Origin of the sequence: Pseudomonas sp. I2 (genome assembly GCF_040984075.1) — a bacterium.
GTDB lineage: Bacteria > Pseudomonadota > Gammaproteobacteria > Pseudomonadales > Pseudomonadaceae > Aquipseudomonas > Aquipseudomonas guariconensis_B.
On sequence record NZ_JBCGFQ010000010.1, the window covers coordinates 57672 to 111761 of the forward strand.

Sequence of the window (54090 nt, forward strand, 5' to 3'; positions counted from 1 at the left end):
TGGTGATGCAGCTCGGCCCGGGCGGCATGGGCCAGGTGATAGTCGAGCAGTTCGCCACGGGCCAGGATCGCCTCGACCGCCGCCAGCCCGGCCCGCGCCCCGTCCCGCCTGGCCAGCGCCGCCGCCCGGTTCAGCTCCACCACCGGCGACGGCCAATGGCGCTGCAGCACATCGTACAGCCCGACGATCTCGTCCCAATCCGTTTCCTCGGCACTGGCGGCCTCGGCATGCACCGCGGCGATCGCCGCCTGCAGGCTATAGGCGCCATACTCCCGGCTACGCAACGCCTGGCGTACCAGGCGGCAACCTTCGTCGATCCGCTCCCGGTCCCACAGGCTGCGATCCTGCTGGTCGAGCAGCACCAGTTCACCGTCGGCATCGCTGCGCGCGCGCAGCCGCGAGGCTTGCAACAGCATCAGCGCCAGCAGGCCGAGCACTTCCGCATCCGGCAGCAACTGGGCCAGCAGGCGGCCAAGGCGGATCGCCTCGTCGCACAGCTCACGCTGCATCAGGTCTTCACCCACAGACGCCGAATAGCCCTCGTTGAACACCAGGTAGATCACCCGCAACACGCTTTCCAGGCGCTCGGGCAGTTCGGCCAGCGCCGGTACCTGATAGGGGATGCGCGCGTCACGGATCTTGGCCTTGGCACGGACGATACGCTGGGCGATGGTCGCCGGGCTCTGCAGGAAGGCACGGGCGATCTGCTCGGTGGTCAGGTCGCAGACTTCGCGCAGGGTCAGCGGTACCTGGGCGTCGGCGGCCAGGGCCGGGTGACAGCAGGTGAAGATCAGTCTCAGGCGGTCGTCCACCAGCAATTCCTCGTCGCCAGGATCCTGCGCCTGCCCCTCCAGGAGCAGGATCAGCTCCGCCTGGGAACGGTCGAAACGGGCGCGCCTGCGCAGTGCGTCGATCGCCTTGAAACGGCCAGTGGACACCAGCCAGGCCCGAGGGTTGTCCGGAATGCCGTCGCGCTGCCAGCGCTCGACGGCAATGAAGAAGGCATCATGCATGGCCTCCTCGGCCAGGTCGAAGTCGCCCAGCAGGCGGATCAGGGTCGCCAGGACGCGCCGGGAATCGCGGCGGTAGACCGCCTCGACCTGGGCGCGCACCTGCTGCGCGTCGGCCATCAATCCGGCATCCGCTGGGTCACCACCTCGACCAGACGGTCCAGGCTCTCCCCCCAGCCCTCGTGGAAGCCCATTTCTTCATGGGCGCGGCAGTCAGCGGCATTCCAGTGCCAGGCGCGGGCGGTGTAGCGGGTCTTGCCCTGCTCCTCGTCGAAGGTCACCACCGCGGTCATGAACGCCTTGTCGGAGGGTACCCAACCCGGCCCGAAGGCATCCGTGAACACCAGCCGCTGCGGTGCGACGATCTCGAGGAACACCCCCTGGTTGGGATACTCGGTCCCATCGGGGGCGCGCATCAGGGTACGCAGCACCCCGCCGACCCACAGCTGCAGCTCGCATTCCGGGGTGGTCATGCCATGGGGGCCCCACCATTGCGTCAGCCACTGGGGGTCGGTCCAGGCGCGGAACACCTTGGCCGGCGGTGCATCGATCAAGCGGCTGATGGACAGTTCATGCTGCGCCTGTCCCAGGCCTGGTTGTGCAAGGCTCATGCGTGTCGTTCTCCGTTGTCAGGGTTGCAACTCGCGCACCGGCCGCACCTCGACGCTGCCGACCCGCGCCGCCGGAATCCCCTTGGCGATGTTCAGCGCCTCGTTGAGGTCGCGGGCATCGACCAGGTAGAAACCGGCCAACTGTTCCTTGGTCTCGGCGAAGGGACCGTCGGTCAAGCTCATGCGTCCACCGCGCATGCGCACCGTGGTGGCGGTCTGCACCGACTTGAGCGCCTCGGCCGCGAGCATGCGCCCGCCATTTTGCAAGGACTCGGCATAGGCCATGCACTCGGCGTCTTCGGGGCTGTCGGGCAGGCTGTGCAGCAGCCCTTCGTCACAATAGACCAGGCACAGGTATTTCATGGTCGTCTCCAACGCTACGCAGGGGTGGGTTTGCCGATGAGCGGCCGCGATCAGGGCTTGAGGTCGAACATGGCTTTCTGGGTTTCCATGTCGAACGGTGCCGACCAGTGCTCGTGGATGACCTGCCACTGCCCGTCCCTACGACGATAGCCGACGGTGGCGCGCATGAAGCCGCACTGGCTTTCGTCGTCCGCCGGGCCGCAGCGGTTGAGCCAGTGGGCCAGGCCCAGGTCGCCGTCGGCATAGACGGTCAGTTGCGTCAGTTCGAAGACCATGGGGCCGGTGCAGTGGCTCATGCACATTTCCCAGTGGGCCTGGTAGTCGGCCTTGTTCTTGAACTGCAAGGCCTGGATGGCATCGAACGCCACGATGTCGTCGGCATAGGGCGCGGCGATCGCCTCCAGGTCGCGGTCGCGCACGGCCTGCATCCAGCGCTCGATCAGTTGGCGGATCTCGGTTTCGGCTGCGGTGTTCATCGGTGTTTCCTCCGATCGGTCATGAGCGGGTGACGCCGGGAACATCCGGCGCCTTCACTCCTGGTCGAACGGTGATCGGGGAAATCGACAGGGCATGGAAAAAAATTTTCGCACCAGGCCGGGAAGGTGAGGCCGGGGCTTGGCGGCACTTTGTCATTTTAGGGCTGCCTTGCAGCCCAGATGGGCCCTGGCGGACCTGCTAGCCCCCCATGACCCGCTCAAGCGGAATCCAGACCTCCATCACCGCACCAGGGTCGGTAGGATCGAACCCCGCCGGATAGCGCTCGAACACCGCCGCATTGGCCGAACGCTCGCCCGAGGCCGGCAGCCACTGCTCGAAGATGGCATCGAAGGTATCCTTGATGCCTTGCAAGCTGCCACGATGCTCGAACACGGCATAGCGCTGGGGGGCGAGCGTCAACGTACTGAAGCCCTCGGGCAGGCCGCCGGCCTCGGTCACTTCGACGCCTGCCAGGTAGTCGAACCCGCCCTGCCCGTCCGGGTGGTAGCACACGCCATAGCTGTCCAGGCCATGCTGCCCCGGCACGCAGCCGATATGCGGGCCGAAACGCTGCCACAGGCGTGGCAGCCCACTGATGTCGCGCATGTCGAAGCGCTCGGCGAAGCCGGCGAGGAGCAGTGCCCTGCCATCTTCGTAACGGGAAGGGGTGATGGGTGTCGCGGTCATGTCCATTGCCTTTGTGAGCCCACACGAATGCGCCAGCGTAGCGCGGATACGCCCCGCCGGGCTATAGGGCCGGGCTGGCCAGGATGAACTCGCGATAGCCAGAAACGATCACGTAGACGGCGAAATAACAGAAAATCGCTGCCGATAGCAGGTAGGACCAGGTCAGCAAGCGGTCCCCCAGAAGGCGTCCACCATGACTGGCGATGCCACACAGGCCCAGGCACCAGACCAGCCCGGCGGCGAAGAAGCCGCCGAGGAACAACCCGGCCTCCAGCAGGCTGCCGCCACCGGAGCGAGAGATCAGCACCCCGCCCACGGCGGCGAACCAGAGGATCGCACTGGGCGAGGACATGGCCAGGAAGATCCCACGCAGGAACTCCCGCCAGCCCGACTCCAGCACCACCTGCCCACGGGCCTCTAGGTGGCCACCCCGCCAGGCCGCCAGCAACATCTTCACGGCGAACCAGGCCAACAGCACCGAGCCGCCCAGCCAGAGCCCCCAGCGCACCGCCTCGAACTGCAACAGCACGGTCATCCCCGCCAGCGCCGCGACGGCGTACAGCAGGTCACCGACGCAGGTTCCCAGGCCCAGCCAGAAGCCCTGGAGGAAACCCCGGCGCATGGCCAGGGTGATCATGGCGATATTGGCGACACCGATGTCCAGGCACAGGGACAGGCTGAGAAGAAAACCGTTGGAAAAAGGCATGCGGCACTCGTTTGCGGGACGAAGATCTGAGGCAGGCGCCATTGTGCCTGAGCGATGCAACTGGCGCTTACATTCGCCTTCCAGACGAGGTAGATCGCAAAAACACGCCCTCAGTCCCCAAGCAAGACCCGTGCATAGCGCTCCCGGTCCACATTCGCCCCGCTGAGCACTACCGCCACCCGCTTGCCAGCCTGGCGCTCGCGCTCCTGGATCAGCGCCGCCAGGGCTGCGGCGCCGGCGCCTTCGGCGGTGTTGTGGGTGGCTTCGTGGTAGAGGCGCATGGCCGCGGCGATCTCGCGGTCGTCGACGCGGACGATACGCGCGGCATGCGCCTGGACCAGGGCGAAGGCATCAGGATGGGGCACGCGGCAGGCCATGCCATCGGCGAAAGTGTCGGCGGTGGCGGTGGTGACGATGCGGCCCTGCTCGATGCTCTGGGCGTAGGCGTCGGCGGCGCTGGAGACCACGCCAACGATCTGCGTGCGCAGCCCCAGCAGGTTGCGCGCCTGGATCAGCCCACAGATCCCCGAACCCATGCCGATCGGCACATAGACGCAGTCCAGCTCGCCAACCGCCTCGAACAGCTCCAGCGCGTAGGTAGCCACGCCGCGCACCAGCTCCGGGTGGAACGACGGCACCCTCTCGTAACCCAGCGTCTCGGCCAGCCTGGCGGCCTCCTCACGAGCCACGTCGAAGTCGACGCCATGCTCCACCAGCTCGGCGCCCAGGGCGCGCATGGCGGCGTTCTTCTCCGGCGAATTGCCCTGCGGCACCACGATCACCAGCGGCAAGCCGGCCTGGCGCGCGGCCAGGGCCATGCTCTGGCCGTGGTTGCCGCGAGTGGCCGTGACCAGCCCACGTGGCGGCTTGCCGCTGGCCAGCCGCGAGCGCACGTAGACCAGCCCGCCGCGTACCTTGAAGGCACCGGTGGGCGCATGGTTCTCGTGCTTGACCCACACCTGGCAGCCCAACCGCTCGGCCAGCAACGGCCAGGCGTGCTGTGCAGTAGGGGGAACGTGCTGGCGAACGAAAGTGGCGGCTTCGCGCAGGGCGGGCAGGTCGAACATGGCGATCATCCTTCATCGGGCAAGAAAGACCCGATCCTAAGCCCGTCCCGGCTTAGGGGTAAAACTTTATATGCGCGGGGCACTGCCATGAAGCCGCCTGCCATAGGGGCCAGCGGTACTCACGAATCACGTGTCATACAGAGAATTGGGAGCCGGCTTGCCGGCGATGGGCTGCAAGGCAGCCCCAATGCCGCTTGACCGACTGGCATTGGGGCACGCCCGCGAATGGTCCACTGCCTCAACCTTGGCTGCAGCCCTCGCCCATGGCCCGGTACTGGAGGATATGGATCTGGCCCTGGTGATCCTCGTAGGTCATGGTGGCCGGTACCACTTCGCAAACATTGGGGATGGTCGACAGGCTGATCACCCGTTTGATGTCCAGGTGGGTGGAATAGTCGTACTGCTGGACCACAGGTTGGGTGGAGGTGGTCTGGGTCTGGGCCTCGTCTGCGAGGGCGAACGAGGACATACCGACCAATGCAAGAATCAGTAATGGTTTCATGGGCGTTGACCTTGAAAAGCAATCAAGCTGATCGATTGACTTCATATGCCGTCACGGCGCGGATGAAGTTGTCATCGACTGCGAAGATGACACGAAGTACCGATCCCGCTTCGTACTGCCTGGGGGGATGAGTGAAAGTTTACTCCCCGCCTGAAATACTTGAACCCCATACTCGGACATTCACCCTTGCGGGATTTGCAACAATCTGCGACAAAATGCCCGGCACGCGCTCCCAGCAGCGACAGCATCGACCCAGCCCCCATATCGAACCGCCCATGCCTGCATTCCATTGCCGCCCCCTGATCGGCCCCGAACGCCGCCTGCTCGAGCACTTCTACCGCCAGCACGGCGCACGCATGCGCGCGGTCGCCGACGGCCAGCAGTGGGTGGCGCGGGAAGGTGGCATCATCGCGGGATTGAACCTCGGCGCGGTCGACGGCGGGCAATGGCTCACCGGCCTGTTCGTGGCGCCCCAGTGGCGCGGCCACGGGGTAGCCAGCCAGCTCATCGATACGGCGCTGGCAGAAACGGGCGGGCCCACCTGGCTGTTCTGCCACCCAGACCTGCAGCCCTTCTATCAGCGCCTGGGCTTCACAGCGGCCTACGACCTGCCCGAGGCCCTGGCCGCCCGGCTGGCGCGCTACCAGCGCAGCAAGCGCCTGGTGGCGCTGGTGCGCGATCAGTCGTCGCCGCCCTCCAGCCCGGGGAACAGCACCTCGGTGTAGCCGAACCGGCTGAAGTCCTGGATCCGCGAGGGGTACAGACGGCCGATCAGGTGGTCGCACTCGTGCTGCACCACCCGGGCATGGAAACCATCGGCAAAGCGATTGATCGGGTTGCCCTGGGGGTCGATGCCCTCGTAGCGGATGTGCTTGAAGCGCGGCACCACACCCCGCAGGCCGGGCACCGACAGGCAGCCCTCCCACCCGTCCTCCACCTCGGGAGACTGTGGCTCGATCAGCGGGTTGAGCAGGATGGTCTGCGGCACAGGCTCGGCGTCCGGGTAGCGTTCGCTGCGCTCGAAGCCGAAGATCACCAGTTGCAGGTCGACACCGATCTGCGGTGCGGCCAGGCCCACGCCGCCGACATGGCGCATGGTCTCGAACATGTCGTCGATCAGTTGCTGCAGCTCGGCGCTGCCGATCATCTGCGCCGGCACCGGCGGGGCGATGCGCAGCAAGCGCTCGTCGCCCATCTTGAGGATGTCTCGGATCATCGGGGGTTCGACTCCGGGGTCTTGGGTTCGGAGGTCTTGGATCCGGCCGCCTGCGGATGCTCATGACCGAGCACGGTCAGGGTCTGCTTGGATGTGCTGCCTTGGAAGTCCTTGTCGCTGGGGTTCTTGCCTTCGGCCGACATGTGCTCGATCACCGCGTTCATCTCGGCGCCGAGCAGCAGCACGGCGGCGGAAATGTAGAAATACAGCAACAGCACGATGATCGCACCGATGCTGCCATACATGGCGTTGTAGTCGGCGAAGGTCTTCACGTAATAGCCGAAGGCCAGCGAGGCGACGATCCACACCACCACCGCCAACACCGAGCCTGGAGTGATGAAGCGAAACTTCTGCTTCACATCGGGCATGACATAGTAGATCAACGCCACGGCCACCATCATCAGGATGATGATCGCCGGCCAGCGCAGGATGGTCCACACCGTGACGATCACCTCCTGCATGCCGATCTGCGCGGCGATCCACTCCATCACCTGGGGCCCTAGGACCATCAACGCCGCCGCCACCAGCAGCATGCCGGCGATGCCGATGGTGTAGATGATCGACAGCGGGACGCGCTTCCACACCGGACGCCCCTCCGGCACATCGTAAGCGGCGTTCATCGCGCTCATCATCAGGCGCACACCGGCCGAGGCGGTCCACAGGGCGATGACGATACCCACCGAGAGCAGCCCGCCCTTGGACTGCTGCAATTGGTCGATCACCGGGTTGACCTGCTCCAGGGCCTGGGGCGGCAGCACCAGTTCGGACTGCAGGCGCAGCCAGGAGAAGAAGTCCGGCAGGTGCAGGAAACCGATCAGGGCGATGAGGAACAGCAGGAACGGGAACAGCGAAAACAGCATCTGGTAGGCCAGCGCGGAAGCATAGGTGGACATCTCGTCATCGAGAAATTCGCTGACGGTGCGCACCAGCACGCGGTGCAGGGGCAGGCCGCGCAGGTCGGGAAAAATCATAGCGTCTCCTTTCGCCGCTCTATCGTCTTCAGGCCGCCGGCTGAGCTCGGCAGGCCTCCTTACAGTGCATGCAAGTCTAATAGACCACGCAAGTGCCGTTGCTGCTCATTGACCGGACAAAAAGAAAACGGCGCTTGCCCTGGTGACTGCACCGGACAGCCCATTCGCGGGCAAGCCCCTCCCACAAAGGCCGAGCCGTTCACACATGATGCGACTTGCAGGGCCATGTGGGAGCGGGCTTGCCCGCGAATGGAGCCAGCGCCGAACCTCCGGATCACGCCGTGCCCATAGCAGCCGCCTTGCCCCACCAACCGCTACCCCGCACAATGTCAGGCCTTTCACGCGTCAACCCGCAGGAACCTGCATGAAACTCGACAAACCCACCGCCATCGCCCGACGCAACCAGGCGCTGGCCCGGCCGGTGCTCAACCGCGACAACACCCTGCTCGCCATCCTCGACAAGAAACGCAACCTGTGGTGGTTCGACGTGCCGGTGGCGCTGCTGCGCAAGGGCCAGCCCGACTGGGTCAACCTGCTGCTGCACACCCCCGAGACCGACGAGCTGCAGCACCTGAAGGTGCCGACCAGCTACCTGCGCGCCCACCAGGAGCAAATGGAAGTCCGCCACCCCGGCAAGCGCCGCTCGACCATCAGCCTGGCGCTGAGCGCCGACCGCGACTCGCTGCTGCGCGATACCCGTCCGGGCGGCGAGCAACTGGATTTTCGTGCCTTCGTGCAGGCCTGACTCGATCAGGCCTTTTCGATGCGATCGTCATGGATGACGATGCGCCCCTGCTTGAACAATCCGCCAATGGCCTTCTTGAAGTTGCCCTTGCTGACGTTGAACAGCTTGCTGATCAGCGCCGGGTCGCTCTTGTCGCACACCCCCAGCACCCCGCCTTCGGCCTCCAGGCGCGCCATGATCTGCTCCTGCAGGCTGTCGGCCAGGGCAGCGCCAACCGGTTGCAGGCTCAGGGCGATCTTGCCGTCGTGGCGCACTTCCTTGATGAACCCTTTCTCGTGCATGCCCGAACGCAGGAACTTGAACACCTCGTTCTTGTGGATCAGGCCCCAGTGGCGGTTGTTGATGATGGCCTTGAAGCCCATGGGCGTCTGCCCGGCCACCAGCAGCTCCACCGGCTGCCCGACCTGGTAGTCGGCCGGGGTCCGGTCCAGGTAGCGGTCCAGGCGCGCCGTGGCGGTGATACGCCGGGTGCGTTTGTCGAGGTAGGCGTGCACCACGCAATAGTCGCCGATCTTCAGCGGGCGCGATTCCTCCGAGTAGGGCATCAGCAGGTCCTTGGACAGGCCCCAGTCGAGGAAGATACCGGCATTGTTGATGTCCTTGACCTTGAGGCTGGCGAACTCGCCGACCTGGATCCTGGGTTGCTCGGTGGTGGCGATCAACTGGTCTTCGCTGTCGAGGTAGACGAACACGTTGAGCCAGTCATCCAACTCGGTGGGCGTGTCCTTGGGGATGTAGCGCCTGGGCAGGAGGATCTCGCCGTCGGCGCCGCCGTCCAGGTACAGGCCGAAGTCCACGTGTTTCACGATTTGCAAACTGTTGTAACGCCCAAGCAAAGCCATTTCCGAAGATCCTCAAGACAAGACGGCTATTCTACACCTGAACCCGCCCGGCCGCCTGGCCGTAGGTACGCAGGCCTCGCCCATGCGTCCAGCGCCCGGCCCGTTTCAGCAAGGATTCGCCCATGCCTGCACACCCGCCCCGCACGCTGCGCACCGCCCTGATCGTCCTGGTCTTGGCCCTGGCCGTGGTGGCCTGCAGCCGCATCGACCTGGCCTACCGCAACCTCGACGTGCTGGTGCCCTGGTCGCTGGGCGACTACCTGAACATGAACCGCCAGCAGAAGGCCTGGCTCGACCAACGCCTCGAGCAGCACCTGGCCTGGCACTGCCAGACCGAGTTGCCTGGCTACCTGGACTGGCTCGAGCAGATCCGCCGGATGATCGCCACCGACCAGGTCACCGACCAGGCCCTGCAACAGCGCATCGTCGAGGCGCGCCAGGCCATCGGCCGGGTTGCCGAGGCGATCACCCCTTCGGCGACCGAACTGCTGCGCGGCATGAGCGACGAGCAGGTCGGCGAGATGCGCCAGGCCTTTCGCGACGACATCCGCAAGCGCCAGGCCCGCTACGTCGAGACGCCGCTGTCCCGGCAGATCGAGGCACGCGCCGAGCGCATGGAGAAGCGCCTCAAACCCTGGCTGGGCGAGCTCAATGCCACACAGCGCCTACGGGTATTGACCTGGGCCCAGGCCCTGGGCGACCAGAACCGCCAGTGGATCGCCAACCGCGCCCATTGGCAGCAGCAACTGCTGCTGGTGATGAACCAGCGTGACACCCCAAGCTTCGAGCCACGCCTGGCGCAGTTGCTGCAGCGCAAGGAAAGCCTGTGGACGCCGGAATACCGCATCGCCTTCCAGAACAGCGAACAGCAGACCCGCCACCTGCTGGTGGACCTGATGAAACAGAGCACCCCGGGCCAGCGCCAGTTCCTGCAGGAGCGGCTGGCCAAGGTGCGCAGCGATTTCAGCGGGCTCAAGTGCATGCAGGGGTGAAGCTGCCCCTGGCACCGACCTTCGCTCAACGCCCCTTGCGCCGGTATGGAAACACATCGATCACCTTCCCTTCGCGGATCGCCGCCTGCAACCCCTTCCAGTAGTCGGCGTCGTACAGCTCCCCATGCAAGCGGCTGAACAGCCGCCGCTGGCCGATATCGGCGAACAGGAACGGCGGGAACTCCTCGGGAAACACATCGTGGGGCCCGATCGAGTACCACGGCTCGCCAGACATCTCGTCCTCCGGATAGCGTGGCGGCGGGATGTGGCGGAAGTTCACCTCGGTCAGGAAACTGATCTCGTCGTAGTCGTAGAACACCACCCGGCCATGGCGGGTGACGCCGAAGTTCTTCAGCAGCATGTCGCCTGGGAAGATGTTCGCCGCCGCCAGTTGCTTGATGGCCAGGCCGTAGTCCTCCAGCGCCTCCAGTACCTGGGCCTCGCTGGCCTGCTCCAGGTAGAGGTTGAGCGGCGTCATGCGCCGTTCGGTCCAGCAGTGGCGAATCAGCACCGTGTCGCCCTCCTCGACCACGGTCGACGGCGCCACTTCCAGCAATTCGGCCAGGCACTGCGGTTCGAACTTGCTCCTGGGGAAGCGGAAATCGGCGAACTCCTGGGTATCGGCCATGCGCCCGACGCGATCGACGCTCTTCACCAGGCGGTACTTGTCGATCACCGTGGCCCGGTCGACGGTCTTGGATGGCGAGAAGCGGTCCTTGATGATCTTGAACACGGTGTTGAAGCCCGTCAGGGTGAACACGCTCATCACCATGCCCCGCACCCCGGGCGCCATGACGAAACGGTCGTCGGTCGCGGCCAGGTGGTTGATCAGCGCCCGGTAGAACTCCGACTTGCCGTGCTTGTAGAAACCGATCGAGGTGTACAGCTCGGCGATGTGCTTGCCCGGCAGGATGCGCTTGAGGAAATTGACGAACTCCGCCGGCACCGGCACGTCGACCATGAAGTACGAGCGGGTGAAGGAGAAGATGATCGACACCTCGGCTTCATCGGTGATCAACGCGTCGGCCTCGATGCCGTGCCCCTCGCGATGCAGCAGCGGGATCACCAGTGGCCACTGCTCGTCCGGGGTGTAGAGCCGCCCGACCAGGTAGGCGCCCTTGTTGCGGTAGAGCACCGGGCAAAACAGCTCCACGGCCAGCGCCGGGTCCTTGCACACCCAGTCCGGCAGGCACTCGCGCAGTTGCTCTTCCAGGCGTGCCACGTCGCCCTCCAGGTCGCCGTAGGGCACGCTGAACGGGTAATCGGCGAAGATCGCCCGCAACAGCCCCTTGAGGCTGCCGTCAGGCTGGTAGGTGCGGGTCTGGGCGGCGCGCTCGTGGCCGCGTATCGACGGGCGGGTGGTATGGATGAACATGCAGCCATCGTTGATCAGGTCATGGCTGAACAGGCTGCAGAAGATCGAGTTGTACCAGGTCTCGGAGAGTTCGTCGTCCAGGCGAGGGTCGATCAGGCGGATGTAGGCGCTCTTGACCAGCGGCCACTGCTCCACGTCCAGCAGCACGTCCTCGGCGAACCCCTGGCGCAGCCAGCCGTTGACCTCGCCGACCTTCTCTTCGTACAGGTTGATGCGCGCGGCCGCCGACCGCTGGATCTCCTGCCAGAGCGCCTGCTCGAAGCGCTCGCGGGCGCCGAGGGTGATACGGCGGAAATGCTCGCGGTAGTCGTCGAAGCCATCGAGGATCATCCGGGCGATCTCGGCCGCCGGCCATGACTGGGACATGCAGGGGACCTCTGTGCTGGGGTTCAAGGGGTGAGCTTAGGTCCTTTTGCAGTGTTCGAGGGGGCCTTTCGCGGCCCCAATAGATCGAGCGATCGAATCGCCTCTCCCGCAGGCCCCAGGCCGTCCGACAGGATTGCATAGCAAGAAAGGACAAGAAACGCCCCTCCACCGTGGCGTACACTCGCGCCCCTGCCTTGCCACCGGAGACCGCTGTGAGCCCCATCGCCCTCGCCCGCCTGCTGACCCTTGCCGCCGTCTGGGGCGCGAGCTTCCTGTTCATGCGCATCATCGCCCCGGAGCTCGGCACGTTGCCGACCGCATTCTTCCGGGTGTCGATCGCCTGCCTGGGGCTGATGGCCATCCTCGCCGCCGCGCGCCTTCCCTGGCACTTCGACGGTAAGCTCGGCGCCTGCCTGGTGCTGGGCATGATCAACTCGGGCATCCCCGCCACCTTCTATTCGGTGGCGGCCCAGGTGCTGCCGGCCGGCTACTCGGCGATCTTCAATGCCACCACGCCCCTGATGGGCGTGCTGATCGGCACGCTGTTCTTCCGCGAGCCGATGACCCTGGCCAAGCTCTGCGGCATCTTCCTCGGCCTGTTCGGCGTCGGCATCCTCAGCGGCGCCGGCCCGGTCGCCCTGGACCTGGCCTTGCTGCAAGGGGCCATGGCCTGCCTGGCAGCGACCACCTGCTACGGCTTCGCCGGGTACCTGGCCAGGCGCTGGGTCAGCGGCCTGGACAGCCGCCTGTCGGCCCTGGGCAGCATGCTCGGCGCCACCCTGCTGCTGACCCCGCTGTTCGCCTGGAGCGCCCTGAGCCAGCCGCCGGCCAGTTGGGGCGGCTGGGAGGTGTGGTCGTCGCTGCTGGGCCTGGGGCTGCTGTGCACGGCGTTCGCCTACATTTTGTACTTCCGCTTGCTGGGCGAGATCGGGCCGGTCAAAGCCAGTACCGTGACCTTCCTGATCCCGGTGTTCGGCGTGCTGTGGGGGGCATGGCTGCTGGACGAGCCGCTGTCGATGGCGCACCTGTATGGTGGCGTACTGATTGGCCTGGCGTTGTGGCTGGTGCTGCGGCCCTCGCGGGCTTGAGGTCGGCTGCTGGCAGCGGGGCTGCAAAGCAGCCCCAAAGAGGCCACACCGCAGCGCCCCGGTTTCACCCCTGAAACAATTACGTAACGTTGTTTCCTACACCGTTACCAGAAACGCCCTTCTTCTTCGCACCTTCATTTTGCCGTGCCCTGCCGCTGTGCAATTTCGTGCCATATAGAAAACCGCGTTTCATATATAAAACGCAGCGTTTTTTGCCGAATCCCTTCAAGCCATTAATAAACAAGCACTTTTTCAATTAAACAGGCGCATTCAGCTACCTGGCATTGTTCATGCACTAAACGGCGTACCACCTATAAAACAGACCAGAGAGCTCCCCAATGGCTGTGAAAGAGATGTACGCAATTGCCCAGCGCTGGGATACCCCATCCCCCCAGGACGCCCCGGCACCGACGGAAATCGAGTTTCACAACGTCGGCAAATGCTTCAAGGCCAAAGGCCAGCCCGAAGCGCCTTTCGCCATCCGTGGCGTGAACTTCAAGATCCGCCGTGGCGAAGTGGTGTCGATCATCGGCCCATCCGGCTGCGGCAAGAGCACCATCCTCAACATGGGCTCGGGCCTGTACCGCCCCAGCGAGGGCGAGGTGCGGGTCGGTGGCGAGGTGGTGAACGGCCCGGTGTCCAAGGTCGCCTTCATGCTGCAGAAAGACCTCTTGATGCCCTGGCGCAGCATCCGCCGCAATGTCGAACTGGGCCTGGAGATCCAGGGCATGCCCGCCGCCAAGCGCCAGCCGATCGCCGAGGATCTGCTCAAACGCTGCCACCTTCAAGGCTTTGCCGACCACTACCCGTTCCAGCTGTCGGGTGGCATGCGCCAGCGCGCCGCCCTGGCCCGCACCCTGGCCATCGACCCGCAGGTGCTGTTCCTCGACGAGCCGTTCTCGGCCCTCGACGCCCAGACCAAGATGATCCTGCAGCAGGACCTGGCACGGATGCTGTTCGAAGAGAAGAAGACCGCGCTGTTCATCACCCACGACCTGGTCGAGGCGATCGCCCTGTCCGACCGCCTGCTGGTCATGAGCGCGCGCCCCGGCACCATCATCGAAGAAATCGAAATCGACCTGCCGTTTCGCGAGAACCCGCTGGAGCGCCGCAAGCTGCCCGAGATCGGCCCCCTGGCCGGGCGCCTGATGGAGCTGCTGAAAGTCGGCGAAGACACCGAGCTGCATTGAGCAACGCACCCAACGGCCCATCCACCGACTCAGGAGTACGCATGTTCACGTCATTCTTCAAGCGCCTGGCACCAACCTCCCTGCTGGCCCTCGGCCTGGGCCTGGCCCTGCAGGCCAGCGCCGAGCCGACCAAGGTCACCTACCTGCTGCCGGCACCGCCCAGCTCGCCGGCCTTCGCCCCCTGGATCATCGCCAAGGAAAAGGGCTACTACAGCGACCGCGAGCTGGACGTCACCTTCATCGCCGCCAAGGGCGGCGTCGATGTGGCCAAGCAGATCGGCGCCGGCAATGCCATGGTCGGCGGTGCCATCGGCGATACCCCGATCATCGTGCGCGCCAATGGCATCCCGGTGCGCGCCGTGGCCGTGCTCGGGGGCGGTGGGGTCACCATGATCGCCACCAACGCCGACGAACACATCCGCTCGGTGAGCCAGCTCAAAGGCAAGACCCTGACCGTGATGTCCTATTCCGACACCACCTACTACGCCCTGCTCGCCTCGCTGCGCAAGGCCGGCCTGGGCAAGAACGATGTGGACATCCAGGCCGCCGGCCCGTCCGGTGTCTGGCAACTGTTCTCGGCGAACAAGTCCCAGGCCATGGCCGCCGTGCCGGACTGGGTGGTCAACGCCGAGGAGGCCGGGGTCAAGCTCGAACTGATCCCCCGCGAGCAGATCTTCGAGAGCATGGCCCAGGCCATCCTCGCCTCCGACGACGCCATCGCCGAGCACCCCGACGTGGTCCGTGGCGTGGTCCAGGCCACCCTGCAGGGCATGCGCGACATCATTCAGGACCCGAAGGCCGCCGCCGCCACCTTCGCCCGCGCCGTACCGGCCTACGCCGGCAAGGAAGCCTCGCTGGAGAAGACCCTGCGCCTCTACGTGCAGCACGTCTACGCCGATCAGCCGGTGCTCGGCCGTATCGACCCGGCACGCCTGGACACGGTGCGCAAGTTCTATGTCAGCGAAGGCATCGTGACCAAGGCGCCAGCGCTCGACGAGCTCTACAGCAACCAGTTCATCGAAACCAATACCGCGGCCAAGTGACGGCCAACGCAACCAAGGTAATCGCCCGATGAGAAACCTCAACACCTCCGTGCTCGGCAGCGTCGCCCTGCTGGTCCTCTTCCTCGTGGTCTGGCAGTGGGGTCCGGGGCTGCTCGGCATGCCCGAGTTCGTCATGCCGCAGCTCAGCCGCGTCGCCCAGGAAAGCCAGCTGATGTGGCAGACCGGCAACCTGCTGCAGCACACCCTGATCACCGCCTTCGAGATCATCGTCGGCTTCGCCCTGGGCGCCCTGCTGGGCGTGATGATCGGGGTGTCGCTGGGCCTCTCGCCCTCGGCCGAGGCCATGCTCTCGCCGTACATCCTGGCCCTGCAGATCGCCCCCAAGGTGGCCTTCGCCCCGCTGTTCGTGATGTGGCTGGGCTACACCATCTACCCGAAGATCCTGATCGCCATCCTGATCGTGTTCTTCCCGGTGATGATCAACGTGCTCTCGGCCATCCGCACGGTCGACCCGGACATGATCAACCTGGTGCGCACCATGAACGCCAGCCGCTGGCAGATCTTCCGCCTGGTGGAGTTCCCCTCGGCCATGGCCGCGCTGTTCTCCGGGCTGCGCATCGCCTCGACCCTGGCCGTGATCGGGGTGACCGTCGGCGAACTGGTCGGCGGCAACCAGGGCCTGGGCTTCCTGCTGGTGGACGCCGAAGGCCAGGGCAACACCGCCGGGGTGTTCGTCGCCATCGTCATGCTCACCCTGATCGGCGTGCTCGCCTACGGCGCGGTGGTCTGGGCCGAGAAGCGCGTCCTGCACTACCTCCCCAAAGCCATGCTGAGTAGCCAATGATGAGTACCTTCAACAACCTGCTCGCAGGCCGCCGGGTGCTGGTCACCGGTGGCGCCAGGGGCCTGGGCTACGCCTTCGCCCAGGCCATCGCCCAGGCCGGTGCCCGCGTGGTGATCGCCGATGTGCTCGCCGGGCGTGTGCAACAGGCCGCCTGCGACCTGTCGGCCCAGGGCCTGGACGTCAGCGGCGTGACCCTGGACCTGGCCAGCCCCGCATCCATCGACGCCTGCGTCGAGCGCACGGTCAAGCGCCTGGGTGGCCTCGACGGCCTGGTCAACAACGCCTCGATCACCAATTCCGGCGGCAAGAGCTGCGAGGAGCTGGACATCGAGACCTGGGACCAGGTCATGCAGGTCAACGTCCGCGGCACCTGGCTGATGACCCGTGCCTGCCTGCCGGCCCTGCGTGCCAGCGGTCGCGGGGCGGTGATCAACCTGGCCTCCGACACCCCGCTGTGGGGCGCGCCGAACCTGCTGGCCTACGTCGCCAGCAAGGGTGCAGTCATCGCCATGACCCGCAGCCTGGCCCGCGAGCTGGGCAACGACAACATCACCGTCAATGCCATCGCCCCCGGCCTGGTGCTGGTCGAGGCCACCGCCTACGTGCCCGAGGCCCGTCACCGCCTGTACACCGAACAACGGGCCATCCAGCGCCCGCAACTGCCCGACGACGTCAGTGGCGCCGTGCTGTTCGCCCTGTCCGACCTGTCGCGCTTCATCACTGGACAAACCCTGCCGGTCAACGGCGGGTTCGTCATGCCCTGAGCAAGGAGAAGACCATGACCGACCTTTCAGCCCAACACGACGCCCCCAAGTCCTGGGAACAACCCGCCGGGACCGACCTGGCCGGCTGGATGCAGACGCGCATCGCCCGCTACGAGACCCGCCGCTACGACTGGGATGCCCTGAAGTTCCAGGCCGATTACGACCCCAAGTTCCGCCGTGCGCAGATGCGCTACGTGGGCACCGGCGGCACCGGTGTCAGCAGCGACATGAACACCATCCCCTCCGAGCACTTCACCTTCTCCACCATGGTCATCCCGGCCGGCCATGAAGGCCCGCCCCACCTGCACACCGACGTCGAGGAAGTGTTCTTCGTGCTGCGCGGCAAGCTCAAGGTGATCATCGAGAAGGACGGCGAGCGCTTCGAGACCGTGCTCACCGACCGCGACCTGATCTCGGTACCGCCAGGGGTCTACCGCGAGGAGATCAACATCGGCGATGAAGACGCCCTGATGTGCGTGATGCTCGGTGCCAAGAAACCCGTGACCCCGACCTATCCGCCAGCCCACCCGCTGGCCTCGATCAAGCGCGGCTGAGCCATGGACCCGGTCATCGACAATCCCGTCGCGCCGTTGCTGCGGCAACTGCAGCACGGCTTCGCCGAACGCGTGCTGGGCCTGGACGACGGCCCGCAGGCCGTGCGCGAGGCGGGCAGCGGCGCGGCCATCGTGCTGCTGCACGGCATCGGCTCGGGCGCCGCGTCGTGGCTGCAGGTGGCCCTGGCGCTGGGCCAGCGGGCGCGGGTCATCGCCTGGGACGCCCCCGGCTATGGCCAGTCCGCGCCCTTGCCGATGGCCGCACCGAAGGCTTGCGACTACGCCCGACGCCTGGAGCAGTTGCTCGACGCCCTGGACATCGAGCGTTGCGTGCTGGTCGGGCACTCCCTGGGCGCACTGACCGCGGCGGCCTTCGCCCAAGCCCAGCCTGGCCGGGTCAGCCGCCTGGTGCTGCTCAGCCCGGCCCGTGGCTACGGCGCGCCTGAACTGGCCGAGCAAGGCCGGGCGGTACGCGCCAAGCGGCTGGACAACCTGCAGCGCCTGGGCATCGCCCGCATGGCCCAGGCACGCAGCGCACACATGCTCTCGGCGACGGCCAGCGCCACGGCCCTGGCCTGGGTGCAGTGGAACATGGCGCGCCTGCACGCGCACGGCTACCGCCAGGCGGTCGAGCTGCTGTGCGGCGACCATCTGCTGCGCTACAGCCGCCAGGCCGTGCCCTGCGAAGTGCACTGCGGCAGCGCCGACGGCATCACCCGACCCGAAGACTGCCAGACCGTGGCCGACGCCTTCGACGCGCCCTTCACCCTGATTGCCGGTGCCGGCCATGCCTGCGCCATCGAACAACCCGATGCGGTGACCGGGCGCCTGGCCCTGGCACTGGACGCTTCCCCCACAGGTACTGTGCTATGAACGATACGGATTCGTTGAAAGACAACCAGGACAAGTACATCGTCCCTGGCCTCGAGCGCGGCTTGCTGCTGCTGTGCGAATTCAGCCGGCAGAACCGTACCCTGACCGCCCCGGAGCTGGCCCGGCGCCTGGCGCTGCCCCGCTCGACCATCTTCCGCCTGCTGACCACCCTGGAGACCATGGGCTTCGTCACCCGCAGCGGCAACGAGTACCGCCTGGGCATGTCGGTGCTGCGCCTGGGCTTCGAATACCTGGCGTCGCTGGAGCTGACCGAACTGGGCCAGCCGCTGCTGGCCCACCTGTGCGACCGCCTGAACTACCCGAGCAACCTGGTGGTGCGCGACGGTCGCTCGATCGTCTACGTGGCCAAGGTTTCGCCGCCCTCGGTGTTCTCCACCGCCGTCACCGTCGGCACCCGCCTGCCCGCCCATGCCACGGTGCTCGGGCGCATCCTCCTGGCCGACCTGAGTCTGGCCGAGCTGCGCGAGCTGTACCCGGAAGAACACCTGGAGCAGCACTCGCCGTGCACCCCGAAAACCGTGCTGGAGCTGTTCGACCTGGTGCAGACCGATCGCCTGCGCGGCTATGTCAGCGGCGAAGGTTTCTTCGAGTCGACCATCTCCACCGTCGCCGCCCCCGTGCGCGACGCCAGTGGCCGAGTGGTCGCCGCCCTGGGGGTGACCATCCCCACCGTGCAGGTCAACCACATCAACTTCGACAACCTGCTCGGTCAGGTCCGTGGCAGCGCCGACGAGTTGTCCAGGCTGCTCAACTACACGCCCCACAGCGGCCAAGGCCGTGTCACCGCGTTGATGAGGGACTGAAATGAACCTCTACCAACTGCATGAGCGCACCGCCATCGTCACCGGCGGCTCTTCCGGCATCGGCCTTGCCTGCGTCGAGCTGCTGCTCGAGGCTGGCGCCCGGGTGGCCTTCTGCGGGCGCAACGCCGAGCGCCTGCGCAGCACCGAGGCCAGCCTGCGCGAACGCTTCCCCGAAGCCCGCCTGCTGGCCCAGGTCTGCGATGTGCTCGACCCCGCCTCGGTGCAGGCCTTCGCCGCAGCCAGCCTGGCCGCGCTCGGCCCGGCCCAGGTGCTGATCAACAACGCCGGGCAAGGCCGGGTCTCGACCTTCGCCGACACCAGCGACGAGGCGTGGAACGACGAGCTGCACCTGAAGTTCTTCTCGGTGATCCATCCGGTACGTGCCTTCATGACCCAGCTGCAGGGCCAGGCCGGCGCCTCCATCGTCTGCGTCAACTCGCTGCTGGCCAGCCAGCCGGAGCCGCACATGGTCGCCACCTCCGCCGCCCGTGCGGGGCTGAAGAACCTGGTGCGCTCGATGGCCTTCGAATTCGCCGAACACGATATCCGTGTCAACGGCATCCTCATCGGCCTGGTCGAGTCGGGGCAATGGCGCCGACGCTTCGAGGCCCGCGAAGAACGCGAGCTGGACTGGGCCCAATGGACCGCCCGCCTGGCCCAACGCAAACACATTCCCCTGGGTCGCCTGGGCCTGCCCAAAGAGGCGGCCCAAGCCATCCTGTTCCTGGCTTCGCCCCTGTCGGCCTACACCACTGGCAGCCATATCGATGTATCCGGAGGCCTGTCCCGCCATGCGTAATGAAAACACTGTCACCGTCGGCGCCGTCATCACCGCCTTTCTCGAGCAATGCGAGGTCAAGGCCGCGTTCGGTGTGATCTCGATCCACAACATGCCGATCCTCGATGCCTTCGCCGTGCGCGGCAACATCCGCTTCGTCATGGCCCGCGGCGAGGCCGGCGCCACCAACATGGCCGATGCCTATGCCCGCACCACCGGCGGCCTGGGCGTGTGCCTGACCTCCACCGGCACGGCCGCCGGCAACGCTGCCGGGGCCATGGTCGAGGCGCTGACCGCCGGCACCCCGCTGCTGCACATCACCGGGCAGATCGAGACACCCTACCTGGACCAGGAGCTGGCCTACATCCACGAGGCCCGCGACCAGCTCACCATGCTCAAGGCCGTGTCCAAGGCCGCCTTCCGCGTGCGCAGCGTGGAGACCGCACTGAGCACCCTGAAGCTGGCGGTGCAGACCGCCCTGACCGCGCCCACCGGCCCGGTCAGCGTGGAAATCCCGATCGACATCCAGTCCACCCTCATCCCCATGCCCAGCGACCTGTCGCCGCTGCCGGTGCCGGTGGCGGTGCCCGCCGCCGAAGCCTTGGACCTGGTCGCCGAGCGCCTGGCCGGGGCCACTCGCCCGCTGCTCTGGCTCGGCGGCGGCGCCCGCCACGCCGGGCCACAGGTCAAGCGCCTGCTGGACATGGGCGTGGGCGTGATCACCTCGACCCAGGGCCGTGGCGTGGTCAACGAAGACGACGAGCGCTGCCTGGGCGCCTTCTCGCAGAACAAACTGGTCGAAGGCTTCATGCAGACCTGCGACGCCCTGGTGGTGGCCGGCTCACGCCTGCGCAGCAACGAGACCTTCAAGTACGCCCTGAAGCTGCCGCGCACCACCCTGCGCATCGACGCCAACCCAGCCATCGAAGGCCGCAGCTACCCCAGCGACCTGTTCATCTGCGGCGATTCGGCGCTGGCCCTCGACGGCCTGGCCGACCGCCTGCAAGGCCGTCTGCGCATCGACCCGAACTTCCTGCCCGAGCTCAAGGCGGTGCGCGAACAGGCGCGGGCGCAACTGGTCGCCGACCTCGGCCCCTACTCGGCCATGGTCGAACAGTTGCAGGGCCTGACCGGGCGCAACTTCTCCTGGGTGCGCGACGTGACCCTGTCCAACAGCATCTGGGGCAACCGCCTGCTCAACCTCTACCACCCGCTGGCCGGCGTGCATGCCTTGGGCGGCGGTATCGGCCAGGGGCTGGCGATGGGCATCGGCGCGGCGGTGGCGGCGGCGGAAACAGCGCCCGGGCGCAAGGTCTTCGCCCTGGCCGGCGACGGCGGCTTCATTCTCAACCTGGGCGAACTGGCGACCCTGGTGCAGGAAAACGCCAACGTGGTGATCCTGCTGATGAACGACCAACGCTACGGGGTGATCCGCAACATCCAGGACGCCATCTACGGTGCCCGCCATGCCTATGTCGAGCTGCACACCCCGGACTACGCCAAGCTCGCCGAGTCCATCGGCCTGCGCCATGGCCTGGTCCGCGACCTGAAGGACTTCGGCCCGGTGCTCGAAGGTGCCCTGGGCGAAAGCGGCCCCTTCCTGCTGGAAGTGGACATGCTCAGCGTCGGCAGCTTCGCCACCCAGTTCGCCGGCCCGCCCAACAGCGAAACCAAGGCCCAGAAGGCCACGGCCTGAGGAACCTGCCATGTTGCATATCACCATGATCGGCTGCGGCGCCATCGGCGTTGGCGTGCTCGAACTGCTGGAGCAGGACCCGCAACTGTGCGTCGATGCGGTCATCGCCTCGGCCGGTTCCGAAGACCTGGTACGCCAGCGCCTGGGCAGCTTCCGCCAGCCGCCCGAAGTGCTCACCGCCTTGCCGGCTGACGCCCGCCCCGACCTGCTGGTCGAGTGCGCCGGGCACCGGGCCATCGAGGAACACGTGCTGCCGGCCCTGGAGCGCGGCATCGCCTGCCTGATCGTCTCGGTCGGCGCACTGTCGCAGGTCGGCCTGGTCGAACGCCTGGAAGCGGCGGCGGCCCGTGGCAACACGCGGATCGAGCTGTTGCCCGGCGCCATCGGCGGCATCGACGCCCTGTCGGCGGCCAAGGTCGGCGGCCTGGACTCGGTCGACTACACCGGGCGCAAGCCGGCGCGGGCCTGGAAGAACACCCCGGCCGAGCAGGTCTGCGACCTGGACAGCCTGCGCGAGGCCACGGTGATCTTCGAAGGCAGCGCCCGCGAAGCGGCGCGCCTGTACCCGAAGAACGCCAACGTCGCCGCCACCCTGTCGCTGGCCGGCCTGGGCCTGGACCGTACCCGGGTGACGCTGGTCGCCGACCCGCACAGCGAGGACAACGTCCATCACTTCGAAGCCCGTGGCGCCTTCGGCGGCTTCGAGATGAGCCTGCGCGGCAAGCCGCTGCAGGCCAACCCGAAAACCTCGGCCCTGACCGTCTACAGCGTGGTCCGGGCCCTGGGCAACCATGCCCACGCCATTTCCATCTAGGGGACTGCCAATGACTCTGGAACAGACCTTACCCATCTGCGTCGCCGGTACCTGGCGCCTGGGCGGCGGCGAGCGCTACGCCACCTGCTACCCGGCCACCGGCGAGCCGGTGGCCTGGCTCAACGCCGCCAGCCTCGAGGATGTCGAGCTCGCCGTACAAGGCGCCCACCAGGCCTTTCTCAACAGTGGCTGGGCCCAGCGCAAGCCCCACGAACGCGCCGCCGTGCTCTACCGCATCGCCGAGGCGATCCGCCAGCGCAGCGAGGAACTGGCCCAGCTGCAACGCCAGGACAACGGCAAGCCGATCAATGAAACCCGTGCCTTGGTGGCCAGCGCCGCCGGCACCTTCCAGTTCTTCGCCGCCGCCTGCGAAACCCTGGAGGAAACCATCACCCCGTCGCGCGGCGACTTCGTCAGCATGAGCGTGTACGAACCGATGGGCGTGGTCGCTGCGATCACCCCGTGGAACTCGCCGATCGCCAGCGAAGCGCAGAAAGTCGCCCCGGCCCTGGCCGCCGGCAACGCCGTGGTGATCAAGCCGGCCGAGATCACCCCGCTGCTGGCCCTGCAACTGGCGCGCATCTGCGAGGACGCCGGCCTGCCCAAGGGCCTGGTCAGCGTGCTGCCAGGCAAGGGCTCGCTGCTCGGCGACGCGCTGACCCGACATCCGCTGGTCAAGCGTGTATCGTTCACCGGCGGTACCCGCACCGGCAAGCACATCGCCCATATCGCCGCGGACAAGATGATGCCGGTGTCCCTGGAGCTGGGCGGCAAGTCACCGACCATCGTCCTCGACGACGCCGACCTGGACCACGCCGTGGCTGGTGTGCTGTACGGCATCTTCAGCTCCTCCGGCGAAGCCTGCATCGCCGGCTCGCGCTTGTTCGTCGCCCGTTCCCTGTACGAACCCTTCATGCAGCGCCTGGTCGCCGCCGCTGCGCAACTGCGCCTGGGCGACCCGGCCGACGAAGGTACGCAGATGGGCCCGCTGATCAGTGCCGCGCACCGTGAATCCGTGGAGCGCTACGTCGCCCTCGGCCTGGCCGAAGGCGGCCGCCTGCGCCTGGGTGGCGAACGCCCCAGCGGCGGCCTCTTCGACCAGGGCTACTTCTACCCACCGACCATCCTCGAAGGCCTGGGTAACCACCAGCAGATCTGCCAGGAGGAAATCTTCGGTCCGGTGCTGGTGGCCATGCCCTTCGACAGCGAGGCCGAACTGGTCGAGCAGGCCAACGACAGCCTGTACGCCCTCGCCGCCGGGATCTGGAGCCGCGACTACAAGCGCGCCTGGGCCCTGGGTCGCAAGCTGCAGGCCGGCACGGTGTGGATCAACACCTACAAGCAGTTCTCCATCTCGACCCCGTTCGGCGGCTGGCGCGACAGCGGCCTGGGCCGGGAAAAGGGCCGGCTCGGCATCCTGCAGTACATGGAACAGAAAAGCCTCTACTGGGGCATGAACCAACAACCACTGGCCTGGGCCGGTGTGGAGGCAAGGCCATGAGCGTACTGGGCATCGACGAAGTCACCTACGGTGTGGAAGACCTGGACACCTGCGTGCGCTTCTTCGCCGACTGGGGCCTGACCCAGGTCAGCGAGCAAGCCGACGAAGTGATCTTCGAAACCCTCAACGGCTGCCGGGTGGTGCTCGCCCACCTCGACAAGCCCGGCCTGCCGCCGGCCATCGAGCCGGGCTCGACCGTGCGCGAGGTGGTCTGGGGCGTGGAGAGCGAGGCAGACCTGGCGCTGTACAGCCAGCGCATCGCCAATGACCCGGGCTTCGTCGAGGGCGACGGCCGCATCGGCTGCACCGACCCCAACGGCCTGGCGATCCGCCTGCAGGTCACCCGCAAACGCCCGCTGGACATCGAGTGCAGCGGCCACAACACTTGGCAGGTCAAGGGCCGGATCAACAAGCCCGCGCCGGTCTACGAGCGTGCCACGCCCATCGAAGTCGGCCACGTGGTGTTCTTCGTCAAGGACGTCAATGCCTGCGAGGCCTTCTACCACGAGCGCTTCGGCTTCCAGGCCTCGGACCGCTACCCCAATCGCGGCGCCTTCCTGCGCACCGCCGAGGAAGGCGGCCACCACGACCTGTTCATGCTGCAGTTGCCGGCGCCACGCGCCGGGCTCAACCATGTGGCCTTCACCGTGCGCGACCTGCACGAGGTGTTCGGCGGCGGCATGCACATCTCCCGCTGCGGCTGGAGCACCGAGATCGGCCCAGGCCGCCACCCGGTGTCCTCGGCGTTCTTCTGGTACTTCAAGAACCCGGCCGGTGCGCTGGTCGAGTACTACGCCGACGAGGACCAACTGACCGGCGACTGGCAACCCCGGGAATTCGAGCCAGGGCCGACGGTGTTCGCCGAATGGGCGATCGCCGGCGGCATCGATGGTCATACCCGGCGCCAGCAGCATGTCGAGGCGCCGCAAGGCAAGTTCCTCACCGACAAGGCCAAGGAGCAGGGCAAGCCATGAGCGAATCGATGCTGCTGACGGTGGTGCTGCGGCACGACCAGTCGAAGAACCTGGAACAGATCCAGGGCCACATGAAGCAGGTGGGCTGGTGGGACAGCTTTCCGCCCGAGGGCGTGGAGGTGGTGTCTTGGACCGTGGCCATGGGCCTGGGCCAGATCGTCACCCTGCGCCTGCCACCGAGCCTGCTGAGCAAGGTCAATGTGGAACTGGAACGCGCCGCCTGGGGCGTGTTCCGCACCGAATGCTACCCGACGTACGACTTTGTCCCGGTCCGCGAAACGATCCGCGAACGGGTCCGCAATGGAGGCCAATGACATGAGCGATACCGAGCGTTACCTGCAACCCCATCAGGCCCGCAAACGGCCCAACACCCCATTCGAAGACCTGCTCGGCGATTCCATCGAGCGCGCCTACGGCAGTGGCGTGACCGAGCTGGGCGAGCTGCTGGCGCACCTGAACCTGGCCGGCCCGCCCTGCCCGCTGACCACCGGAGAGTGGACCGAGGACGCCTATAAAACCCTGATGGCTCGGCTGGGCGAATGACCCACCGGAGGTAGAACAAGATGAACATGCACGTAACCGTCGACCCTGTTGAGCAACACCTGGCCAATGGCCTGAAAGATCTCTGGTTCCCGGTCCTGCCGTCGGAACTGCTGGGCGAAAAGCCCGTCTCGATCCGCCGCTTGGGCTACAAGATCGCCCTGTGGCGCGACAACGACGGCAGTGTCCATGCCCTCGAGGACCACTGCCCCCACCGTGGCGCGCCGCTGTCCCAGGGGCCGGTGTTGGGCGACCGCCTGCAATGCCCGTATCACGGCGTCGAAGTGCGCTGCGACGGCACCGTCGTCAAGGTGCCTGGCAGCCCCGGCTGCAAGCTCGAAGGCAGCCGCCCGACGCGGATGTTCCATACCCGCGAGGCAGCGGGGGCGATCTTCCTGTTCAACGCCACCGACCCACACCTGGAAACACCGCCAGAGCTGGTGCTACCCGAGCAACTGACCTCCCCCGAATGGAGCAGCTTCCTCTGCTACACCGAGTGGAAGGGCGACTACCGCTACGTGCTGGACAACGTCATGGACCCGATGCACGGGACCTACCTGCACAAGATGTCGCACTCCATGAGCGAAGGCGAAGCCACCGCCAAGTTCGTCACCCGCGACACCGAGCAGGGCTTCTTCTTCGAAAAGGAAGGCCAGCGCGGGGTCAACTTCGACTGGACCGAATTCCTCGACAACGGCTGCCACTGGCTGCGCCTGGAGATCCCCTACCCCAAGACCGGCGGCCCCGGCGGCAACTTCACCATCATCGGCAGCTACACCCCCAGCAGCCGCGCCCTGTCCGCCGTGTTCCACTGGCGCGCGCGGCCGCTGACCGGCTGGCAGCGCGACACCTGGCGCTTCCTCTACAAGAACCGCCTGGAAGCCCGCCACTGGGCGGTGCTGGAGCAGGACCGGGTGTTGCTGGAATTCATGGAGCCCGACGCCAACCAGCGCGAGAACCTCTACCAGCATGACCTGGGCGTGGTGCGCCTGCGCCGCTATCTCAAGGGCAAGGCCAAGGAGCAACTGGCCCTGATCGAAGCGAAACAGCTATGAACCAGGCCGTACAGCGAATCCAGGCCCCGGGCCTGGACGAGCTGGCCACGGCCAGCTGGTCCAACGCCCTGCTGATCGGCAACGAGCTGGTGATGTCCGGCATGACCGCCCACCCGGCGACGCGCCAGGCCGCCGAAGCCGGCGCGCCGCTGGATGCCTACGCCCAGACCCTGCAGGTGCTGGGCAAGGCCAAGGCGCTGGTGGAGGCCGCCGGCGGGCATGTCGGCAACCTGTACCGGTTGACGGTGTACGTCACCCGGATCGCCGACAAGGACGCCGTTGGCCGTGCCCGCCGCGACTTCTTCGAGGGGTTCGCCTGCTACCCCACCTCCACCCTCGTCGAAGTGAGTGCCCTGGTGTTTCCAGAACTGCTGGTGGAAATCGAAGCCAGCGCCCGGCTCGACATTGACTTGCGCACTGCGCCATCGAGGTGACCGATGTCCAACACCCCTACCCTCACCGCGCTGGTCCACACCCTGCGCCATGAAGCCGAAGGCATCCTCAGCGTCGAACTGCGTCCCTGGGGCGATACCGTGTTCCCACCGTTCGAAGCCGGCTCGCACATCGACCTGCACCTGCCCAATGGCCTGGTGCGCAGCTACTCGCTGCTCAACTCGCCGAGCGACAAGGGCCGCTATGTGGTCGGCATCCTGCGCGACCGCAACAGCCGCGGTGGCTCGAAGTTCGTCCACGAGCAACTGCGGGTCGGCACCCAGTTGAACATCTCGCCACCACGCAACAACTTCCCCCTCGATCCACAGGCCAGCCACAGCGTGCTGGTGGCCGGCGGTATCGGCATCACGCCGATCTACTGCATGTTCCGCCAGTTGCTGGCCCTGGGGAAATCCGCCGAGCTGATCTACTGCGCCCGCTCGCGCAAGGAAGCAGCGCTGCTGGAGGAACTCAGCGGCCTCGACGCCAAGGTGGTCTACCACTTCAACGACGAGAAGGACGCCGTGCCAAACCTGGCCAGCTACCTGGCCGGCCAGCCGAGCGACACGCATTTCTACTGCTGCGGCCCGACGCCGATGCTCGACGCCTTCGAAAGCACCTGCGAAAGCCTCGGCTACCCGCATGCCCACATCGAACGCTTCACCGCCGCCGAACTGCCGCCCTCGGAAGATGCCCAGGACAGCTACAGCGTCGAACTGAAGAAGTCTGGCAAGACCCTCGCCGTGGAACCTGGGCTGAACCTGCTCGATGTGCTGCTCGAGGCGGGGTGCGATGTCGAGTACAGCTGCCGCGAAGGCGTCTGCGGCTCCTGCGAGACCCGGGTGCTGGAAGGTGACATCGACCATCGCGACGGGGTGCTGACCAAGGCCGAACGGGCTGCGAACACCTCGATGATGGTGTGCGTGTCCGGCTGCAAGAGCCGACGGCTGGTGCTCGACCTTTAATCGATCGGGGTGCCGGAGTCTCAAGAAAACGCCAGCCTTTGAATAAGCTCAAAGCGCATCATTCGGCCGACCAGAAAGTGTCGGCCTTTTTTTGCCCATCCAATGACTTGAAGAGCCTGCTATTTATTCGCCGGCAAAACACCAAGTGCCCCATTAGCGTTCATTGTGCACTTTGGATGCACAACAACGGCACCGCCTTGTTACGTTCTTTCCAAGCGTTCCAAATACGGCACGAACCAGCACGTTCCAAATATAAATAACTGATTTATATTGGTTTTTCAGAAAACAGAACACACCACCCCACTGGCACGGTTTCTGCTATTTCTTTCCCGAATTCATAGTTCAAACAGCGTGTCATATATAAAACAATAAAAACCCAACCCTTCCAGTCCGCCGCCTGCCACGCCAACTTCCCATTGAATGCCTGATTCAAGGCAGGGATCGGTGTCGCCAGCGGAAACTGCTCAACCTTGTGGGGCATCGATATGAACAAGTATGTGATAAGCCTGGGCCTGATCATCGGCAGTTGCGCCACGTTCGCCTCCGAGCCTGGCCCCGCGGCGCCAGACCAACCACCTGCGGTGAAAAAGCCGTTCCCGCACATCGCCTGGCGCAGCGACGACGGCGAGAGCTCGTTGGATATCGGCGGCGCCCTGCGGGTGAACTACCGGGACGAACACTGGGACACCACCGAGAACAACGGGCGCTTTCTCTTCGACACCTTCCGCCTGGATGTCCAGGCCAGCCACAAGCGCCTGTTCAGCGATGTCGGCTACTGGTTCCAGGACGATGGCAAGCGCTCCATCGACCGTGGCTACATCGGCTATCGCTTCGATGCCCGTTCGAACCTGCAACTGGGCGCACCGTTCAAGCCGTTCGGCCTGGAACCCTACCCACAGTTCGGTTGGAGCTATCACATTCCGTTCTTCATGGGCTATGGCGTCAGTGCCGGTACGGGCCTGAAGTACAGCTACAAGGACAGCGACTGGGACCTGCAACTGGGCTACTTCCCACGCATGCTGCCGTCGGGCATCCGCTACTCGCCGGAAGTGGGCCGCTATGCCGACCTCGACGACAATGCCGTGCCCTTCATCCATTCACGCCAGGACAACGAGAAACGTAACCAGGTCAATGCCCGTGTAGCCAGGACCTTCACTGGCGAGGGCTGGAAAACCGAGATCGGCGCATCGCTGGCCGCCGCCGAACTCTACAACGCCACCACCCACGACGATGGCGACTACTGGGCCGGCGGCGTGCATGCGATCGTCAACGCCGGCCCCTGGACCGTGACCGGCCAGGCCATCCGCTACGAATACGATCCGAAAAACCCCGAGGGGGTCAGCGACGATGCGGTGCTGATGGGCGGCAACGGCCTGACCCCGGCCTACCTGATCGCCTCCAAGGCCACCCTCGGCTCGCTCAACGTCGGCTACGACATCTTCACCCCCGGGTTGGGCCAGTTGAAGAAAATCAAGGTGTATACCGACTACAGCCGGATGATGAAGGACAAGAGCGGCTGGGACGACTCGCAGATGATCACCGTCGGTGCGCAGTTCCTCGCCATGCCGATCATGGCCTGGGTCGACCTGACCTGGGCCAGGAACGCCAACCCCTTCGGCGGCGCGGAGAACGGCACCGGCTGGACCAGTACCGACTCCATCGGCAGCAACGACTGGTATTACCGGACCAACATCAACATTGGCTATTACTTCTGAGGCCGCCAATCGCACCCTCAGTGATCGCCTCGGCCCCTGTGGGAGCAGGTTTGCCCGCTCCCACAGGGCCTTGAGCTAGCTCGACGAGTTGCCCGCCAAGGGGCCTATCCCGCCTGCTCCACCTCGCCAAGCCGCTGCGCCGGCTTGCGGAACACGAACAGCAAGCCCACCACGATCAGCCCCATCCCCAGCAGGCTGAGCGGCGCCAGGCGGTTGCCGAAGATCAGGTAGTCCATCACCGCGGTCACCGCCGGCACCAGGTAGAACAGGCTGGTGACGTTGACCAGGTTGCCCCGCGCGATCAACCGGTACAGCAGCAGGGTCGCCAGCAGCGATACCACCAGCCCCATCCACAACAGCGCACCGACGAAGCTGGTGCTCCATTGCACGTGCAGCGCCTGGAACGGCGCGAACACTGCGCACAGGGCGAACCCGGCCAGGTATTGCAGCGGCAGGGTACCCATCGGGTTATCGGTGATGCGCTTCTGCAGGATCGAGCCAAAGGTCATGCAGGCCAGCGCCAGCAAAGCGAACAGCATCCCGGCCAGGGATACCCCGCCCAGGTTGATGCCCTGGTAGACCACCATCACCAGCCCGGCGAGCCCCAGCCCCAGGCCGAACAGCCGGCTCCAGGAACGCTGGCGCTCCATCAGCACCACGGTGAGGATCGGTTGCACGCCCATGACCGTGGCCATGACGCCAGGGGTGACGTGGGTGTCGAGCGCCAGCAGGTAGAAGATCTGGTAGGCGCCGAGCAGCACGCAGCCGGTGCCCAGGGCGCGCAGGATCGCGCCCCGACCACGCGGCCAACGCAGCCCGAGCAAGGGGCCGATCAGCAGCAGGCCGGCGAGCGCCAGGGCTGCGCGCAGCAGGAGGAAGGCGAAGGGGCTGGCCTGGGCCAGGCCGAGCTTGGAGACGATCGCCCCGCTGCTCCACAGCAGGACGAACAGGCTGGTGGTGGCCGCCGAGGCCACGGATGCTTTGGAAAAGACAGACATGTATTGCCACCTGTAGTCGGGCAAATGAGCCGAACGGCGGGCTGTCGCGTTAGCGAGGGAAGTAGCCGACCGTGTTCAGTAGGTTGCGCGTGCGCGGGCAGACGGCCAGAAGCCGCTCAGCCCAGCACCACTGCGCGAGGAGGCGGAGCTACGCCGCCTACGACGCCACTGACAGGTGGTGGGTAGTGACTGATCATGACCGGCTGCTGGCTGCCACGCACGACCATGCCCGCGACAGGCGCGAGGACGACGGCGGTGGTGGAAGGGATGGCTGGCATGAACAGGTCTTCGGAGAAGTGAATGGATCCAACTATAGCGATGGAATCATTGCCGGACAAGCAGGATCGCGGTGATTCGTTATTCTTGGGACCGCTTCGCGGCCCCAAATGACGATGACCTCAGAACAACCAGCGATACAGCAGGTACGCCACCACCACCGCCAACACCGGCCGCAGCACGCGATAGGCCTTGGGGTTGGCCCGCTTGAACTGCTTCACGCGGCCACTGATCTTGTTGCTGAAGCGCTTGCTCCAGGCGTACGCCTGGTTGATCCCGCCCACGCGCTCGTCATCGGTGTTCTGCGGCGCGGTGGCACGGCCGAGGAAGGCGCTGACCTTGCGGTTGATGCGGGTCATCAGCGGGCTGCTGAGCGGGCGCTCGACATCGCAGAACAGGATCACGCGGGTCACGTCGGTCTCGTTCTTGACCCAGTGCACGTAGGTCTCGTCGAACATCACGTCCTCACCGTCGCGCCAGGCGTAGGGCTGGCCGTCGACGTAGATGCGGCAGTTGTCCGAGTTCGGCGTGGACAGCCCCAGGTGATAGCGCAGGGAGCCGGCGAACGGGTCGCGGTGCGGGTTCAGGTGGCTGCCGCCGGGCAGCAGGGCGAACATGGCGCCCTTGACGTTGGGGATGCGGCTGACCAGCTCGACGGTCCTGGGGCACAGGACTTCGGCCGAGGGCAGCGGCTTGTCGTACCACTTCAGGTAGAAGCGCTTCCAGCCTTTCTTGAAGAACGAGCCGAAGCCGGCGTCGTTGTCCTTCTCGGCGGCACGGATGTAGCCCTCGTCGAACAGGCGCATGGCCTCCGCGCGGATCACTTCCCAGTTGTCCTTGAGCACGTCCAGCTCGGGGAAGCGCTGGCGGTCCAGGTAGGGCTTGGAGGGCACGCCGGAAAACAGGTACATCAGGCTGTTGTAGGGGGCGAACAGCGCCGAATGGTTGACGAACTGACGCAGCACGGGCAGTCGCGCCTTGCCGCGCAGGTGCACGAACAGGACGCTGCCGAAGAACACCAGCAGGACACCTGCCTTGGCGACAAAGGAAAAGGTCATGCAACACTCCTTGCAGGGGAAATCTGGCCATCCCGGATAGCCGGACATCATAAACCCATCCGGCCCCGGTAAAAACAACCGAGGCCGGAGCGCAGTGTTGAGCATTTTGCAACAAACGAGGCTGCCGGGCATTGCGCCGGATCAGTGGCGGGGGCTTTCAAGCCACTTGCAGCTTGGAGCTTATTGCTGATTCTCCTGCTCGGTGAACAGGTCGGCGAACAGCATGCTCGACAGGTAGCGCTCGCCGGAGTCCGGCAGGACCACGACGATGGTCTTGCCCTGCATCTCCGGCTTCTCGGCCAGGCGCACCGCCGCGGCCATCGCCGCGCCGCTGGAGATGCCGCAGAGGATGCCCTCCTCCTGCATCAGGCGCAGGGCCATGGCCTTGGACGCCTCGTCACTGACGGTCTCGACCTGGTCGACCAGCGACAGGTCCAGGTTCTTCGGCACGAAACCGGCACCGATACCCTGGATCTTGTGCGGGCTGGGCTTGAGCTCCTCGCCGGCCAGGGTCTGGCTGATCAGTGGCGAGGCCACGGGCTCCACCGCCACCGACAGGATCGACTTGCCCTGGGTGTGCTTGATGTAGCGCGACACACCGGTGATGGTACCGCCGGTGCCCACCCCGGCCACCAGCACGTCCACCGCGCCGTCGGTATCGTTCCAGATCTCCGGCCCGGTGGTCTTCTCGTGGATCGCCGGGTTGGCCGGGTTGTCGAACTGGCCCGGCAGGAAGTACAGGCCCGGGTCGGCGGCGACGATCTCGTTGGCCTTCTCGATCGCCCCTTTCATACCCTTGGCCGGATCGGTCAGCACCAGCTCGGCGCCCAGGGCCTTGAGCACCTTGCGCCGCTCCAGGCTCATGGAGGCCGGCATGGTCAGGATCAACTTGTAGCCACGGGCCGCGGCGACGAACGCTAAGCCGATGCCGGTATTGCCCGAGGTCGGCTCGACGATGGTCATGCCGGCCTTGAGCTTGCCGCTGCTCTCGGCGTCCCAGATCATGCTCGCGCCGATCCGGCACTTGACCGAATAGCCCGGGTTGCGCCCTTCGATCTTGGCCAGGATGGTCACGCCGCGCGGGGCGATGCGGTTGATCTGCACCAGGGGCGTATTGCCGATGGAATGGGCGTTGTCTGCGTAGATACGGCTCATGGCAGGGGTCCTTGAACATGAAGGAGCAGGGAAAGCCTCAAGGGTAAGCCTGCCCATGGGGGGCGTAAAGCCCGTTCGAACTCGGCGAAGCGCCCCACGGTCAACCGGACAACCCCGCAAAGGAGAGCCTGCCGATGAAAGGTCGCTACCGCTGGCCACTGGTCGGCCTGGCCAGCCTGCTCGTGCTGTTGGTGGCCCTGCACCTGGCCCTGCCCTACCTGGTGCGCGACTACCTCAACGACAAGCTGGCCGACATGGGCGACTACCACGGCCGAATCGTCGACGTGGACCTGGCCTGGTGGCGCGGCGCCTACCAGATCAATGGCCTGGAGATCGTCAAGACCACCGGCAAGGTGCCAGTACCGTTGCTCGATGCGCCCCTGATCGACCTGTCGGTAAGCTGGCACGCCCTGTGGTACGACCAGGCGGTGGTGGCCGAGGTGACCTTCGTGCGCCCCGTGCTGAACTTCGTCGACGGCGGCGACAAGCAACACTCCCAGACCGGCCAGGGCACCGACTGGCGCCAGCAGTTGGAAAAGCTCGTGCCGATCACCCTGAACGACGTGCGCATCGACGATGGCACCCTGACCTTTCGCAACTTCACCTCCAAGCCGCCAGTCGACCTCAAGGCGACCCGGCTCGATGTCAGCATCCGTAACCTGACCAACGTGCGCGACGAAAAAGGCCGGCGCGACGCCAGCTTCGACGCCAGCGCCGTGCTGCTGGGCGACGCCAAGGTCGAAAGCCGCGCCATCTTCGACCCGTTCAGTGATTTCGACGACTTCCAATTGCGCCTGCGCGCGACCGGCATCGAACTGCGTCGCCTCAACGATTTCGCCAGTGCCTATGGCAAGTTCGACTTCAATGCCGGGCATGGCGACCTGGTGATCGAGGCCCAGGCCGAGAACGGCCGGCTCGACGGCTACATCAAGCCGCTGCTGCGTGACGTCGACGTGTTCAACTGGCAGCAGGACGTGCAGGACAAGGACAAGGGCTTCTTCCGCTCGGTGTGGGAAGCGCTGGTCGGGGCCAGCGAGACAGTGCTCAAGAACCAGCCGAAGAACCAGTTCGCCACCCGCGTGGAGCTTAGCGGCAGCGTGCACCAGCAAAACATCAGCGCCTTCGAGGCATTCCTGCAGATCCTGCGCAATGGGTTCATCCGGGCGTTCAACGCACGCTACGAGCAGCCGCCGCCGGATGCCGACTGAGCGAGCGTGACGGGGCATTCAGCGACTGAATACCCGGTCTGCGTTTCCAGCTGCCCAGCCCCGCGTTATAGTCGGTGGCAAATCACGAACATGTGTTGCCTGTACCGGCTTGCCGGCGATAGGGCCGCTACAGACACCCCGCAGAGGACAGATCCATGAAGTTCGAAGGCACCCGCGACTACGTCGCCACAGACGACCTGAAACTGGCGGTAAACGCGGCCATCACCCTCGAACGCCCGCTGCTGGTCAAGGGCGAGCCGGGCACCGGCAAGACCATGCTCGCCGAACAGCTCGCCGCCGCCTTCGGCGCCCGCCTGATCACCTGGCACATCAAGTCCACCACCAAGGCCCACCAGGGCCTCTACGAGTACGACGCGGTCAGCCGCCTGCGCGACTCGCAGTTGGGCGTGGACAAAGTCCACGACGTGCGCAACTACCTGAAGAAGGGCAAGTTGTGGGAAGCCTTCGAGGCCGACGAGCGGGTGATCCTGCTGATCGACGAGATCGACAAGGCCGACATCGAGTTCCCCAACGACCTGCTGCAGGAACTCGACAAGATGGAGTTCTACGTCTACGAGATCGACGAGACCATCAAGGCCAAGCAGCGCCCGATCATCATCATCACTTCCAACAACGAGAAGGAGCTGCCCGATGCCTTCCTGCGCCGCTGCTTCTTCCACTACATCGCCTTCCCCGACCGCGACACCCTGCAGCGCATCGTCGACGTGCACTTCCCCGACATCAAGCAGTCGCTGGTCAGCGAAGCGCTCGACGTGTTCTTCGACGTGCGCAAGGTGCCGGGCCTGAAGAAAAAGCCCTCCACCTCCGAGCTGGTCGACTGGCTCAAGCTGCTGATGGCCGACAACATCGGCGAGGCAGTGCTGCGCGAGCGCGATCCGACCAAGGCCATTCCGCCGCTGGCCGGCGCCTTGGTGAAGAACGAGCAGGACGTGCAGTTGCTCGAACGCCTGGCCTTCATGAGCCGGCGCGGCAACCGCTGACAGGAGCCGGCCATGCTGCTCAACCTGTTCAACGAAATGCGCGCGGCCAAGGTGCCGGTGTCGGTGCGCGAACTGCTCGACCTGCTCAATGCCTTGCAGCAGCGCGTGGTGTTCGCCGACATGGACGAGTTCTACTACCTCGCCCGGGCCATCCTGGTGAAGGACGAACGGCATTTCGACAAGTTCGACCGGGCCTTTTCCGCCTACTTCAAGGGCCTGGAGAACCTCGACCAGCACCTGCAGGCGCTGATCCCCGAGGACTGGCTGCGCAAGGAGTTCGAACGTTCGCTGAGCGACGAGGAGCGCGCGCAGATCCAGTCCCTGGGCGGGCTGGACAAGCTGATCGAGGCATTCAAGAAGCGCCTGGAGGAACAGAAGGAACGCCACGCCGGCGGCAACAAGTGGATCGGCACCGGCGGTACCAGCCCGTTCGGCAGTGGCGGCTACAACCCCGAGGGCATCCGCGTGGGCGATGCCGGCAAGCGCCAGGGCAAGGCGGTCAAGGTGTGGGACCTGCGCGAGTACAAGAACCTCGACGACCAGGTCGAGCTGGGCACGCGCAACATCAAGCTGGCCCTGCGCCGCCTGCGCAAGTTCGCCCGTGAAGGCGCAGCCGAAGAGCTGGACATCGACGGCACCATCGACCACACCGCGCGCGATGCGGGCCTGCTGAACATCCAGATGCGCCCGGAACGGCGCAACACCGTCAAGCTGTTGCTGCTGTTCGACATCGGCGGCTCCATGGATGCCCACGTCAAGGTCTGCGAGGAACTGTTCTCGGCCTGCAAGACCGAGTTCAAGCACCTGGAGTACTACTACTTCCACAACTTCATCTACGAGTCGGTGTGGAAGAACAACCTGCGCCGCACCTCCGAGCGCTTCTCGACCTTCGACCTGCTGCACAAGTACGGCGACGACTACAAGGTGGTGTTCGTCGGCGACGCGGCCATGGCGCCCTACGAGATCACCCAGCCGGGCGGCAGCGTCGAGCACTGGAACGAGGAAGCCGGGTACGTGTGGATGCAGCGCTTCATGGAGAAATTCCGCAAGATCATCTGGATCAACCCGTACCCGAAACAGACGTGGGACTACACGGCTTCGACGCACCTGGTGCGCGAGCTGGTCGAGGACAAGATGTATCCGCTGACCTTGCAAGGGTTGGAAGACGGGATGCGCTATCTGTCCAAGTAAGCTGGGGCTGCTTTGCGGCCCCAGCCTCAGCCCCAACGCCCCAGATACCCCTGCTGCTCCCGCCAGGCCTGCTCCTGCACCACCGCCCTGAACCGCACCACCGCCCCCGGCAGGCACTGCGCCAGTTGCGCCAGCGCCAGCGGCGTCAACGCGCCCAAGCGTGGATAACCACCAATCGTCTGCCGGTCATTGAGCAACACGATCGGCTGCCCATCCGGCGGCACCTGCACCGCTCCCAGCGGTATCCCTTCGGAAATCATCGGCGCCCCCTGGTAGACCAGTCGAGGCCCCAACAAGCGGATGCCCATGCGGTCCGCGCGGCTGTCCAGGGTCCAGTCGCTGTTGAATGCCTCGAACAGGCTGGTGCCACTGAACGCACCGATCTGCGCGCCCATCACCAGGTCCAGAACAGGCTTCGCCTCATGGGCCGGGCGCAACGCCTCGGGCACTTCGCGCAACGCCGGCGAAGCCTCGCCGAACACCAGCATCTGTCCCTTGACCAACGCCCCGCCCCGGCCATCAATCCCACCCAACGCCTCGCGCACGACCGTCGCGCAACTGCCCAGCACCGCCTCGCCCTGGAAGCCGCCCGGAGCCGCCAGGTAGGCACGCACGCCCTGGCGCGGCTGTTTCAGGGTCAGTTGCTGGCCCTTGCCCAGGGTGAAACTGCGCCACGGCGCCAATGGCCGATCATCGACCCGCGCCTCCAGGTCCGCCCCGGCCAGGGCCAGCACGCAATCCTGCTCGGCCACCACGCTGAAGCCGCCGAGCGCCACCTCCACCACCGGTGCACCGAGGGCATTGCCCAGCAGCCAGTTGGCCCAGCTCATCGCCACCCAGTCCAGCGCCCCGCCCTGGGTCACGCCCAGGTGGCGCACGCCGAACCGCCCAGCATCCTGCAACTGGCACAGCGCCGTGCTGGCCTCGATCCTCAACTGCCTCATGCCTGGGCCTCCAACGGGCTATCGTCACCGCCCAGCCTGACGAACTCGGCGCGATCCACCGCCACGAAGCGCACCCGGTCGCCAGGTTGCAGCAAGCTGTAGCCCTCGCGCCCACGGTCGAACAAACGCACCGGGGTACGCCCGATCAGGTTCCAGCCGCCCGGCGATACCGCCGGATACGCGGCGGTCTGCCGCTCGGCGATGCCGACGCTACCGGCTGCCACGCGCTTGCGCGGGGTAGCCAGGCGCGGCGTGGCCAGGCGTTCGTCCACCAGGCCCATGAACGCGAAACCGGGGGCGAAGCCCAGGGCGAACACCGGGTACTCGCGCTCGCTGTGCAAACGGATCACCCCCGCCTCGCCCAGCCCGCTGCGCGCGGCCAGCAGTGGCAGCTCGGGCCCGACGCTGGCGTCGTACCACACCGGTAGCTCGTGCCGGCGCCCGGCATTGCCCGTATCGGGCCGCAGCCCTTCCAGCGCCTGGTCGATCAGTGCCCTCGCCGCGCCCGGCGCCAGGTCGAACTGCACCATCAGCGTGGTGTAGGACGGCACCAGTTCGACCAGGCGCGCGCCGAACGCCGCGCGCAGGCGCTGGCTGGCGGCGAGGATCCAGGGCATGTTGGTCTCGTCGATGAGGTCGAACAGGCGCACCATCAGGCTGTCGACGGCCACCACCTCGATACGTGGGTTCATGGCTGCTCCAGGGCGTCGAGGGCCTGGCGGATCTGCCGCACGGCAGCCACCGAGCTGTCGTTGTCGCCATGCACGCACAAGGTACTGGCGTGTAGCCGAACGGCGCTGCCATCGTCGGCCACCAGCGCCTCGCCCCGGGCCAGGCGCAGGGCCTGTTCGACCACCAATGCCGGGTCGTGGTGTACCGCGCCGGGTAGGCGCCGCGAAACCAGGTGGCCGCTGGCGGTGTAGGCACGGTCGGCGAAGGCCTCGAACCACAAGGGCACACCGACTTTCTCGCCCAGGGCACCGGCCGCACTGTCGTCGGCGGTCGCCATGAGCATCAGCGGCAGGCTGGCATCGTAGGCGGCCACGGCCTCCAGCACGGTGCGCAGCTTGAGCGGGTCGGCCATCATGTCGTTGTACAGCGCGCCATGGGGCTTGACGTAGGCCACGCGGCCACCGAGCACCCGGCAGATGCCATCCAGGGCACCGATCTGGTAGTGCAACAGGTCACGGATCTCCTCCGTGCTGCAGGCCATGGAGCGGCGGCCGAAGCCGACCAGGTCCGGGTAGGCCGGGTGGGCACCGACGGTCACGCCGTGCTCCAGGGCCAGCGCCACGGTGCGGCGCATGGTGCCCGGGTCGCCGGCGTGGTAGCCGCAGGCGATGTTGGCGCAGTCGATGTAGGGCATGACCTCGGCATCCAGGCCCATGCGCCAACTGCCGAAACTCTCACCCATGTCGCAATTGAGTAGCAGGCGTTTCACCTGGCGGGCTCCCCTGTCGATGTTCATATGCCTACCTTACCGCGCCTGGAGTTCTTTGCCGCGGGTTTCCGGCAGGCTCAACGCGGCGAGGATCACCACGCCATAGGACACCGCGGCGAACCCGCCGATGCCCAGGCCCAGCGGCACCTTCTGGCTGAGCAGGCCGATCAGCAGCGGGAAGAACGCCGCGATGGCACGGCCGACGTTGTAACAGAAACCCTGCCCCGAGCCACGGATGCGGGTGGGGAACAGTTCGGTGAGGAAGGCACCCATGCCACTGAAGATGCCCGAGGCGAAAAAGCCCAGGGGGAACCCGAGCCACAGCATGACGCCATCGCTGACCGGGATCTGGGTATAGAGCAGGACGATGATGAACGACCCCACGGCGAACAGGATGAAGTTCTTCTTGCGGCCCAGCAGGTCGGTAAGGTAGGCGCTGATCACGTAGCCGACATAGGAACCGACGATCACCATCGCCAGGTAGCCGCCGGTGCCCAGCACGCTCAGGCCGCGCTCGTTCTTGAGGAAGGTCGGCAGCCAGGAGGTGATGGCGTAGTAGCCGCCCAAGGCGCCGGTGGTCAGCAGGGAGGCGCGCAGGGTGGTCCAGAGCATGCCGGGGGCGAAGATCTCGTAGAAGTGCGAAGGCGCTTCGGCTTTTTCCACGGCCTTGGCTGCCCGGTACACCTCCGGGTCCTTGACTAGGCGGCGGACGAAGATCACGAACACCGCCGGCACGATGCCCAGCAGGAACAGCGCCCGCCAGGCCTGCTCGGGCGGCAGGAAGGAGAACAGCAGCGCATAGAGGATCGCCGTCAGCCCCCAGCCGATGGCCCAGCCGGACTGCACCATGCCCACCGCCTTGCCACGGTCCTGGGCGCGGATCACCTCGCCGATCAGCACCGCGCCGGCGGTCCATTCGCCACCGAAGCCGAAGCCCATCAGGGTGCGGGCGACCAGCAATTGCTCGTAGCTCTGGGCGAAGCCGCAGAGGAAGGTGAAAAAGGCGAACCACAGTACCGTCAACTGCAGGGTCCGTACCCGACCGATGCGGTCGGAGAGAATGCCGGCGATCCAGCCGCCCAGGGCCGAGGCGATCAACGTGCTGGTGTGGATCAGCCCGGCCTCGGCGGTGGTGATGCCCCACAGGGCGATCAGGGTGGGGATGACGAAGCTCAGCATCTGGGTGTCCATGCCGTCCAGGCCATAGCCGATCTTGCAGCTCCAGAAGGTGCGCCGTTGCTGTCGGTCGATGTCGCGGTACCAGGCGAAGGGGCCGGTCGACACCGGGGAAGATGCCTGCTGCACGCCGGATGGGTTCATGATTGCCTCGGCTTGTTGGTATTGTTTTGCGAGCGACGGGTACCGTCGCGGCCTGGGCGCCATTGTTCAGAGGCCGTGGGGTGAGCGTCCAACGATAAAATCCGTCGGTCTGGGATAAGAAAACCTGATCACCCCTGCGAGCACACCATGAACCTCCGATTCCTCGAAACCTTCGTCTGGGTCGCCCGGCTCAAGAGCTTTCGCCTCACCGCCGAGAAGCTGTTCACCACTCAGGCCTCGGTGTCCAGCCGCATCGCCGCTCTCGAGGCGGACCTGGGCGTGAAGCTGCTGCTGCGCGACTCGCGCGGGGTCAGCCTGACCCCGGAGGGCAGCAAGGTGCTGGAGTATGCCGAGCGCATGCTCGACACCGCCAAGGCCATGAAGCGCTCGCTGGACAGCGACCGGGCCAAGGTCGGGCGGATCCGCATCGGCGTGATGGACACGGTGATCCACACCTGGATGAGCGCCCTGGTGGCCGAACTCAGCGAACGCTATCCGCAGGTGGAAATCGAGCTGGTGGCCGATACCGCGCTGAACCTGCGCGAGCAGTTGCAGAAGGGCTTTCTCGACGTGATCCTGCAGACCGACCTGCTGCGCCAGGAGTCGATCCGCAGCACCGACCTGGCCCGCTACCCCATGGGCTGGATCGTCGCCGCAGGCTCCCTCCATCATCGCGACTACGCCTCGTTGGCCGAGCTGGCCCGGGAGCGCATCGTCACCTTCTCGAAGAACTCACGCCCGCACCAGGAAGTGCTCAGCCTGCTGCAGGCCGCGGGTGCCGAGACACCACGGCTGAACTGCGTGAACTCGGTGGCGGCCATCACCCGCCTGCTGCGCGACGGCTTCGGCATCGGTGCCCTGCCCCCGGCGCTGGTCGATGCCGAACTGGCCCGGGGCGAGTTGGTGTTGCTGGAAGGCTTGCAGCCACCGCCGAGCCTGGAGCTGGTGGTGGCCTGGCAGACTGGGGTGGAACTGGTGGACGAGGTGGTGGCGCTGTGCAGGCAGGTGCTGGAGCGGTATGCGCGGGATGTGGGTGGGCAGCGGATCGTGCTGGTCTGAACCCGGTGGGGTGCCCGTTCCAGTCCAGCCCCAGGATTACCAAGGGTGCGCCCAGCCCCTAGCGCCAGCTCTCCTTCACCGCCTTGCGCCGCCCCCCGAGGATCGCCCAGCCAACCAGCAGCAACAGGCTCTCCACCACCAGCGCCAGGACGAACCCGGCCCCCAGCCCCCAGCCGATCGCCTCGGGCACCAGCAGGATCTGGTAGCTGTAGCCCTTGAGCGTCTCCTCGCGCAGCTGCGGGTCGGGCTGCACCAGCACATGCCAGGTACGGCTCACCCACGGCCCTTGCAATGCCTGCCATTCGCGCTCCAGCAGGCGATTGCGCAGCAGCAGGCTCTCGATGCTGTTGGCATCGCTGTTGAACACCGGGTCGTCGCTACTGCGGTAGTGCCGCACCAGGGCCTGCAGGTCGCCATTGAAAAAGCGCTGCGCGGTCTCCTCGAACCCCGACAGGGCCTGGCGCGATTCGAACAGGTGCGCCTCGACCCGCTGGCTGTAGGCCTCGATCAGCCCCGGCACCTGGATGCCGGCCAGCAGGCCGAAGGTGAACAGCAGCAAGCGCAGGTAGCTTCTGAACATGGACGGGCTTCCTAGCTCTGCCCCTGGGCGACGCTTTCGCCATGCCGCCACAGGGCCCATTGACCCGGCTCGTAGCGCTGCCAGGTCTCGTTCTCGGTCAAGGCCTCGGTGGCGATCACCGTGACCACGTCGTTGGGGGTGGTTTCGGCCTGGAAGTCGACGTTCAGGTCGACATCCTTCAGCCGCGCCGGGCCGAACGGCGCGCGTCGGGTGATATGCACCAGCTTGGTCGAGCAGAAGCAGAACAGCCAGTCGCCATCGCTGAGCAGGCAGTTGAACACGCCCTTGCCGCGGTACCCCGCACAGGCTTCGACCAGCACCGGCAGCAGCTGTTCCACCGCCACCGGCTCCGGGAAGGCCGCGCGCACGCGGTTGAGCAGGTCGCAGAAGGCCGCCTCGCTGTCGGTGTCGCCCACCGGCCGGTAGAAGGTGGTCTCGCCACGGAAGTCGCCGAGCTGGCCGTTGTGCGCGAAGCACCAGTTGCGCCCCCACAGCTCGCGGACGAACGGATGGGTATTGGCCAGGCAGACCCTGCCGACATTGGCCTGGCGGATGTGGCCAATGACCACCTCGCTCTTGATCGGGTAGCGCTGCACCAGGTTGGCCACCTCCGACTCGCTGCTCGCCGCCGGGTCCTGGAACAGGCGCAGGCCGCGCCCTTCGTAGAAGCCGATGCCCCAGCCGTCGCGGTGCGGGCCGGTCCGTCCGCCGCGCTGCATCAGGCCGGTGAAGCTGAAGACGATGTCGGTGGGGACGTTGGCGCTCATGCCCAGCAGTTCGCACATGCTCGTGGCTCTCCGCTTACAGGCGTGGCTCGACACGGCCAGGGCCGGCCGGGGCCGGTGGCGGGTCGTCGCGGTAGCGATCGCGGCGATCGGCGGCCACTGGCGCTGCGGCCATCACCTCATCGTCCTCTTCGGCCTGGCGCCGGGTGGTGGCCTCGGCCTTCTCCCGGCGTTCGCGGGCGCGTTTTTCCAGCGGCCAGCGCAGCAGGACGAAGAGGATGTAGACGGCGAAGGCGATCATGCCGTACATGGCCAGGTCCGACGCCGCGCGCCAGGCGTTGTTGCCGACCTTGAACGCCAGGTCCAGGGTGGTGATGGCGATGGCCGGGGCGAAGCTTTCCTTGACCGGGTCGACGATGGTCGGGGTCAGCAGCAGCACCGCCAGGACCACCCGCAGCGGTTCGCGCAGCCAGCGCCACATCCAGCCGGTGAGTTTGAAGCCCACCAGCAGGCAGCCCAGGGCGGCAAAAGCGTACAGGCCCCAGGCGAGGGTGTAGTCGTTCTCGGTCATGGTGTTCGTGCAAGCCAGGCAAAGAGATGCCTATGATAAACACTTTTCCGGATGCCGGCGCGTCCACCGCCAACCGAGGGCTGCTGCAGCGGCCCCTTCGCGGGCAAGCCCGCTCCCACAAGGTCCTGCGAACCCTCTCATCGGTGATCGACTCGGGCCCTGTGGGGGCGGGCCCGCGCAAGGGGGCCACCTCGCCAGCACGAGCCCACAGCCAAGAGACTTTCCATGCCCGCCACCACCCGCACGCTCCAGCCGCCCATCGCCCGCCAGGCCCCGGGCGCCGATCCCTACGCCTGGCTGCAAGCCCGCGACACCCCCGAGGTCCTGGCCTACCTGGCCGAAGAGAACGCCTACCAGGAGGCCTGCCTGGCCGACCAGGCGCCCTTGCGCGAGCAATTGTTCGAGGAAATCAAAGGCCGCATCCTGGAAACCGACCTGTCGCTGCCCTCGCCCTGGGGCCCATACCTGTACTACACCCGCACCACCGCCGGCGACGAATACCCGCGCCACTACCGCTGCCCGCGCCCGGAGGACGACTCCAACACAGTCGATGAAAGCCGCGAGCAACTGCTGCTCGACCCCAACGCGCTGGCCGCTGGCGGCTTCCTGGCCCTCGGCACGTTCAACGTCAGCCCCGACCATCGCCTGCTGGCCTACAGCCTCGACACCAGCGGCGACGAGGTCTACACCCTGTACGTCAAGGACCTGGCCAGCGGCAGCGTCACCGCCCTGCCCTTCGAGGACTGCGACGGCAGCATGACCTGGGCCAACGACAGCCGCACGCTGTTCTTCGCCGAACTGGACGACACCCACCGCCCTTGGCGCCTGCGTCGCCATACCCTGGGCGAAGACAGCGCACCGACGGTGTTCGAAGAGCCCGACGGCCGCTTCTTCCTGCATTGCTACCGGGCCAGCTCCGAACGCCAGTTGGTCCTGTCGCTCAACAGCAAGACCACCAGCGAAGCCTGGGTGCTGGATGCCGAAACCCCGCTGGCGCCCTTCACCTGCCTGGCGCCCCGGGTCGAGGGCCACGAGTACTTCCCCGACCACGGCCAGCTCGACGGTCAGTGGCGCTGGTTCATCCGCAGCAACCAGGACGGCATCAACTTCGCCCTGTTCCACGCGCCGGCCGAGCAAGTCCCCAGCCGCGACCAGTGGCAGGCGCTGGTGCCGCACCGCGACGATGTCATGCTCGAAGGCCTGAGCCTGAATGCCGGCGCCCTGACCCTGAGCCTGCGCGAAGGCGGCCTGCCGATCATCGAGGTCCGCCCCCAGGGCCTTGCGCCCTACCGCGTCGAGCTGCCGGATGCGGCCTACAGCCTCTACGTGCAGGACAGCCTGGAATTCACCAGCACGCGCATTCGCCTGCGCTACGAGGCGCTCAACCGCCCGGCCCAGGTGCGCCAGCTGGTACTGGCCAGCGGTGAGCAGGCCGTGCTCAAGCAAACCCCGGTGCTCGGCGCCTTCGACCCCGACGCCTATGTCAGCGAGCGCCTCTGGGCCGTCGCCGGAGACGGCACTCGCGTACCGATCAGCCTGGTGCGCCGCCGCCAGGACCAGGGCCGCTGCGTACCGCTCTACCTCTACGGCTACGGCGCCTATGGCGAAAGCCTCGACCCTTGGTTCTCCCACGCTCGCCTGAGCCTGCTGGAACGTGGCGTGGCCTTCGCCATCGCCCATGTGCGCGGCGGTGGCGAGCTGGGCGAGGCCTGGTACCGGGCCGGCAAGCAAGCACACAAGCAGAACAGCTTCGACGACTTCATCGCCTGCGCCGAACACCTGGTCGCCGAGGGCGTGACCAGCCGCGAGCGCCTGGTCATCAGCGGCGGCAGCGCCGGCGGCCTGCTGATGGGCGCGGTGCTCAACCAGCGCCCCGAGCTGTTCCGCTGCGCCATCGCCGAGGTACCGTTCGTCGACGTGCTCAATACCATGCTCGACCCAGAGCTGCCGCTGACCGTCACCGAGTACGACGAATGGGGCAACCCCGAGGATCCGCAGGTGTACGCGCGTATCAAGGCCTACGCCCCCTACGAGAACGTCAAGGCCCAGGCCTACCCGGCCATGCTGGTGGTCGCCGGCTACAACGACAGCCGCGTGCAGTACTGGGAGGCGGCCAAGTGGGTGGCGCGCCTGCGCACCTGCAAGACCGACGACAACCTGTTGCTGCTCAAGACCGAGATGGGCGCCGGGCACGGCGGCATGAGCGGGCGCTATCAGGGCCTGCGCGACGTGGCGCTGGAGTATGCGTTCGTCCTCAACGAACTGGGCGTGGCGTAGTCACGGGGGGCCTCGGCGGGTCCTGCCGCAGGCCCGGCAAGGGTTGATCCTTGGGTGGGCCGGGCACGGGCATCGGTGGCAGCAAGGGCGCACCGGGCTGGTGGTCGCCCGTCTTGGGCGGGGTGCTGGGCGTGATCTGCGGATAGGGTGTCGGCGTCGGGGTGCCCGGGGCACCCGGCACGGGCGTGACGATCCGTGGCTGCAGGCTGGCGGCATCGGCCACGGGCGCGCTGGCGAGGATCAGTACGGCGAGGATCGCATGGAACATCAGCAACCTCCTGCAAGAAATCTTCCTACAGGCTAAGCCGAATATGATCGTTTTGCCTGTCCGACACCCCGCCAGCCGCGCTAGACTCGCAGGCATAACCGTCATCCGCCTGATTACAAGAAAGGTAATACCCCATGAGTTCGGCCTCCACGTCCGCCGCCACCGCCCGCCTCGACCGCATCCTCGCCGATGCCAAGCGCGACAAGGAAATGGGCTATCGCGACAAGGCGCTGAAGATGTACCCGCACGTTTGCGGCCGCTGCGCCCGGGAGTTTTCCGGCAAGCGCCTGTCGGAGCTGACCGTGCACCATCGTGACCACAACCACGACAACAACCCCCAGGACGGTTCGAACTGGGAACTGCTGTGCCTGTATTGCCATGACAACGAGCATGCCCGCTACACCGACCAGCAGTACTTCAGCGAAGGCTCGCTGAGCACGCCGAAGATCGACAAGGCGACCCACAACCCGTTCGCCGGGTTGGCGCAGCTGCTCAAGAAATGAGGTGAGCGCGGGGCGCCGCCGCGAATAGGCCAGCACTGCCTGCATGACAGGCAGTGCCGGGATCGGTGCCGAACGCCGTCAGAACAGCACCGGTACTGCTCGGATCACGAAGCGTTGATCCAGATGGTCTTGAGCTCCGTGTACTGGTCATGGGCCCAGATGGACTTGTCACGCCCACCGAAGCCAGACTCCTTGTAGCCACCGAACGGCGTCGAGGCATCGCCCTCGCCGAAGCAGTTGACCGTCACCACGCCGGCGCGGATCTCCCGCGACAGGCGCAAGGCATTGCGCAGGCTGCCGGTATAGGCCGAGGCGGCCAGGCCATAGACGGTGTCGTTGGCCAGTTCGATGGCCTGGTCAATGGTCGAGAAGGTGGTCACGCTCAGCACCGGGCCGAAGATCTCCTCGATGAACAGCTTGCTGTCGCGGGCCACGCCATCGACGATGGTCGGCTGCACGAACACGCCCGACTCGGTCTGGCCACCCTGCACCACCGAGAGTTTCTGCTCGACGGCATACTCCAGGTAGGACTTGACCTTCTCGAAGTGCGACTTGCTGACCATCGCGCCCAAGCGATTCTCCGGGTCCAACGGGTCGCCCAGCTTCCAGTCGCCCAGGTGCTTGGCCACCAACTTCAGCAGTTCGTCCTTGACGTCCTCATGGACGATCAGGCGCGAGGACGCCGAGCAGTTCTCGCCCATGTTCCAGAACGCACCGGCGGTGACGAACTGGGCCACTTCGTCCAGGTCCTCGCAGTCGTTCATGACCACGGCCGGGTTCTTGCCCCCAAGCTCCAGCACCACGCGCTTGAGGTTGGACTCGGCGGCGTACTTGAGGAACAGGCGGCCGGTATCGGTCGAGCCGGTGAAGCTGACCATGGCGATGTCCATGTGGCGACCGATCGCCTCGCCCGCCTCGCGGCCACCGCCCGGGGTGATGTTGAACACGCCCGGTGGAATGCCCGCCTCATGGGCCAGCTCGACCACGCGCAGGGCGCTGAGGGTGGTTTCCTTGGCCGGCTTGACCACGATGGAGCAACCGGCGGCCAGCGACGGGGCGATCTTCCAGGCCAGCATCAGCAGCGGGAAGTTCCACGGCAGCACCAGGCCGACCACGCCGATGGCCTCGCGCACCACCATGGTCACGGCGGCATTGCCGGTCGGGGCGGTGTTGTCGTAGATCTTGTCGATCAGCTCGGCGTGCCAACGGAGGGTGTGGATGGTTTCCGGCACATCGACGTTCTGGCATTCGCTGACCGGCTTGCCGCTGTCCAGCGCTTCCAGCACGGCCAGCTCGTGGGCGTTGTCTTCCAGCAGTTGGGCGAACTTGAGCAGCACATGCTTGCGCTCGCCAGGTTGCAGCTTGGCCCAGCGGCCGTCTTCGAACGCGCGCTTGGCAGCAGCGACGGCAAGGTCGACGTCCTGCACGTCGCAGGCGGCGACTTCGGCCAACGGCTGGCCGGTGGCCGGGTTGGTGGTGACGAAGGTCCGGCCCGAGAGCGCATCGCGGAACTCGCCATCGATGAACGCCTGGGTTCGTGGTTGCAGTTCGGCGGCGATGGCCGCGTACTGTTCCTTGCTCAGCAATTCAGCCATTTCAGGCACCTCCGGTGATTTGCGCGACAGTACGCTTGAGTTCGGCCACGACGCCCTTGAGGGCCTCTTTCTCTTCGCCATCCAGGCCATGCAGCGGGGCCCGCACGCCGCCGGTGGCCAGGCCATTGAGCTCGCAGCCATACTTGATCGACTGGACGAACTTGCCCCCTTCCAGGACGTCCATCAGCGGCATCATGGCGGCCATGATGCGGCGGCCCTTGTCGAAGTCCTTCTCCAGCACGCAGGCCTCGTACAGGGCCACGTGCTCGCGCGGGATGAAGTTGGAGCCGGCGCAGACCCAGCTCTTGGCGCCCCAGGCGAAGAACTCCAGGGCTTGGTCGTCCCAGCCGCAGGACAGCGAGATGCTCGAGCGCTGGGTGGCCAGGCGGTGCAGTTGGTTCATGTCGCCGGAGCTTTCCTTGATGGCGACGATGTTCTTCACGTCGGCGACCGCGTCGAAGAACGCCTCGCCCATGCTCATGCCCATGCGGCCCGGGTAGTTGTAGAGCATGATCGGCAGGTCGGCAGCGGCGTCCACGGCCTTCACGTGCAGGGCGATTTCCTGCTGGGTCGGCAAAGCGTAGGGCGGCGTACCGACCAGCAGGGCGTCGGCCTTGATTTCCTTGGCGTGCTTGGCGAAGGCCACGGAATCCTCGGTCCGGATCGCGCCGGTCCCGACGATCAGCGGCAGGCGGCCGTTGAGCACGTCCTTGGCCTGGGCCGCCAGGTCGAAGCGCTCCTGGGCGGTGTGGGCGTAGTACTCGCCGGTAGAGCCGCCGATGATGACGCCATGGACCTTGGCGGCGACCAGGTACTCCAGGACCTCGGCGAACGCGGCCTTGTCGATGGAGCCATCCGCGGCCAGGGGCGTGATTGCCGGGGTGTAGATGCCTTCGAATTTCACAGTGAGTCCTCCAGTGCAACGATCGGTATTGTTCAGGTCGCCCCGGCGAACCGGTGCGACATCTTGCGCATCAGTTCAGGGAAGCGGCCTGCTGCAGGTTCAGCGAGCGGGTCTCGGGAGCCAGGGCCCAGGAGAAGACCAGGCCAACCAAGGTGACGATGGCGGCGGCGTACATGGTGAACGCGATGCCGTAGCTGTCCAGGGCCATGGGCACCAACCAGGTGCCGACCGCCGCGCCGATCCGCGACATCGAGGTGCCCACGCCCACGGCGCCGGCACGGATCTCGGTGGGGAACAGCTCGTTCGGGTACACCAGTTGCAGCACCTGGGCGCCGCCGATGAACAGGGCGTAGGCGCCGAACAGGCCGAGGATCACCATCTCGGAACCGGCGTGGAAGACGCCCAGCCCCAGCAGTGCGAGGCCCGACCAGCAAAAGCTGTGGATCAGCATGCTGCGCCGCCCCAGGGTGTTGATCAGGCGCGTGGCGATGATGCAGCCGACGACGAACAGCAAGGTGATGGCCACCGAGCCGACCGAGGCCCAGTCGCCCTTGAGGTTGAGCGCTGCGAGCACCTTCGGTGCGAAGGCATACACGGCGAACACCGGGATCACCGAGCAGGTCCAGAACATGGTGACGAACAGCATGCGCTTGCCATACCCCGAGTGCAGCAGGCTGAGGAACGAGAGCTTCTTCTGCTCAGGCTCTTCCGGCAGGTTGCGCAGGGAGAAACCGTTGCCATAGACCTGCCGGATCACCGCCTCGGCCTCGTCGGCGCGCCCCTTGCTCAATAGCCAGCGCGGCGACTCCGGGGTGCCGATGCGCACCAGCAGCAACAGCGCGCCGATCAGCGCCGGGCTGGCCAGCACCAGGCGCCAGGCCTCGTCGCCCCCCTGGCGCAGGATGACGTCGCCGAGGATGTAGGCGAAGGCAGCACCGGCGAACCAGAGGATGGTCAGGGTGGCCAGGCGCGGGCCACGGTTCTTCTTCGGCAGGAACTCCACCAGCAGCGAGGTGGCCACCGGGTATTCGATGCCCACGGCGATGCCGATGGCAAAACGCAGCAGGAACAGCGCCACGGCCGATTCCACCCAGAACTGGCTGAGCGAAGCCAGGATGAACAAGGTCGGGCCAACGAAGAACACGCGCTTGCGCCCGAAGCGATCGGTCAGCCAACCACCGAGGAAGCCGCCGAAGAAGATGCCGATCAGCGCCGAAGCGGCGATCATGCCCTGCCAGAAGCTGGAAAGGCCCAGGCCAGCGGACATCTGCACCATGGCCACGCCGATGATGCTCAGCACGTAGCCATCGACGAACGAGCCGCCGCCGGACCGCAGGGTCAGCAACTGGTGAAAACGGTTGATCGGTACATCTTCAACGGAAATATTCGGACTTGTCATTATTGTTCCTGTTACTTCTGTATTGCGCTTTGTTCAGGACGAGCGAATCCGCGAAACCGAAAACAGCATTCAGTCCCGTTTGATCGAACTGCACATCTCGACCGTGGATTTCGGGCAAGGGGCGCCCGTGCCGGGCACACTGCGCCCGGCGGATTACACGCGATTCGTTAACCTAGCGAGCCATCAGCTTTCTTTTCCGGCGCGGTACTGCCCCCACATCAGGTTCAGGTTCAGGCCCAGGGAAACCAAGGGCTGCGGTGGATTCGCACAAGGCCCAGGGGCGTTCAGGAGAAAATCGATCAACTCGTTTCGCTCGCCCGCCAGCCAGTCGGCCAGCAGTTTCCCGGTGACGGTGCCGCGCGTCACGCCCAGGCCGTTGCAGCACAATGCGCCGTATACATTCGGCGCCAACTTGCCGAAGAAGCCCATGTGATTGCGCGACAGGGCCAGGGCACCGCCCCAGGTGTATTCGAAGTCCACCCCGGGCAACATCGGGAAGCGCCGTTCGAACGAAGCACGGTGGCGGTGGACGAAGCGCTCCAGGTACTTGCGGTTGGCACGCCCGTCCGGGTTGTAGCTGAAGCTGTTGCGGATCAGCAGGCGGTTGTCGGGCGTGCGGCGCAAGGTGGTGCCGAACGGATCCGCCGGAATCACGCCCCAGTATGGCTTGCCACCCAGGCGTGCCTGCTCTTGTTCGGTCAGCGGGCGGGTCAGGCTGCCATAGGTGAACACCGGCAGCATGCGGCCCTTGAGAAAGCCAAAGCTCATGCCGAAGGCATTGGTGGTCAGCACCAGGTTGTCGGCAGTGATCGAGCCGTTGGCGTGGCGCAGCACCACCTTGTCGCCGTACTCCACGTCGGTGATCGGCGTGTGCTCGTAGAGCGAGACGTTGGCCGGCAGGCTGTCGGCCAGGCCCTTGACCAAGGCGGACGGCTGGATCAGCGCGGTGCCGGGAGTGAACAGGCCCTTGCGGTAGAAATGCGTGCCGATGTGCTCGGGCAGGTCGCGGCCGTCGATCATCTCGTAGGGCTGGCCCAGCTTGTCCAGGCCACGGCGGTAGGCGTCCAGCACGGCGATGCCACGGTCCTCGACGGCGGCCTGGTACTTGCCGCAGTGGGTGAACTGGCAATCGATGTCGTAGCGTTCGACCAGTTCCTTGAGAAACGACTGGCCCCCCAGGTTCAGCTTGAGGACGGTCTTGGCGATGTCGATGTCGCCGATGTAGTCCTCGGCGCCGATGTCATGGGGCAAGTCGATGGCGAAACCGGCGTTGCGCCCGGAGGTGCCGAAGCCCACTTCCTGGGCCTCGATCAGCACGACCTGGTCATCGGGGAAGTTCGTTGCCAGCTGGCGCGCCGCGGCCAGGCCGGTGAAGCCGGCGCCGACCACGACCCAACGGGCCTTGCTGTTGCCACTGTGGGCCGGACGGGGCTGCCGGGGCTTGCTCAGGTGGTACCAGCCACAGGAGGCATCATCGGCAGGCAACGAAGTTATTCTTGTCATCTCATGAACCTGGGTATTGTTGTTGACTTGCGATCACCGCCATGGCGGTGACTGGACCTCACAGCGCCAAGGGCACGTCCATCCCCTGTGGCGCGGCGTATTCGGCCATGCGCCGGCGCGACAGCTCCATGTGTGCGCGAATCACCCGCCCGGCGGTCTCCGTGTCCCGCCGCTCGATCGCCTCGATGACCTGGTCGTGCTGGTCGCAGGCCAGCTCCAGGTCGCGTTGCATGTCGTCAGTGGTGGGGTGGCGGTAGAAGATCTTGCCCAGGCGCGTATGGTCGATGAGGATCCGACGCAGGCTCGGCAGCAGGTAGTCGTTGTGCGCCATCTTGCCGATCTCCAGGTGGAAGGCATCGTTGTAGAGCACGCGGTTTTCCACGTCCCGCTCCTCGATGGCCTTGCGGAACAGCGCCTGGATGCCCTTGAGTACCTCGACCTCGGCCGCGCTCGCATGGAGCGCGGCCAGCTGGGTGGTGGCCACGTAGATCAGCGGTGCGGCGAGGAAGAAGCTGTGCAGCGACTCGTGGTTCATCGCCGCCACCCGTGGTGCGCGGTTGGCTTCCAGCTCGATGTAGCCCTCGGCGGCGATCTGGCGCAGCAGTTCACGCACCGGCGGACGCGACAGGCCGAATTCGTCGCACAAGGCCAGTTCGTCCACCACCGCCCCGGGCGCGAGCTCCATGCTGAGGATCCGCCGCCGCAAGGCGTCGGCCAGGACGACCTTGCGGTCCTGGGGCGCTTCGGCACTGATCGGTTGGAGGTTGGCGGTGGCTTTCATGGTGGCCTTCTTTGTTGTCATGGCTCTGTGTCTACAGTTTGTATAACGAATATAGGGGGGCGTTAGACAATATGTCTACAGCTTTTTCGATGAACGGCTTATGCCCTGGAACCCGCATGAAACAAGGGCTTCAGTAGCATCTGGCTATTTGAGCACAGCGGCCCAGAGGCTGTCGCGAGATGCATGCCCAGATACGACAGGAAAGTCATCCAGACATGACGAATCGCCCTGAGATCGATCATTTTTCGTACACCCCAAGGCCCGTCCGGCACATGGAAGGAACGGGGGATTTTCACCAGGGTCAGCTGCATACCAACCCTTGGAGGAGGCCTTTCCATGCTCGATATCCATTCGCCAAGCCTGTCGCGCGACCACAATGTCCATGGTTGGGAACGCGCCAGCTCCCTGGCCGGCGGTGCCCTGATGATCAGCAAGGGGCTGCGTCATGGCGGCCTGCTTGGCTTGTTGCAGGTCGCAGTGGGTGGCATGGCCCTGGCCCGGGGCATCAGCGGGCACTGCTCGACCAAGGCCTGGTGGCAGCGGCAGCGGGCGGAATATCACCGCCTGCGCGACGACATCGAGCGCAGTGCGGCAGAGCTGAAGGCGATCGAGGCCCGGGCAGAGACGGCGGCGCAGACGGTGGCGAAGCCTTGAGCGCTGTTTTGCCTGGCCAGCCCCATTCGCGGGCAAGCCCGCCCCAGCGCTGACTTCAAGCACGGCGTGATTCTGGGAGATCACCCAGCCCTTCGGGCTACGCTGTCGCGCAGAGAACAGAGACCGAAAGAGCTACGGGCCCCCTGTGGGAGATTACCCAGCCTTTGGGCTGCGCTGTCACGCAGAGAACTGATAGTGGCTTTACGCGGCCCCTGTGGGAGCGGGCTTGCCCGCGAACGAGGGCGTAGCCCTTGCCATGCACCGGTGATGTTGGGGCCAGCCTTTTCGCGCGCTAGCGCAACAGCTTGCTCTGCAACACCTCGGAGCGCCGCCCGAGCACGCTCTCGCTGATCTGCACGAACTCCTCGTTGCTGACGCTGGACAACCGCATCAGCGCCTGGGTGACGTCATCCAGCGAGCGCTTGTCATGGGTATGCAGGCGGATCTCGCGGTCCAGCGCCTGGAGCAACAGCACGCCGCGGGCCACCTGGGCGGCGTCGGCCTTGTCGCCACGCAGGCGGGTGACCTTGGCGCCCTGCTGGTGCAGGCGCGCCTGCAGGGCCTGGTAGCGGTCGTCGCCCATGCCGCCGGCACGACGCAACAGCTCGGTGGCGTAGTAGTCGGCCAGGCTTTCGCCCAGCCAGTCGCTGCCATCCCGGTCATTGACCTGGGCGAACAACTGCACCAGCTCGCGCAGCAAAGGGCTGGTGCCGCTCTCGCCGATCAACGGACGGCTGCTGTGCACGTACAGGGAGTTGTGCCCACCCAGGACCCCGCGCCACATCTCGTCACGCGCACCAACCAGCAGCAGCTTGGGCGGGTTGCGCGGAAACACCGCTTGCAACTGGGGCCAGACGAACGTCAGCAGGGTCAGGGTGTCCATGCGCCGCATGCCCTGCCCTTGCGGCGCGGCCACGGTCACCTCCGTCTCGCCCAGGCGGGCACGGCGGCTGCCGAGGTTGCCGGCCAGCATCCAGCCAGTGGGGCGGTCGAACAGGCGCGAGACATTGTCGACGCGAAACTTGTGCTTGCCGATACGCGGCCAGGCAGTCTCGACGCTCTTCCAGCCCTCGGGCAGCTCGAACGCCAGGCGCGCCACCAGCTCGGTGCCATCCTGCTGGTCGAGGCGCGCCGCTGG

At 66.1% G+C, this 54090-nt stretch carries 59 protein-coding genes (2 of these 59 running past the window's edge); 29 read left to right on the forward strand and 30 right to left on the reverse strand.

The window, feature by feature from the left end; translation table 11 throughout:
- The 8 genes from WCE05_RS07190 to WCE05_RS07225 form a co-directional block, all read right to left on the reverse strand.
- On the reverse strand, positions 1–1130 hold the 5' portion of the coding sequence (locus WCE05_RS07190; RefSeq protein WP_368815658.1) for an RNA polymerase sigma factor. The gene continues 115 nt to the left of window position 1, outside the view; the window shows 1130 of its 1245 coding nt (coding positions 1–1130); its start codon is at positions 1128–1130; its stop codon lies off the left edge, out of view.
- Positions 1130–1621: an SRPBCC family protein gene (locus tag WCE05_RS07195; protein WP_225789794.1), complete on the reverse strand. Its 492-nt coding sequence runs from the start codon at positions 1619–1621 to the stop codon at positions 1130–1132. Before WCE05_RS07195 ends, WCE05_RS07190 begins: the two co-directional genes overlap by 1 nt.
- Positions 1622–1639: 18 nt before the next feature.
- Positions 1640–1984 (reverse strand): YciI family protein, encoded by a 345-nt coding sequence (locus WCE05_RS07200; protein ID WP_225789795.1) that lies wholly within the window; start codon positions 1982–1984, stop codon positions 1640–1642.
- A gap of 50 nt (positions 1985–2034) precedes the next feature.
- The gene (locus WCE05_RS07205; protein ID WP_225789796.1) at positions 2035–2460 is read right to left on the reverse strand and encodes an SgcJ/EcaC family oxidoreductase; all 426 of its coding nucleotides are present in this window, start codon (positions 2458–2460) and stop codon (positions 2035–2037) included.
- A 199-nt stretch (positions 2461–2659) separates the two neighbouring features.
- Positions 2660–3148: a GyrI-like domain-containing protein gene (locus WCE05_RS07210; protein ID WP_253101269.1), complete on the reverse strand. Its 489-nt coding sequence runs from the start codon at positions 3146–3148 to the stop codon at positions 2660–2662.
- 61 nt (positions 3149–3209) lie between these two features.
- Positions 3210–3854, reverse strand: a complete 645-nt coding sequence (locus WCE05_RS07215) for a LysE family translocator (protein ID WP_253080905.1) — start codon at positions 3852–3854, stop codon at positions 3210–3212.
- Between the two features lie 110 nt (positions 3855–3964).
- Entirely contained in the window at positions 3965–4921 is a 957-nt protein-coding gene (locus WCE05_RS07220) for a threonine dehydratase (protein ID WP_225789799.1), read from the reverse strand.
- A 238-nt stretch (positions 4922–5159) separates the two neighbouring features.
- Positions 5160–5423 (reverse strand): DUF2790 domain-containing protein, encoded by a 264-nt coding sequence (locus WCE05_RS07225; RefSeq protein WP_225789800.1) that lies wholly within the window; start codon positions 5421–5423, stop codon positions 5160–5162.
- A 275-nt stretch (positions 5424–5698) separates the two neighbouring features.
- Between WCE05_RS07225 and WCE05_RS07230 the strand changes: the two genes are divergently transcribed.
- The gene (locus WCE05_RS07230; protein ID WP_368815659.1) at positions 5699–6148 is read left to right on the forward strand and encodes a GNAT family N-acetyltransferase; all 450 of its coding nucleotides are present in this window, start codon (positions 5699–5701) and stop codon (positions 6146–6148) included.
- Here the strand turns inward: WCE05_RS07230 and def are convergent.
- Entirely contained in the window at positions 6103–6639 is a 537-nt protein-coding gene (gene def / locus WCE05_RS07235) for a peptide deformylase (RefSeq protein WP_225789802.1), read from the reverse strand. The genes WCE05_RS07230 and def overlap by 46 nt on opposite strands.
- Positions 6636–7610, reverse strand: coding sequence for a YihY/virulence factor BrkB family protein (locus WCE05_RS07240; protein WP_368815660.1), 975 nt, complete (start codon positions 7608–7610; stop codon positions 6636–6638). Before WCE05_RS07240 ends, def begins: the two co-directional genes overlap by 4 nt.
- A 364-nt stretch (positions 7611–7974) precedes the next feature.
- Here WCE05_RS07240 and WCE05_RS07245 point away from each other — a divergent pair, with 364 nt between their 5' ends.
- Positions 7975–8355 carry a hypothetical protein gene (locus WCE05_RS07245; protein ID WP_225789804.1) on the forward strand — a complete coding sequence of 127 codons (381 nt, stop codon included), beginning with the start codon at positions 7975–7977 and terminating at the stop codon, positions 8353–8355.
- A gap of 5 nt (positions 8356–8360) precedes the next feature.
- Here WCE05_RS07245 and WCE05_RS07250 read toward each other — a convergent pair whose 3' ends face one another.
- The gene (locus WCE05_RS07250; RefSeq protein WP_253080903.1) at positions 8361–9197 is read right to left on the reverse strand and encodes a S1 RNA-binding domain-containing protein; all 837 of its coding nucleotides are present in this window, start codon (positions 9195–9197) and stop codon (positions 8361–8363) included.
- Positions 9198–9319: 122 nt separating this feature from the next.
- On the opposite strand from WCE05_RS07250, the gene WCE05_RS07255 reads away from it, so the two are divergent.
- On the forward strand, positions 9320–10189 hold the full coding sequence (locus WCE05_RS07255; protein WP_253080902.1) for a DUF6279 family lipoprotein: 870 nt from the start codon (positions 9320–9322) through the stop codon (positions 10187–10189).
- A 25-nt stretch (positions 10190–10214) separates the two neighbouring features.
- Here WCE05_RS07255 and aceK read toward each other — a convergent pair whose 3' ends face one another.
- Complete coding sequence (aceK, locus tag WCE05_RS07260) at positions 10215–11930, reverse strand: bifunctional isocitrate dehydrogenase kinase/phosphatase (protein WP_225789807.1); 1716 nt, start codon at positions 11928–11930, stop codon at positions 10215–10217.
- Positions 11931–12142: 212 nt separating this feature from the next.
- Between aceK and WCE05_RS07265 the strand changes: the two genes are divergently transcribed.
- From WCE05_RS07265 to WCE05_RS07355, 19 genes are all read left to right on the forward strand, one after another.
- Positions 12143–13018, forward strand: a complete 876-nt coding sequence (locus tag WCE05_RS07265) for a DMT family transporter (protein WP_253080897.1) — start codon at positions 12143–12145, stop codon at positions 13016–13018.
- Between the two features lie 353 nt (positions 13019–13371).
- A complete protein-coding gene (locus WCE05_RS07270) occupies positions 13372–14208 on the forward strand; it encodes an ABC transporter ATP-binding protein (protein ID WP_225789852.1) in 837 nt (278 codons plus the stop codon).
- Between the two features lie 41 nt (positions 14209–14249).
- On the forward strand, positions 14250–15251 hold the full coding sequence (locus WCE05_RS07275; protein ID WP_225789809.1) for an ABC transporter substrate-binding protein: 1002 nt from the start codon (positions 14250–14252) through the stop codon (positions 15249–15251).
- Between the two features lie 28 nt (positions 15252–15279).
- Complete coding sequence (locus WCE05_RS07280; RefSeq protein ID WP_225789810.1) at positions 15280–16056, forward strand: ABC transporter permease; 777 nt, start codon at positions 15280–15282, stop codon at positions 16054–16056.
- Positions 16053–16820, forward strand: coding sequence for an SDR family oxidoreductase (locus WCE05_RS07285; RefSeq protein WP_225789811.1), 768 nt, complete (start codon positions 16053–16055; stop codon positions 16818–16820). Before WCE05_RS07280 ends, WCE05_RS07285 begins: the two co-directional genes overlap by 4 nt.
- Positions 16821–16834: 14 nt before the next feature.
- Positions 16835–17374 (forward strand): cupin domain-containing protein, encoded by a 540-nt coding sequence (locus WCE05_RS07290; RefSeq protein ID WP_225789812.1) that lies wholly within the window; start codon positions 16835–16837, stop codon positions 17372–17374.
- Between the two features lie 3 nt (positions 17375–17377).
- Positions 17378–18247, forward strand: a complete 870-nt coding sequence (locus tag WCE05_RS07295) for an alpha/beta fold hydrolase (RefSeq protein WP_368815661.1) — start codon at positions 17378–17380, stop codon at positions 18245–18247.
- Entirely contained in the window at positions 18244–19071 is an 828-nt protein-coding gene (locus tag WCE05_RS07300) for an IclR family transcriptional regulator (protein WP_368815662.1), read from the forward strand. The genes WCE05_RS07295 and WCE05_RS07300 overlap by 4 nt, the downstream gene beginning before the upstream one ends.
- A gap of 1 nt (position 19072) precedes the next feature.
- Positions 19073–19870 (forward strand): SDR family oxidoreductase, encoded by a 798-nt coding sequence (locus WCE05_RS07305; RefSeq protein ID WP_368815663.1) that lies wholly within the window; start codon positions 19073–19075, stop codon positions 19868–19870.
- Entirely contained in the window at positions 19863–21545 is a 1683-nt protein-coding gene (locus WCE05_RS07310) for a thiamine pyrophosphate-binding protein (RefSeq protein ID WP_225789816.1), read from the forward strand. Before WCE05_RS07305 ends, WCE05_RS07310 begins: the two co-directional genes overlap by 8 nt.
- 10 nt (positions 21546–21555) lie before the next feature.
- The gene (locus tag WCE05_RS07315; protein ID WP_225789817.1) at positions 21556–22359 is read left to right on the forward strand and encodes an aspartate dehydrogenase; all 804 of its coding nucleotides are present in this window, start codon (positions 21556–21558) and stop codon (positions 22357–22359) included.
- Between the two features lie 10 nt (positions 22360–22369).
- Positions 22370–23860, forward strand: coding sequence for an aldehyde dehydrogenase (locus tag WCE05_RS07320; protein ID WP_368815664.1), 1491 nt, complete (start codon positions 22370–22372; stop codon positions 23858–23860).
- Positions 23857–24834: a VOC family protein gene (locus WCE05_RS07325; protein ID WP_368815665.1), complete on the forward strand. Its 978-nt coding sequence runs from the start codon at positions 23857–23859 to the stop codon at positions 24832–24834. The genes WCE05_RS07320 and WCE05_RS07325 overlap by 4 nt, the downstream gene beginning before the upstream one ends.
- Positions 24831–25148, forward strand: a complete 318-nt coding sequence (locus WCE05_RS07330; RefSeq protein ID WP_225789820.1) for a hypothetical protein — start codon at positions 24831–24833, stop codon at positions 25146–25148. The genes WCE05_RS07325 and WCE05_RS07330 overlap by 4 nt, the downstream gene beginning before the upstream one ends.
- 1 nt (position 25149) lies before the next feature.
- On the forward strand, positions 25150–25377 hold the full coding sequence (locus WCE05_RS07335) for a recombinase-like helix-turn-helix domain-containing protein (RefSeq protein ID WP_225789821.1): 228 nt from the start codon (positions 25150–25152) through the stop codon (positions 25375–25377).
- A gap of 20 nt (positions 25378–25397) precedes the next feature.
- Positions 25398–26429, forward strand: a complete 1032-nt coding sequence (locus WCE05_RS07340; RefSeq protein ID WP_225789822.1) for an aromatic ring-hydroxylating dioxygenase subunit alpha — start codon at positions 25398–25400, stop codon at positions 26427–26429.
- Positions 26426–26863 (forward strand): Rid family hydrolase, encoded by a 438-nt coding sequence (locus WCE05_RS07345; RefSeq protein WP_225789823.1) that lies wholly within the window; start codon positions 26426–26428, stop codon positions 26861–26863. Before WCE05_RS07340 ends, WCE05_RS07345 begins: the two co-directional genes overlap by 4 nt.
- Positions 26864–26866: 3 nt before the next feature.
- On the forward strand, positions 26867–27826 hold the full coding sequence (locus tag WCE05_RS07350; protein ID WP_225789824.1) for a PDR/VanB family oxidoreductase: 960 nt from the start codon (positions 26867–26869) through the stop codon (positions 27824–27826).
- 485 nt (positions 27827–28311) lie between these two features.
- Positions 28312–29541, forward strand: coding sequence for a hypothetical protein (locus WCE05_RS07355; protein ID WP_225789825.1), 1230 nt, complete (start codon positions 28312–28314; stop codon positions 29539–29541).
- 104 nt (positions 29542–29645) lie between these two features.
- Here WCE05_RS07355 and WCE05_RS07360 read toward each other — a convergent pair whose 3' ends face one another.
- The 4 genes from WCE05_RS07360 to cysK all read right to left on the reverse strand — a co-directional run bounded on the left by WCE05_RS07360 (position 29646) and on the right by cysK (position 33028).
- Positions 29646–30539 carry a DMT family transporter gene (locus WCE05_RS07360; RefSeq protein WP_225789826.1) on the reverse strand — a complete coding sequence of 298 codons (894 nt, stop codon included), beginning with the start codon at positions 30537–30539 and terminating at the stop codon, positions 29646–29648.
- A 116-nt stretch (positions 30540–30655) separates the two neighbouring features.
- Positions 30656–30817, reverse strand: coding sequence for a hypothetical protein (locus tag WCE05_RS07365; RefSeq protein WP_225789827.1), 162 nt, complete (start codon positions 30815–30817; stop codon positions 30656–30658).
- 120 nt (positions 30818–30937) lie between these two features.
- Entirely contained in the window at positions 30938–31873 is a 936-nt protein-coding gene (locus WCE05_RS07370; protein WP_225789828.1) for an aspartyl/asparaginyl beta-hydroxylase domain-containing protein, read from the reverse strand.
- Positions 31874–32053: 180 nt separating this feature from the next.
- Positions 32054–33028 carry a cysteine synthase A gene (gene cysK, locus WCE05_RS07375; RefSeq protein WP_225789829.1) on the reverse strand — a complete coding sequence of 325 codons (975 nt, stop codon included), beginning with the start codon at positions 33026–33028 and terminating at the stop codon, positions 32054–32056.
- Between the two features lie 134 nt (positions 33029–33162).
- Here cysK and WCE05_RS07380 point away from each other — a divergent pair, with 134 nt between their 5' ends.
- The 3 genes from WCE05_RS07380 (at position 33163) to WCE05_RS07390 (ending at position 36428) form a co-directional block, all read left to right on the forward strand.
- Positions 33163–34236, forward strand: a complete 1074-nt coding sequence (locus WCE05_RS07380; RefSeq protein WP_253091560.1) for a DUF748 domain-containing protein — start codon at positions 33163–33165, stop codon at positions 34234–34236.
- Positions 34237–34391: 155 nt separating this feature from the next.
- Positions 34392–35237 carry a MoxR family ATPase gene (locus WCE05_RS07385; protein WP_225789831.1) on the forward strand — a complete coding sequence of 282 codons (846 nt, stop codon included), beginning with the start codon at positions 34392–34394 and terminating at the stop codon, positions 35235–35237.
- Between the two features lie 12 nt (positions 35238–35249).
- Entirely contained in the window at positions 35250–36428 is a 1179-nt protein-coding gene (locus WCE05_RS07390; protein WP_368815666.1) for a VWA domain-containing protein, read from the forward strand.
- 26 nt (positions 36429–36454) lie between these two features.
- Here the strand turns inward: WCE05_RS07390 and WCE05_RS07395 are convergent, their stop codons facing one another.
- From WCE05_RS07395 to WCE05_RS07410, 4 genes are read right to left on the reverse strand one after another with little or no spacing between them, the layout of a single operon-like run.
- Positions 36455–37372 (reverse strand): biotin-dependent carboxyltransferase family protein, encoded by a 918-nt coding sequence (locus WCE05_RS07395; protein ID WP_225789833.1) that lies wholly within the window; start codon positions 37370–37372, stop codon positions 36455–36457.
- The gene (pxpB, locus tag WCE05_RS07400; protein ID WP_368815667.1) at positions 37369–38064 is read right to left on the reverse strand and encodes a 5-oxoprolinase subunit PxpB; all 696 of its coding nucleotides are present in this window, start codon (positions 38062–38064) and stop codon (positions 37369–37371) included. Before pxpB ends, WCE05_RS07395 begins: the two co-directional genes overlap by 4 nt.
- Positions 38061–38840, reverse strand: coding sequence for a 5-oxoprolinase subunit PxpA (locus WCE05_RS07405; RefSeq protein WP_368815668.1), 780 nt, complete (start codon positions 38838–38840; stop codon positions 38061–38063). The genes pxpB and WCE05_RS07405 overlap by 4 nt, the downstream gene beginning before the upstream one ends.
- 9 nt (positions 38841–38849) lie before the next feature.
- Positions 38850–40133, reverse strand: a complete 1284-nt coding sequence (locus WCE05_RS07410; RefSeq protein ID WP_253104824.1) for an MFS transporter — start codon at positions 40131–40133, stop codon at positions 38850–38852.
- Between the two features lie 147 nt (positions 40134–40280).
- On the opposite strand from WCE05_RS07410, the gene WCE05_RS07415 reads away from it, so the two are divergent.
- Positions 40281–41192 carry a LysR family transcriptional regulator gene (locus tag WCE05_RS07415; protein ID WP_225789836.1) on the forward strand — a complete coding sequence of 304 codons (912 nt, stop codon included), beginning with the start codon at positions 40281–40283 and terminating at the stop codon, positions 41190–41192.
- A 58-nt stretch (positions 41193–41250) separates the two neighbouring features.
- Here WCE05_RS07415 and WCE05_RS07420 read toward each other — a convergent pair whose 3' ends face one another.
- Genes WCE05_RS07420 through WCE05_RS07430 form a run of 3 tightly spaced genes read right to left on the reverse strand, consistent with a single transcriptional unit; the run spans position 41251 to position 43068 of the window.
- Positions 41251–41772, reverse strand: a complete 522-nt coding sequence (locus WCE05_RS07420; protein ID WP_225789837.1) for a DUF2937 family protein — start codon at positions 41770–41772, stop codon at positions 41251–41253.
- An 11-nt stretch (positions 41773–41783) separates the two neighbouring features.
- Positions 41784–42557, reverse strand: a complete 774-nt coding sequence (locus WCE05_RS07425) for a class II glutamine amidotransferase (protein ID WP_253081668.1) — start codon at positions 42555–42557, stop codon at positions 41784–41786.
- 16 nt (positions 42558–42573) lie between these two features.
- The gene (locus WCE05_RS07430; protein ID WP_225789839.1) at positions 42574–43068 is read right to left on the reverse strand and encodes an MFS transporter; all 495 of its coding nucleotides are present in this window, start codon (positions 43066–43068) and stop codon (positions 42574–42576) included.
- Between the two features lie 225 nt (positions 43069–43293).
- Between WCE05_RS07430 and WCE05_RS07435 the strand changes: the two genes are divergently transcribed.
- Positions 43294–45345: a S9 family peptidase gene (locus tag WCE05_RS07435; protein ID WP_253104818.1), complete on the forward strand. Its 2052-nt coding sequence runs from the start codon at positions 43294–43296 to the stop codon at positions 45343–45345.
- Here WCE05_RS07435 and WCE05_RS07440 read toward each other — a convergent pair.
- Complete coding sequence (locus WCE05_RS07440) at positions 45323–45613, reverse strand: hypothetical protein (RefSeq protein WP_225789841.1); 291 nt, start codon at positions 45611–45613, stop codon at positions 45323–45325. The genes WCE05_RS07435 and WCE05_RS07440 overlap by 23 nt on opposite strands.
- A gap of 134 nt (positions 45614–45747) precedes the next feature.
- Here WCE05_RS07440 and WCE05_RS07445 point away from each other — a divergent pair, with 134 nt between their 5' ends.
- Positions 45748–46116: a YajD family HNH nuclease gene (locus tag WCE05_RS07445; protein WP_225789842.1), complete on the forward strand. Its 369-nt coding sequence runs from the start codon at positions 45748–45750 to the stop codon at positions 46114–46116.
- A 104-nt stretch (positions 46117–46220) separates the two neighbouring features.
- Here WCE05_RS07445 and WCE05_RS07450 read toward each other — a convergent pair whose 3' ends face one another.
- The 5 genes from WCE05_RS07450 to WCE05_RS07470 form a co-directional block, all read right to left on the reverse strand.
- On the reverse strand, positions 46221–47711 hold the full coding sequence (locus tag WCE05_RS07450; RefSeq protein WP_253081671.1) for an aldehyde dehydrogenase: 1491 nt from the start codon (positions 47709–47711) through the stop codon (positions 46221–46223).
- A gap of 1 nt (position 47712) precedes the next feature.
- Positions 47713–48615, reverse strand: coding sequence for a dihydrodipicolinate synthase family protein (locus tag WCE05_RS07455; protein ID WP_368815669.1), 903 nt, complete (start codon positions 48613–48615; stop codon positions 47713–47715).
- A gap of 70 nt (positions 48616–48685) precedes the next feature.
- A complete protein-coding gene (locus tag WCE05_RS07460; protein ID WP_368815670.1) occupies positions 48686–50014 on the reverse strand; it encodes an MFS transporter in 1329 nt (442 codons plus the stop codon).
- Positions 50015–50197: 183 nt separating this feature from the next.
- Positions 50198–51517 carry an FAD-binding oxidoreductase gene (locus WCE05_RS07465; protein WP_253081674.1) on the reverse strand — a complete coding sequence of 440 codons (1320 nt, stop codon included), beginning with the start codon at positions 51515–51517 and terminating at the stop codon, positions 50198–50200.
- A 58-nt stretch (positions 51518–51575) separates the two neighbouring features.
- Entirely contained in the window at positions 51576–52298 is a 723-nt protein-coding gene (locus tag WCE05_RS07470; RefSeq protein ID WP_253081675.1) for a GntR family transcriptional regulator, read from the reverse strand.
- 336 nt (positions 52299–52634) lie between these two features.
- Between WCE05_RS07470 and WCE05_RS07475 the strand changes: the two genes are divergently transcribed.
- The gene (locus WCE05_RS07475) at positions 52635–52952 is read left to right on the forward strand and encodes a YgaP-like transmembrane domain (RefSeq protein ID WP_253081676.1); all 318 of its coding nucleotides are present in this window, start codon (positions 52635–52637) and stop codon (positions 52950–52952) included.
- A gap of 292 nt (positions 52953–53244) precedes the next feature.
- Here the strand turns inward: WCE05_RS07475 and WCE05_RS07480 are convergent, their stop codons facing one another.
- Positions 53245–54090 carry the 3' portion of a hypothetical protein gene (locus tag WCE05_RS07480; protein ID WP_368815671.1) on the reverse strand. Its footprint extends 363 nt past the window's final position, so 846 of the gene's 1209 nt are visible here — the last part of the coding sequence; its start codon lies off the right edge, out of view; it ends in the stop codon at positions 53245–53247.

Coding starts and splice junctions, on each gene's coding strand:
- WCE05_RS07195 (WP_225789794.1), bottom strand. CDS start 1,621: ATGAGCCTTGCACAACCAGGCCTGGGACAGGCGCAGCATGAACTGTCC.
- WCE05_RS07200 (WP_225789795.1), bottom strand. CDS start 1,984: ATGAAATACCTGTGCCTGGTCTATTGTGACGAAGGGCTGCTGCACAGC.
- WCE05_RS07205 (WP_225789796.1), bottom strand. CDS start 2,460: ATGAACACCGCAGCCGAAACCGAGATCCGCCAACTGATCGAGCGCTGG.
- WCE05_RS07210 (WP_253101269.1), bottom strand. CDS start 3,148: ATGACCGCGACACCCATCACCCCTTCCCGTTACGAAGATGGCAGGGCA.
- WCE05_RS07215 (WP_253080905.1), bottom strand. CDS start 3,854: ATGCCTTTTTCCAACGGTTTTCTTCTCAGCCTGTCCCTGTGCCTGGAC.
- WCE05_RS07220 (WP_225789799.1), bottom strand. CDS start 4,921: ATGTTCGACCTGCCCGCCCTGCGCGAAGCCGCCACTTTCGTTCGCCAG.
- WCE05_RS07225 (WP_225789800.1), bottom strand. CDS start 5,423: ATGAAACCATTACTGATTCTTGCATTGGTCGGTATGTCCTCGTTCGCC.
- WCE05_RS07230 (WP_368815659.1), top strand. CDS start 5,699: ATGCCTGCATTCCATTGCCGCCCCCTGATCGGCCCCGAACGCCGCCTG.
- def (WP_225789802.1), bottom strand. CDS start 6,639: ATGATCCGAGACATCCTCAAGATGGGCGACGAGCGCTTGCTGCGCATC.
- WCE05_RS07240 (WP_368815660.1), bottom strand. CDS start 7,610: ATGATTTTTCCCGACCTGCGCGGCCTGCCCCTGCACCGCGTGCTGGTG.
- WCE05_RS07245 (WP_225789804.1), top strand. CDS start 7,975: ATGAAACTCGACAAACCCACCGCCATCGCCCGACGCAACCAGGCGCTG.
- WCE05_RS07250 (WP_253080903.1), bottom strand. CDS start 9,197: ATGGCTTTGCTTGGGCGTTACAACAGTTTGCAAATCGTGAAACACGTG.
- WCE05_RS07255 (WP_253080902.1), top strand. CDS start 9,320: ATGCCTGCACACCCGCCCCGCACGCTGCGCACCGCCCTGATCGTCCTG.
- aceK (WP_225789807.1), bottom strand. CDS start 11,930: ATGTCCCAGTCATGGCCGGCGGCCGAGATCGCCCGGATGATCCTCGAT.
- WCE05_RS07270 (WP_225789852.1), top strand. CDS start 13,372: ATGTACGCAATTGCCCAGCGCTGGGATACCCCATCCCCCCAGGACGCC.
- WCE05_RS07275 (WP_225789809.1), top strand. CDS start 14,250: ATGTTCACGTCATTCTTCAAGCGCCTGGCACCAACCTCCCTGCTGGCC.
- WCE05_RS07280 (WP_225789810.1), top strand. CDS start 15,280: ATGAGAAACCTCAACACCTCCGTGCTCGGCAGCGTCGCCCTGCTGGTC.
- WCE05_RS07285 (WP_225789811.1), top strand. CDS start 16,053: ATGATGAGTACCTTCAACAACCTGCTCGCAGGCCGCCGGGTGCTGGTC.
- WCE05_RS07290 (WP_225789812.1), top strand. CDS start 16,835: ATGACCGACCTTTCAGCCCAACACGACGCCCCCAAGTCCTGGGAACAA.
- WCE05_RS07295 (WP_368815661.1), top strand. CDS start 17,378: ATGGACCCGGTCATCGACAATCCCGTCGCGCCGTTGCTGCGGCAACTG.
- WCE05_RS07300 (WP_368815662.1), top strand. CDS start 18,244: ATGAACGATACGGATTCGTTGAAAGACAACCAGGACAAGTACATCGTC.
- WCE05_RS07305 (WP_368815663.1), top strand. CDS start 19,073: ATGAACCTCTACCAACTGCATGAGCGCACCGCCATCGTCACCGGCGGC.
- WCE05_RS07310 (WP_225789816.1), top strand. CDS start 19,863: ATGCGTAATGAAAACACTGTCACCGTCGGCGCCGTCATCACCGCCTTT.
- WCE05_RS07315 (WP_225789817.1), top strand. CDS start 21,556: ATGTTGCATATCACCATGATCGGCTGCGGCGCCATCGGCGTTGGCGTG.
- WCE05_RS07320 (WP_368815664.1), top strand. CDS start 22,370: ATGACTCTGGAACAGACCTTACCCATCTGCGTCGCCGGTACCTGGCGC.
- WCE05_RS07325 (WP_368815665.1), top strand. CDS start 23,857: ATGAGCGTACTGGGCATCGACGAAGTCACCTACGGTGTGGAAGACCTG.
- WCE05_RS07330 (WP_225789820.1), top strand. CDS start 24,831: ATGAGCGAATCGATGCTGCTGACGGTGGTGCTGCGGCACGACCAGTCG.
- WCE05_RS07335 (WP_225789821.1), top strand. CDS start 25,150: ATGAGCGATACCGAGCGTTACCTGCAACCCCATCAGGCCCGCAAACGG.
- WCE05_RS07340 (WP_225789822.1), top strand. CDS start 25,398: ATGAACATGCACGTAACCGTCGACCCTGTTGAGCAACACCTGGCCAAT.
- WCE05_RS07345 (WP_225789823.1), top strand. CDS start 26,426: ATGAACCAGGCCGTACAGCGAATCCAGGCCCCGGGCCTGGACGAGCTG.
- WCE05_RS07350 (WP_225789824.1), top strand. CDS start 26,867: ATGTCCAACACCCCTACCCTCACCGCGCTGGTCCACACCCTGCGCCAT.
- WCE05_RS07355 (WP_225789825.1), top strand. CDS start 28,312: ATGAACAAGTATGTGATAAGCCTGGGCCTGATCATCGGCAGTTGCGCC.
- WCE05_RS07360 (WP_225789826.1), bottom strand. CDS start 30,539: ATGTCTGTCTTTTCCAAAGCATCCGTGGCCTCGGCGGCCACCACCAGC.
- WCE05_RS07365 (WP_225789827.1), bottom strand. CDS start 30,817: ATGCCAGCCATCCCTTCCACCACCGCCGTCGTCCTCGCGCCTGTCGCG.
- WCE05_RS07370 (WP_225789828.1), bottom strand. CDS start 31,873: ATGACCTTTTCCTTTGTCGCCAAGGCAGGTGTCCTGCTGGTGTTCTTC.
- cysK (WP_225789829.1), bottom strand. CDS start 33,028: ATGAGCCGTATCTACGCAGACAACGCCCATTCCATCGGCAATACGCCC.
- WCE05_RS07380 (WP_253091560.1), top strand. CDS start 33,163: ATGAAAGGTCGCTACCGCTGGCCACTGGTCGGCCTGGCCAGCCTGCTC.
- WCE05_RS07385 (WP_225789831.1), top strand. CDS start 34,392: ATGAAGTTCGAAGGCACCCGCGACTACGTCGCCACAGACGACCTGAAA.
- WCE05_RS07390 (WP_368815666.1), top strand. CDS start 35,250: ATGCTGCTCAACCTGTTCAACGAAATGCGCGCGGCCAAGGTGCCGGTG.
- WCE05_RS07395 (WP_225789833.1), bottom strand. CDS start 37,372: ATGAGGCAGTTGAGGATCGAGGCCAGCACGGCGCTGTGCCAGTTGCAG.
- pxpB (WP_368815667.1), bottom strand. CDS start 38,064: ATGAACCCACGTATCGAGGTGGTGGCCGTCGACAGCCTGATGGTGCGC.
- WCE05_RS07405 (WP_368815668.1), bottom strand. CDS start 38,840: ATGAACATCGACAGGGGAGCCCGCCAGGTGAAACGCCTGCTACTCAAT.
- WCE05_RS07410 (WP_253104824.1), bottom strand. CDS start 40,133: ATGAACCCATCCGGCGTGCAGCAGGCATCTTCCCCGGTGTCGACCGGC.
- WCE05_RS07415 (WP_225789836.1), top strand. CDS start 40,281: ATGAACCTCCGATTCCTCGAAACCTTCGTCTGGGTCGCCCGGCTCAAG.
- WCE05_RS07420 (WP_225789837.1), bottom strand. CDS start 41,772: ATGTTCAGAAGCTACCTGCGCTTGCTGCTGTTCACCTTCGGCCTGCTG.
- WCE05_RS07425 (WP_253081668.1), bottom strand. CDS start 42,557: ATGTGCGAACTGCTGGGCATGAGCGCCAACGTCCCCACCGACATCGTC.
- WCE05_RS07430 (WP_225789839.1), bottom strand. CDS start 43,068: ATGACCGAGAACGACTACACCCTCGCCTGGGGCCTGTACGCTTTTGCC.
- WCE05_RS07435 (WP_253104818.1), top strand. CDS start 43,294: ATGCCCGCCACCACCCGCACGCTCCAGCCGCCCATCGCCCGCCAGGCC.
- WCE05_RS07440 (WP_225789841.1), bottom strand. CDS start 45,613: ATGTTCCATGCGATCCTCGCCGTACTGATCCTCGCCAGCGCGCCCGTG.
- WCE05_RS07445 (WP_225789842.1), top strand. CDS start 45,748: ATGAGTTCGGCCTCCACGTCCGCCGCCACCGCCCGCCTCGACCGCATC.
- WCE05_RS07450 (WP_253081671.1), bottom strand. CDS start 47,711: ATGGCTGAATTGCTGAGCAAGGAACAGTACGCGGCCATCGCCGCCGAA.
- WCE05_RS07460 (WP_368815670.1), bottom strand. CDS start 50,014: ATGACAAGTCCGAATATTTCCGTTGAAGATGTACCGATCAACCGTTTT.
- WCE05_RS07465 (WP_253081674.1), bottom strand. CDS start 51,517: ATGACAAGAATAACTTCGTTGCCTGCCGATGATGCCTCCTGTGGCTGG.
- WCE05_RS07470 (WP_253081675.1), bottom strand. CDS start 52,298: ATGAAAGCCACCGCCAACCTCCAACCGATCAGTGCCGAAGCGCCCCAG.
- WCE05_RS07475 (WP_253081676.1), top strand. CDS start 52,635: ATGCTCGATATCCATTCGCCAAGCCTGTCGCGCGACCACAATGTCCAT.